This window comes from Pseudomonas sp. BYT-1 (genome assembly GCF_023611805.1).
Classification (GTDB): Bacteria; Pseudomonadota; Gammaproteobacteria; order Pseudomonadales; family Pseudomonadaceae; genus Aquipseudomonas; species Aquipseudomonas guariconensis.
In genome coordinates this window covers 4270343-4327868 of record NZ_CP072559.1, presented here as the reverse complement: position 1 = coordinate 4327868, position 57526 = coordinate 4270343, and the positions used below count along the sequence as shown (strand labels likewise).

Here is a 57526-nt window from a genome sequence, read left to right as displayed (position 1 = left end):
TGGGAGAGCGCCTGCCTTGCACGCAGGAGGTCAGCGGTTCGATCCCGCTTGGCTCCACCACTTGCCGTTACCTGCAGAACTTAGAAATGAGCATTCCAACGTGAATGTTGATTTCTGACTTTTGTCAGATCGTTCTTTAAAAATTCGGATATGTGATAGATAGACTGATGACCACTTTCACTGGTGGGCCATCAGGCTAAGGTAAAATTTGTGAGTTCTGCTCTTTATTGAGCAACATGCGAATTTTCGGCGAATGTCGTCTTCACAGTATAACCAGATTGCTTGGGGTTATATGGTCAAGTGAAGAAGCGCATACGGTGGATGCCTTGGCAGTCAGAGGCGATGAAAGACGTGGTAGCCTGCGATAAGCTTTGGGGAGTCGGCAAACAGACTGTGATCCAGAGATCTCTGAATGGGGGAACCCACCTAGGATAACCTAGGTATCTTGTACTGAATCCATAGGTGCAAGAGGCGAACCAGGGGAACTGAAACATCTAAGTACCCTGAGGAAAAGAAATCAACCGAGATTCCCTTAGTAGTGGCGAGCGAACGGGGACCAGCCCTTAAGTTGATTTGAGATTAGTGGAACGCTCTGGAAAGTGCGGCCATAGTGGGTGATAGCCCCGTACACGAAAGTCTCTTATCAATGAAATCGAGTAGGACGGAGCACGAGAAACTTTGTCTGAACATGGGGGGACCATCCTCCAAGGCTAAATACTACTGACTGACCGATAGTGAACCAGTACCGTGAGGGAAAGGCGAAAAGAACCCCGGAGAGGGGAGTGAAATAGAACCTGAAACCGTATGCGTACAAGCAGTGGGAGCCTACTTTGTTAGGTGACTGCGTACCTTTTGTATAATGGGTCAGCGACTTATATTCAGTGGCGAGCTTAACCGAATAGGGGAGGCGTAGCGAAAGCGAGTCTTAATAGGGCGTTTAGTCGCTGGGTATAGACCCGAAACCGGGCGATCTATCCATGGGCAGGTTGAAGGTTAGGTAACACTGACTGGAGGACCGAACCGACTACCGTTGAAAAGTTAGCGGATGACCTGTGGATCGGAGTGAAAGGCTAATCAAGCTCGGAGATAGCTGGTTCTCCTCGAAAGCTATTTAGGTAGCGCCTCATGTATCACTCCAGGGGGTAGAGCACTGTTTCGGCTAGGGGGTCATCCCGACTTACCAAACCGATGCAAACTCCGAATACCTGGAAGTGCCGAGCATGGGAGACACACGGCGGGTGCTAACGTCCGTCGTGAAAAGGGAAACAACCCAGACCGTCAGCTAAGGTCCCAAAGTCATGGTTAAGTGGGAAACGATGTGGGAAGGCTTAGACAGCTAGGAGGTTGGCTTAGAAGCAGCCATCCTTTAAAGAAAGCGTAATAGCTCACTAGTCGAGTCGGCCTGCGCGGAAGATGTAACGGGGCTCAAACCATGCACCGAAGCTACGGGTATCACTTAGGTGATGCGGTAGAGGAGCGTTCTGTAAGCCTGTGAAGGTGAGTTGAGAAGCTTGCTGGAGGTATCAGAAGTGCGAATGCTGACATGAGTAACGACAATGCGAGTGAAAAACTCGCACGCCGAAAGACCAAGGTTTCCTGCGCAACGTTAATCGACGCAGGGTTAGTCGGTCCCTAAGGCGAGGCTGAAAAGCGTAGTCGATGGAAAACAGGTTAATATTCCTGTACTTCCAGTTATTGCGATGGAGGGACGGAGAAGGCTAGGCCAGCTTGGCGTTGGTTGTCCAAGTTTAAGGTGGTAGGCTGAAATCTTAGGCAAATCCGGGATTTCAAGGCCGAGAGCTGATGACGAGTTGCCTTTAGGCGACGAAGTGGTTGATGCCATGCTTCCAAGAAAAGCTCCTAAGCTTCAGATAACTGGGAACCGTACCCCAAACCGACACAGGTGGTCGGGTAGAGAATACCAAGGCGCTTGAGAGAACTCGGGTGAAGGAACTAGGCAAAATGGCACCGTAACTTCGGGAGAAGGTGCGCCGGCGAGGGTGAAGGACTTGCTCCGTAAGCCCATGCCGGTCGAAGATACCAGGCCGCTGCGACTGTTTATTAAAAACACAGCACTCTGCAAACACGAAAGTGGACGTATAGGGTGTGACGCCTGCCCGGTGCCGGAAGGTTAATTGATGGGGTTAGCGCAAGCGAAGCTCTTGATCGAAGCCCCGGTAAACGGCGGCCGTAACTATAACGGTCCTAAGGTAGCGAAATTCCTTGTCGGGTAAGTTCCGACCTGCACGAATGGCGTAACGATGGCGGCGCTGTCTCCACCCGAGACTCAGTGAAATTGAAATCGCTGTGAAGATGCAGTGTATCCGCGGCTAGACGGAAAGACCCCGTGAACCTTTACTATAGCTTTGCACTGGACTTTGAGCTTGCTTGTGTAGGATAGGTGGGAGGCTTTGAAGTGGGGACGCCAGTTCTCATGGAGCCATCCTTGAAATACCACCCTGGCAACCTTGAGGTTCTAACTCAGGTCCGTGATCCGGATCGAGGACAGTGTATGGTGGGTAGTTTGACTGGGGCGGTCTCCTCCCAAAGAGTAACGGAGGAGTACGAAGGTGCGCTCAGACCGGTCGGAAATCGGTCGCAGAGTATAAAGGCAAAAGCGCGCTTGACTGCGAGACCCACACGTCGAGCAGGTACGAAAGTAGGTCTTAGTGATCCGGTGGTTCTGTATGGAAGGGCCATCGCTCAACGGATAAAAGGTACTCCGGGGATAACAGGCTGATACCGCCCAAGAGTTCATATCGACGGCGGTGTTTGGCACCTCGATGTCGGCTCATCACATCCTGGGGCTGAAGCCGGTCCCAAGGGTATGGCTGTTCGCCATTTAAAGTGGTACGCGAGCTGGGTTTAGAACGTCGTGAGACAGTTCGGTCCCTATCTGCCGTGGACGTTTGAGATTTGAGAGGGGCTGCTCCTAGTACGAGAGGACCGGAGTGGACGAACCTCTGGTGTTCCGGTTGTCACGCCAGTGGCATTGCCGGGTAGCTATGTTCGGAAGAGATAACCGCTGAAAGCATCTAAGCGGGAAACTTGCCTCAAGATGAGATCTCACTGGGATCTTGAATCCCCTAAAGGGCCGTCGAAGACTACGACGTTGATAGGTCGGGTGTGTAAGCGCTGTGAGGCGTTGAGCTAACCGATACTAATTGCCCGTGAGGCTTGACCATATAACACCCAAGCAATTTGCTTCTGCAGATTGCGGTGGTGAAGACGAAAGAACCGAAAGTTCGCAACCACAACGATCACATATCCGAATTGGCTGGAGTGTCATAAGACAGTCTGGCAACAGAATTTCTTGACGACCATAGAGCATTGGAACCACCTGATCCCATCCCGAACTCAGCAGTGAAACGATGCATCGCCGATGGTAGTGTGGGGCTTCCCCATGTGAGAGTAGGTCATCGTCAAGATTCATTTCGCAAAACCCCTATCTGCGCGAGCAGGTAGGGGTTTTGTCTTTGCGCTGCTGCACATGTACCACCTAAGGGTTCGCATAAGGCCCGCTCCTACAGGTGCTAACTCTGTCCTCACAGCAAATATCTTTTGCTCGTCGGCTACCTCACGTCGCTTCATTGTAAGTGCGACAATATTGCTGCCACATTAAGTGACTTCCCCGTACCTACCCTGCGTCAAGGCTTAGGTTCGGGGCAATCCTGGCACCCGGACCGAGCGATGCCAGCGCACCGTGCTGCGCATTCCTGGACTTCACCACCGTCCTATCACTTGAGGTAGCAAGCAAGATGGCCAAGGCCGCCGATGTCGTTGTGCAATGCCTGGAAAACGAAGGCGTCGAGTATGTGTTCGGCATTCCCGGCGAGGAGAACCTCGACCTGCTGGAATCCCTGCGCAAATCGAAGATCAAGCTGGTTCTGACCCGCCATGAGCAGTCCGCGGGCTTCATGGCCGCCACCTACGGCCGCCTGACCGGCAAGACCGGCGTCAGCCTGTCGACTCTCGGCCCAGGTGCCACCAACCTGGTGACCGCCAGCGCCTACGCCTACCTGGGCGGTATGCCGATGATGATGATCACCGGCCAAAAGCCGATCAAGAAGTCCAAGCAGGGCCGCTTCCAGATCATCGATGTGTGCGGCATGATGGACCCCATCACCAAGTACACCCACCAGTTCGCCTCGGCCGACAACATCCCGGCCCGCATGCGCGAAGCCTTCCGCCTGGCTGAAGAAGAAAAACCCGGCGCTGTGCACCTGGAACTGCCGGAAGACATCGCCGCCGAGCAGACCGATGCCATGCCGATCCAGCCCAGCCTGCACCGCCGCCCGTTGGCCGAGCACGTGGCCATCGAAGCGGCCATCGAGAAGCTGCGCAACGCCCGCAGCCCGATCCTGGTGATCGGTGCCGGCGCCAACCGCAAGATGACCGCCAAGGTCCTCAAGCAACTGATCGACAAGACCGGCATTCCATTCGTCACCACCCAGCTGGGTAAAGGTGTGGTGGATGAGCGCCATCCGAGCTTCCTGGGCAACGCCGCGCTGTCGTCCGGTGACTTCGTGCATCGCGCTATCGAAGCGGCCGATCTGATCATCAACATCGGCCACGACGTCATCGAGAAGCCGCCATTCTTCATGGTGCGTGGCGGTACCGAAGTCATCCACGTCAACTTCCGCTCCGCAGAAGTCGACGCCGTGTACTTCCCGCAGATCGAAGTGATCGGCGACATCGCCAATGCCGTCTGGCAGATCGGCGAAGGCTTGGGCGACACCTCGCACTGGGACTTCACCCGCCTGCTGGCGATTCGCGAAGCCAATGAAGCGCAGATCGCCGAAGGCAAGGACGATGACCGCTTCCCGGTCTACCCGCAGCGTCTGGTCGCCGACATCCGCCGCGTCCTGCCGTCCGAAGGCATCGTGGCCCTGGACAACGGCATCTACAAGATCTGGTTCGCCCGCAACTACAAGGCCCACAAGCCCAACACCGTGCTTCTGGACAATGCCCTGGCGACCATGGGCGCCGGTCTGCCGTCGGCCATGGCGGCGCATCTGGTGTACCCAGACCGCCCGGTCATCTCGGTGTGCGGTGATGGCGGCTTCATGATGAACAGCCAGGAGCTGGAGACTGCAGTACGTCTGGGCATGCACATCACCGTAGTGATCCTGCGTGACGACGGCTACGGCATGATCCGCTGGAAGCAGGCCAACATGGGCTTCACCGACTTCGGCCTGGACTACGGCAACCCGGACTTCGTCAAATACGCCGAAGCCTACGGTGCCAACGGTCACCGCGTCGAAAGCGCCGAAGGCCTGCTGCCGCTGCTCGAGCACTGCATCAAGACCCCGGGCGTACACGTGATCGACTGCCCGGTGGACTACAGCGAAAACGACCGCATCCTGAACCAGGAACTGCGTGAACGCGCACTGGCGGTCTAACGACTGACGGTCTGCCGCGGGCAAGCCCCGCTCCCATGGCATTACAGCTTTTGGGAGCGGGATTGACCCGCGATTACTGTCGTTCTGCCCACAATTCCCGCTATACCTTTCCCCATGTGCTAGGGTGCACCCAGACTTCTGCCCTAGGACACTCATGATGCTCCCCGCCCTCAGCGAAAAAGAACTCGACCGTCTCGAAGATCTGTTGATCACCTACGGCAACGACTATTCGGTACTCAACCTGGCTGAACTCAACGGCTTTTTCACCGCCCTGGCCAGCTCACCGAATGCCGTCATGCCTGAGCAGTGGCTGCCTTCGGTCGCTGGTGGAAAAGTCCCCAAGTTCAAGAAACCCGCCCATGAGGAGGCCTACACCGCACTGATGCTGCGTTACGCCAACCAGGTGGCTGAATCCTTGGCCGATGATCTTGAGCACTTCGAGCCGCTGTTCGAAGAGAGCGAAGGCGAAGAGGGGTCGTCGATCATTCTCGAGGAGTGGTGCTTCGGCTACATGCGCGGTACCCAGGTGGCCGAGTGGAGCGAGTTGCCGCCGGAGCAGGACCGCCTGCTCAAGGCCATTTCCCTGCATGGGTTGGAGGATAATTTCGAGCTGCTCGACGCGATGAGTTTCGACGAGCTCCAGGCATGCGTGCCACAGGTGGTCGAGGCGGCGCGGGGGTTGTATCTATATCAAAAGCGACAGCGGCACTGAGCATGGATCTATCCGACGCCTGCGATAGCGCGGTTCCCACGATTATTCCACCAGCCGAAATACTGGATTGCTCACAGCACTGATTCTGCTGCTCACCGATCAGGTGCAGCATGTCCTCCAGCAGCGCCACTCCCGGCGCTGATCCGGAGCCCAGAACATGCCAAGCCCGATCAAACTCTACAACTTTCCAAAGTCCGGCCATGCTCACCGCATCGAGCTGATGCTGTCGCTGCTCGAACTGCCCACCGAACTGGTCTTCGTCGACTTGGCCAAGGGCGAGCACAAGCAGCCCGATTTCCTGGCCATCAACCCATTCGGCCAGGTGCCGGTGATCGACGACAACGGTACTGTCATCGCTGACTCCAATGCCATTCTGGTGTATCTCGCCAAGGCCTATGGTGGTTCGCGTTGGCTGCCTGAGGATCCGGTCGGTGCCGCTCGCGTGCAACGTTGGTTGTCGGTAGCGGCCGGTCCTCTGGCCTTCGGCCCAGCGGCTGCGCGCCTGGTGACCGTGTTCGGTGCTTCGTTCAACACCGATGAAGTCATCGGCCGCGCCCACACCCTACTCAAGGTGATCGATGCCGAGCTGGCCAAGGGCCCGTTCCTGGTCGGCGACCAGGCGACCATCGCCGATATCGCCAACTACTCGTACATCGCCCATGCACCGGAAGGTAACGTGTCGCTCGAGCCGTACCCCAACGTGCGTGCCTGGCTGGCCCGTATCGAGGCGCTGCCAGGCTTCGTGCCGATGCCGCGCACCGTTATCGGTTTGCAGACCACTCTCTGAGTCCAGAGGAATGCCGCCATGCGATCACCCTGGCATGCAGGTGAGAAACGGCTGCAGGAGCAAGCCGGTGTTGCAGAGCGCATGGAGGCATTTGGGCAAAAAGTCATCCGCGACTACATGCCCGACCAGCATCGCGCGTTCTACCATCAGTTGCCGTTCATGGTGGTCGGTGCCGTGGATGCCGAGGGCAAACCCTGGGCGACGCTACTCGAAGGCCCCGAGGGCTTCGTCAGCTCGCCTGATCCGCGGCAGTTGCTGATCGGCACCGAGCTTGCCGCCGACGATCCGGCAACGCCGGGATTGGTGGCTGGCGGTGCCGTCGGTCTGTTGGGGATCGAGTTGCACACCCGCCGGCGCAATCGCCTCAATGGCATGATTCGCAGGGCCAGTGCCGGCCAGTTGGAGGTGGAGGTCGAGCAGTCGTTCGGCAACTGCCCGCAGTACATTCAATTGCGCGAATACACCCGTGTCGACGTACCGTCGCAAGGGCGTCAGGATTCAACGGCGATCGATGCCAGGGCTCGCGCCATGATCGAGAGCACGGATACATTCTTCGTGGCCAGCTACGTCGAACATGAAAGCGGCCAACGCTCGGTGGATGTCTCCCACCGCGGTGGTCGGGCCGGATTCGTGCGGGTCGAAGGCAACCGCCTGACCGTCCCCGATTATGCCGGCAATCTGCATTTCAACACCCTCGGCAACTTGTTGGTGAACCCTGTCGCAGGCCTGCTGTTCGTTGACTTCGCCACTGGCGACATGCTTCAGGTGGTCGGGCAGGCCCAGGTCATTCTCGACAGCCCACTGATCAGTGCTTTCGAAGGTGCCGAGCGAATCTGGACCCTGGATGTCGAACAGGTAGTGTTGCGTCCAGCTGCCGTGTCGCTGCGCTGGGCATTCCATGAGTACGCCCCCACCAGCCTGGCGACCGGCACCTGGGCCGAAGCCGAGCTGCGCCTGCAACAGCGTGAACGGCAACGTCAATGGTTGAGCTGGCGAGTATCGCGGATCGAGCAGGAGAGCCGTGATATCCGCTCGTTCTACCTGCAACCTGGGGACGGCGCCGCCGTAACCTTTGCGCCCGGCCAGCATATTCCCGTGCGTTTGCGGACCGAAGGGCAGACGCCACTTATCCGCACCTATAGTTTGTCCAGCGCGCCGTCCGACGGTTACTTGCGTATCAGTGTCAAGGCGCAGGGGCCGGCTTCATGGCATCTGCACCGAGCGTTGAAGGTCGGTGATCTTTTAGATGTACGCCTGCCTATGGGCAGCTTCACGCTGGACCAAGACAGCGAACGCCCCCTCGTGCTGATTGGCGCGGGCGTCGGCATCACGCCGCTGATCGCCATGCTCCGTGAGCAACTGGCCAGCGGGCAGGGCCGGCGCATTTATCTGTTCCATGGCGGACGTACCTTGGCTGACCTGCCGTTCCAGCAGGAGCTAGGCGCACTCCAAAAGCAATCCGCTGGCCTGCTGAATATCCATCGTGCCCTGAGTCAGCCGGAAGCGCATGCGGTGCAGGGCCGTGACTACACCTTCGCCAGCCGCCTGGGCATCGACCAGATCAAGACCACACTGGCACTGGACGACTACGACTTCTACCTCTGTGGTCCGGCCAGCTTCACCCAGGATCTGTACGAAGGCCTGCGCAGCGTGCATGTGCCCGATTCGCGCATTCATGCCGAAGCCTTTGGCCCTTCGACCTTGCGTCGTCACACCGACGACAATCAGCCCACGCTGCAACAGCCTCCGCCCGCCAAAGAACCTGTGCCGGTGTACTTCGCCAGCTCTGCCAAGGAGGCCCGCTGGGCACCGGACAGTGGCACGCTGCTAGAACTGGCGGAGCGCCGTGGCCTGTCGCCGGAGTTCAGTTGCCGAGGCGGCTCCTGCGGCACCTGCAAGACCCGACTGGTCAGTGGGCAGGTCCACTACCCGAACCCGCCCGCCGAACTGCCTGAACCTGGTAGCGTACTGATCTGCTGCGCCATTCCGGCTCAGGCTGAAGAAGGTGTGCAGCCCTTGGTGCTGGAGCTCTAGCGTCAGCGCTGGAATAATCGCCCTATGACAACGCATGGGGCGCGGCATGGACCAGATTCACCTAATGAAAGTGTTCGTGGCCGTGGGCGAGCAGGAAAGCTTCGCCGCCGCTGCCCGCCGCCTGGCGATTTCGCCTGCTGCCGTGACCCGGGCGGTCACCGCGCTGGAGGAGCAACTTGGCGTCAAGCTGCTCTTGCGCACCACCCGCAGCGTGCGTCTGACCGAGGCCGGTGGCCGTTACCTGGAAGATACGCGGCACATTCTGGCCAGCATCGTCGAAGCCAATGAAGCCGCTGCCGGCATCAACGCCGCGCCCAAGGGCGACCTGGCGGTTACCGCGCCGATCCTGTTCGGCAAGAAGTTCGTCATGCCCTGCATCGTCCGTTACCTGCAGCAGTACCCCGAGGTGGACGTGTCGGCGTATTTTCTCGACCGTGTGGTGAATCTGGTGGAGGAGGGCCTGGACGTGGCTGTACGCATCGGGCAGTTGCCGGATTCTGGGCTCAAGGCACTGCGCGTGGGCCAGATGCGCCGCTTACTGTGCGCCTCGCCGGAGTATCTGGAGCGCCACGGCACACCGCGCCATCCTTCGGAATTGCACAGGCATCAGATCATCGCTGCCGGGGCGCTGTCGCCGCGCACGGACTGGCGCTTCGGCGCGATCGACGAGCCGACGCTGGTACGCATGAAGCCGCGCCTGACCGTGACCAGCAACGACGCTGCAATCGCCGCCGCCAGCGCTGGCCTCGGCATCGCCCGGCTGCTGTCCTATCAGGTGGCTGATGAACTGGCGGACGGGCGCCTGCAGGTGATCTTGGCCGAGTACGAGGAGGCGTCCTGGCCGATCCACATCCTGCACCGCGAAAGCAAATACGGCTCGACCAAGGTGCGCACCTTCATCGACATGCTGGCCGAGCATCTGCGCAGCCAGTCGCATCTGGCCTGACTGTTGGCACGCGAGCGGTCCCAGAGGTATCAACTCAAAATAAAAAGGCTGCCCGGAGGCAGCCTTTTCTAAGTGGCTGGACAATCAGTCCCAGCTCAGCGCACCACCGGTCTGGTACTCGATAACGCGAGTCTCGAAGAAGTTCTTCTCCTTCTTCAAGTCCATGATCTCGCTCATCCACGGGAACGGGTTGGTGGTCCCTGGATATTCTTCTTTCAGACCGATCTGGGTCAGGCGACGGTTGGCGATGAACTTGAGGTAGTCCTCCATCATCGCGGCGTTCATGCCCAGTACGCCGCGTGGCATGGTGTCACGGGCATATTCGATCTCCAGCTGGGTCCCTTGCAGGATCATCTGGGTCGCTTCTTCCTTCATCGCGGCATCCCACAGGTGCGGGTTTTCGATCTTGATCTGGTTGATCACGTCGATGCCGAAGTTCAGGTGCATGGATTCGTCACGCAGGATGTACTGGAACTGCTCGGCGACGCCGGTCATCTTGTTGCGGCGGCCCATGGAGAGGATCTGGGTGAAACCGCAGTAGAAGAAGATGCCTTCCAGGACGCAGTAGTAGGCGATCAGGTTGCGCAGCAGTTCTTTGTCGGTCTCGACGGTGCCGGTGTTGAACTCGGGGTCGGAGATGGCGCGGGTGTACTTCAAGCCCCAGGCTGCCTTTTTAGCGACCGATGGGATCTCGTGGTACATGTTGAAGATCTCGCCTTCATCCATGCCCAGCGACTCGATGCAGTACTGGTAGGCGTGGGTGTGGATCGCCTCTTCGAAGGCTTGGCGCAGGATGTACTGGCGGCACTCGGGGTTGGTGATCAGGCGGTACACGGCCAGGGCCAGGTTGTTGGCCACCAGGGAGTCGGCGGTGGAGAAGAAGCCGAGGTTGCGCATGACGATGCGGCGCTCGTCTTCGGTCAGGCCGTCCATGCTCTTCCACAGGGCGATGTCGGCGGTCATGTTGACCTCTTGCGGCATCCAGTGGTTGGCGCAGCCGTCGAGGTATTTCTGCCAGGCCCAGTCGTACTTGAACGGAACCAGCTGGTTGAGGTCGGCGCGGCAGTTGATCATGCGCTTTTCGTCAACGCGCACGCGGGCGGAGGAGCCTTCGAGTTCGGCCAGGCCTTCGGCGATGTCGAGCTCGTTCAGGGCGGCCTTGGCGCGCTTGACGGCGTCGGAGTCGTCGGCGGTCGCTGCGCGGGCTTCCTGGGCGGCGGCGTCACCGGCGCTGTCGAGTTTGTCGAGGGTGGCGGCGGCGTTGGCCTGTGCGGGGGTGGCGCCTTTGGCGGCGACTTCACCGTCTTCCTTGTCGAATTCGTCCCAGCTCAGCATGGTCCTGGCTCCTGCTAGAGGGTTGCGCGGGGCAACCGATTGGATTTTAAAAGGTGACGCCTGCAAGGCCCCAAGGGTGATACGGCAGGCAGTGAGCGCGCGCGCTCGTCACGTTTGAAGGTGTCGGATCAGCGCCTGTCCATGCCTCGCAGGAGGGGCCAGGACGCCTGAATACAGTGTGGCAACGATAAAACGTGCGGGCTGGCCAAGCGGTTGGGTACGGCTTGTGTCACGCAGTCGATCATTGGCTAAACCCTTTTTCGAGGGGGGCGAAGTATAACGGAATTCGCTACCGATCGGAGCGACGCTAGGCCGGTCTGCTGTAATTTTTCGACCGGTATCAGGCGCGTCCGTTCACGAATCACGCGTCGTTTCCACGGGGAAGGAGTTTAGCGGAAAAATCGCAGATGTGGTGTTTGATTTTTTGATCTAACACAAAATATTGTGTTTTCGAGGTGGGATTGTCAGCGTCGAAAAACCGCACCCGGAGGGCCTTGGCCTTCCGGGCGGGTCTTAGCGGCAGCGGTTGCGCAGCGTCTGGACGATGTGCGTCCTGGGGTTGTTGCGCGCCTCTTCGACCGTGGTGAAACGGCCGGTTTCGGCATTGCGGCCAATCTTGCGAGTTGCAGGTTTCTTCCGAGCCATCGTGATGTCTTCCGTGTGGGTCAGTGAAGCCCGTGTCCTGGCGTCCAGGGCACGGAGCAGTACTGTTTTATCCCTTCGCGAAAGCGACGTGCAGAGGGCAGAGTCTCTCGATGACGCGGATACAAAAATGCCGCAAGCGGCGCCTTAAGGCGCCTCCCACGGCATGGGGTGTTACTGGCAAAACGCCGAGCGTCAAATCGTAAACTTTTCTGAGCCCCCCTTGTATCGCAGGTTGTAGCTTCTATTGTCGGCCGTGAGAGGCTGAAAACGTAAATATTGGGCCATAAACAGGCTCCTTTTCGGCGTGAAAGTATACGGTAGTACCGCTGAATTTTTTTTGCGTCCCGTCGCTCCATTCCACATATTCTTGCTAGGCGCGTTCGAAATGCATCAAGCCCGCGGTGTTCCGTCCGTTTCTCCAATTTCGAGCAGTCCAATAGAACCCGGAGAGGATGATTTGATTGCCTTGGCGGAGAACCTCGAGCTCTGCAGCCCCTATGTGATTCGATTCATCATCTGCTGAGGGTTCAGTCAATTGCGAGCGGTAGACGTACGTCAGACGGTGTGGCTCGTCATAGATAGAAACCCTGGGCTTACACACTAGGCTATAGGATCGGGACTCTCCCTTCCGTCCTTGAACCACCATCGTTAGGGTGATCCGACTGAGCGTCGCCTTGATCTCTAGCTCGGCCTCGAAGCGCTCAAGCTCAATGCGATCAACATCCTGGGGTTCATTCAGATTGAGTTTCAGATCGGGTGAGAGCGCTGCGGCTTGGATCGCATCATGTACTGAGACATTTGAGCGCAGGTAACCCTTCCATGAGCCCGATAGATCAGGGAACAAGCTACTGGAGCAAAGTTCTCCAAGCTTCCAGAGATGCTTGAAGACTGGGCGTATGTTACCCAGGATGAATGTTGCGGTAACCGTAATGCTGGCGACCTTCCACAGCAAGGATATTAGGCCTATGGCGTCCTGAGGTGATAGCCACCAGATGAATCCGAAAAAGATCAGGGCAATCAGCGCGAGCAAGCCTAGGACTAGGTTTTTGAGGCCGAAGACCGCGTACATGACAATCCTCTATGTTGTGGTGGACATCCATGGCTGACACACCATATAGTGGTGTCGCCCTAAGGTCAATGGAGCGATGGTATGCCAGCCTTCAACCTGCACAGCCTGTTGGATAGCACTGTCTACACGGACACATTTCTTGCCGGGCTGACGCTCGCGAGCGACGAGCGTGAACACATGCAGAGCGCTCGTACTGAAATCCGTGATCGGCTTAGAACTAGGCTGCCCGCCCTGCTTCAGCGGGCGTTGGGGAGTGACCAGCAGGTGCGTAAACCGCGCTTCTTTACTCAAGGCTCTTGGGCGTACAAGACGCTTAATGCGCCATGTAAAGATCCGCAGCAGGCGGATCTTGATGACGGAACCTATCTACCGTTTAGCTATCTCGAAGCCACCCCACCATCTGTCATGAGCAATGTGCTCTTCACGTGTGTTGAAGAGGTATTGCAAGACCTAGCGGATGAAAAAGGCTGGAAGCTAATTGATGACAATCCCAATTGCACGCGTCTCGAGATCGCAAGCGACAAGCATATTGACGTCCCCGCTTATAGTATCCCGGATGAAGAGTTCGAGGAGCTCAGGGAAAGCAGAGCTCTAGCCATCTGTAATGCTTTTGACAGCGTATTGGCTAAGGCGCAGCTAGAGGAGGATGATAATTGGGATCTGATGCCTACTCATGGCGTGCTTATGGCCACCAAAGATCGGGGTTGGCGCGATAATGATCCTCGACCGATAAAGGATTGGGTCGAGTCTGAGGTGGCGTTGAAAACCGAGCAGCTTCGGCGCCTCATGCGGTACATCAAGGGCTGGCGCGATTATCAGGTCTGGGAAGGCGAAGACCCTAAGTCGATTCTTCTGATGGTTGCTGTTGCGAAGGCGCTCGATGTGGCAGTTCCTAGGCGGGATGACCTTGCTTTGCTAAAGGTAGTAAAGGCACTACCCAAGATTCTTCAGGGCAAAGTCTTTAACCCAGCGACGGCCATGAAGCCCGTCGAGGAGCAGGAGGATCTTGCTGCGCGCCTGGATAAAGATGGCATACGCGCTGATGTAGTGGCTCGGCTTACTCGCTTAGGCCAACAACTGGATGAGGCTATTTACCGCTCAAACTCCCCCGAGCAGGCCTGTAGATTATTGCGCGATGCCTTCGGTAATCGTGTTCCCTATGATCCAGGGCGAGTAGTGATTGATACGGTTCAAAGTACTCCAGCTGACAAGTCGAAGGCGGTGTCCCCTGTTGGAATCATGACGGCAGGGTGAATTGTGGAGTTGAGCAAAGTCCATGCCGCGCTGGTTGGTAACGGGTTTGAACTACTGCAAAGCTCCCCTTATCCAATATACAGCGGTTTTCTCCATCCCAAGGGAAGTGCTATCCCTATCCGCTTGCATCTGTCGGATGTGGCACTCGTTTCTATCCCATCAATCGAACTTCTTGAACGTCCAGTTGGGCTTCCAAAAGTATGTGCTCATATCAGTCCAAATGGTTTTCTCTGCTACTTGGGGAAAGATCAAGCTTACCTCCCTAGGAATAATATCGGAGGAGCAGTCTTAGGGTGTTTGGAGCTGGCCCGGCAGCTTCTAGAGCGACTGGTTGATGGTGATTCCCTCTCTGATACTCGCGATGAATTTTTGATCTACTGGGGTGGGGCTGATCTGCTACTGGATATCCCAAAGTCAAAATCTGAAGGCGTTTATGAGCACTTCGCAATAGTGAGTCTTCCAAGTATTGAAGGGCGTGACGAGTTATGGGTATTGGGGGATGACGCTAAGGCTCTAGCTGCACGGTATAAATTTTGGGGTGGAAAAGAGTTATTTTCAGATCTAACCTTGCGCGTCGTAGATTCAGATACCCCTCTGGGGATTTCGGAAGAGTGGCCGCCTAAAGATCTCAAGCTGCTCTCCCAGTGGCTTCAGGTTGCGGACTATAGAGCCCATGGTGGTTTAATGTCTGTTTTGAAAGACGCTTACAGGCTTCGTCAGAATCTTGTGCTTCTTTTGATTCGTGCGCCAAATTGTTCCTGTGCAGTTCTGCTTGATCTTTCTATCGCTAGGAAAGTCATTAAAGCTAAGTCAGCTGATCAATTTATGCGCTCTGCTCTAAAAAGTTACCCAAAAAATGTTAAGGTTACTAGGTTGGGGTGTGTTCCGGTTGATGCTGAATCTTGGTTAACCCGCAACTTGGCAGGCGGGGTTACAGGATTGGCTGGGAAAAACATTTCTTTGGTTGGCTGTGGTGCGATTGGTGGGTACTTAGCTGATTTGCTTGTAAAGTCGGGTGCAGGGTTTCTAGGTGGCTCGCTGGTGCTCATTGATGATGATGAGCTATCTGTGGGGAACTTGGGACGGCATTTTCTCGGTTTTGAATATATTGGTCAAAATAAAGCCGCTGCTCTTTGTGCGGAGCTGCGAGCTAAGTATCCAGAAGTACAGGTGAGTTTCATACCTAAGAGAGTTAGGGGTTTAAGTTCTCTTTCGCAAGTCAGTTTGGTCGTAGATGCTACTGGTAACGAGGCTTTCTCCCAATATTTAGGTGAAAGCTTTCTATCAGGAAAGCTGCCTCCTATTGTATTTTCATGGGTTATCGGGGCCGGTTGTGGGGCGCAAGCTTATTTATTACACGACCCCAAGCAGGCATGTATAGGTTGTTTGGAGCATACAAAGCCTGGTGGCCAGCTGTCCGTCATGGGGCGAGACTATAAGATGGAGGTTAAGAATGTAGGGGGATGTGGCGATTGGCTAGTCCCATTTCCTGCTTCTGCGGCTCTGCATGCTGCCTCACTCGCTGCTGAAATCTCTCTTGATTGGGCGAATGGGGTGTCCAAGCCTACTTTGAGGAGTATTACTCTGGATAATGCGCAAGGTAAACTTGTGAAACCCATTTCTCCTCAGCAACGTGCGAACTGCGAAATATGCAACCCCTCGCATTAAGGGACTCTGTTTCAGGGCGGCTAGTAGTCGTGAACTCATCAGTTATGGATTTGGTCACCCGCTATAGGCAGGCAGGGAAGAAAGATTCAGAGTCTGGAGGGATATTGATTGGCATACGAAGGGGGGAGCATTTTGAAGTTACTGCCGCTACGATGCCCCAAATTTCGGATAAGCGATCAAGGTTCCGATTTGAGCGTGTAGAAAAAGGGCACTCTGATTTGCTTAAAAGACATTGGCTAGAAAGCAAGGGGGAGGAGAATTACTTGGGTGAGTGGCATACCCATCCCGAAGATTATCCATCGCCGTCAAATTTAGACTTAAGCGAATGGCAGCGCGCAGCAACTCATCATAAATGTTCGCTGATCATGATTATTGTTGGGCGGAAAGCAAATTATTTTTCATTGGTCACTCGGCGCGATATTAGCCCACTTCACGTCGTTTTGTAGTATTTGTTTCTCGTATTGGCTGGTGTTTATTGGGTAATGATTGTTTGGTGTCTAGTTATTGGTTTTTTTTGGTGCTGTCTTATACTCCGTGGTTGCTTCCTTTATAACTCATCTAGATCGCGCTGGTGTGGGTGTTTTACCTATTTACGGTTGCTGATAGCGGGTTGATAGTTTTGTTTTTATACAGGCGCGCAGGGTGATGTTGCGCAAGAATTAGTTTCGAGAGGGCATATTATTCTTGCCGGCTAAGCAAAGTTACTCAGCTGGATTTCAGCGTCATGCGCATCCACTTTGGCATTCTGCAGGTCATTAATTTTGCAAAGTCTTCAGGCTTGAGCCCTTTCTTTATTGCAGCAATACACTCTGAAGTAGCGCCTTCTTTTCCGAGATGAAATAGTGCGCTGATGGCCATCCCCACCTCAGTCCCTGCATGCTGCATGACCATAGGGGCCGCATGTATCAGCCGGACTTCCGCCTTCCCTATGAATACTGAACGGCTGGCTCCGTTGGTGTAATAGATCGGGATCAGCGGCATCTGGGTACTGAGCCCAAACCTCCTGACGGCATTGGCACCATGGATTTGTAAAGACAGGTGCTTCTGCCTGGCAATTACGCAGATCAATTGCCAGAGGTTAGGACGAGCCCTAGCAACGTAAAGTCCGGATTTAGGGCGCATATAGATCCCGCGATACACCCGTTCGAGCTCGCCTCGGTTGACCAGTCGAGCTATTGCTTTGGATACGGCGTTTTTCGTTCCAAACCCTGTGAAACGGCTAATGCTGAACGGCTGCCCTTTAGGTAGGCGCTTGACTCGCTGCGCAATCCGAGCGGATACCGTCTGGGCTTGATCAGTGCTGAGCATCGTGGCGTTCACGCTTATAGCGTGAAGTCTAACGACGAACTGAAAAGCGGCTGATGGAACGCAATAACCCTTCGCCGATATTCATCATCTTGAGCGTCGTTTACCAGGCACTCTTCGAGGCGCCCCAGCGAGAAAACTTGATCGGCGGACGGGTAGTGTCTGAGCAGGCTTTTCGCATAGCTGCGAATGTCATCAGGTAGCTCGGTGTTACGAGAGAGGTCGCGGAGAAAAGCTTCGGTCTTGACGACACTCCGGGTTCTTTCATGCGGAAGGGTCAAAGCGGCTACCTCCTTATTCGGTTATTCCAATCTACGAGACCAGGGCGGGCAAGTCGCGCGCTTACCCCTAATTTGTCCGCGATTCGACGTGGTGCGGCTGATGGATTTTCAGCCCTACAATCAGTTCTTTCCCCAGTAGTTGTCTTTGCTGACCAGACCAAAATCTTCGGAAGCAAATGGCTGATCATCATCGAACATACCATTGACCATGCGCTCCCGACGCAACCCACTCAGCACCCTGAAAAAGCAGGGCTCACAGAGATGCACCCGGTAGTGCTGCCCATCATGCTGGGAGCCATATCCCCATTGGGCTTCAAGCTTGCCGTATTGGGGACCATAGCCGGGAATACGCGTGCCAGAGCGGCACACGTCGCAGATCACATCTTCAACGACATCGACCAATGCCTGCGACTTAATCTCCATGCACACCTCACGATTGCTTTCCACACGACGCCGGCCGGTTATGGATTCATGAACACCAACATCATTGGATCAGCCTTGACTGGCTGAGCATCAAAAACAAGCCAGTAGCTGCTGCCGATAATGCTGGGAAAAACTGACCTGGTAAGCGGGCTCAATTGCATAGCCACCCAGCGAAATGATGTTCGTAGGCTGCGATCCAATACCCGGTTCTGCACTACCCAACCCCACACCGTCGAAACCTTCGACATGACCCAAAGTGCCCATCGGCTCAGGCCTGGAGCCTGGATTAAATCCAGGCATCTGCACATCTCTCAAAACCGCTAGGTCATCCGGCAAATCATCTGCAATTCGCTCCGCAAAGCCCTGAAGCGTTGGTTCTGCCAGCATGAAGAGCCATGCCTGGTCGTCCGACTCGCCTGTGCGCCGCAGCACTCGCCCCAGCACTTGCCGGTAATGCAATTCAGTGCGGATACGGCTGAGATAGCAGCACACTTGCAGGCGGGGAATGTCGGTCCCTTCGCTGATCATTCCGACGGCGACAATCCAGCGGCAGGCGCTGCTCCGGAATGCATTGATAACCTGCTGCGCATCCGGGGTTTTGTTGGTCACGATACGACACTCTTCACCCATTGCTTCTAGAGCCAGGGCTATTTGCTGAGCGTGTTCGATATCGGTGGCTACCACCAAACCGGCGGCATCAGGCTTGATCTGGCGTAGCTCGTTCAGCTTGCTGCAGCCAAGGTCGAGGATTGGGTTGATCACCTCATCATGGCGCAGCAGTTCCTCATAGGTGACAGGTGACTCGCCCAACAGTTTGGCGATGCTGGGAAACAGCCTCACGGAGCTATCCGCGCCAAGCTCTTCCGTAAGTTTCACCTTCTGATTGTCGAGCAACACAATGCGAGGTGATCGGCACACGTCGTCGGCAATGGCATCTTTCAAGCCATAACGGTAATCACAGATCAAATGCCCCTCGGGCGAAGAGTAACGAGCCAATGCGATGGCCTTATCGTCCGAACGCCAGGGCGTGCCAGACAGGGCCAACGTGAAGGCAGCCCGGTCCTGTATCCGATGCAGTATCTGCTGCCCCCAGGCATTGCTGAGCAGCGGATCGTGGCCGGCGCAATGGTGGATCTCATCGAAGACCACGAACACCCGGTAGTCATCGAGAAGCTGCCAGAATCCCTCATCACGGTATTCCATGGCCTGATAGGTATAAGCCGCGCCCACGGCACCTATCTGGCCGTCGAGGCGCCTGCCTAGCACAGCCGCAAAGGTCGAACGAAAACCCTCCACGACCTGGCAGGACGGCGCAAAGCACAGCACCAAATCGATCCTGTCCTGCTCAAGCAGTCGGCTGGCCAGTTCTGCAGCCATGCGCGTCTTTCCGGCTCCCGGCGTTGCCTGGCAGAAGAAGTGCGGCGTGACGGTAAAGTGCTCCAACGCCCGAGTGATGCAGCTGTTCTGCCAGCTCCGTAGCGAGCGGCTCATCGTGGCGCAGCTAGCGTTTTGAGGGTCTTTTCGATGGCACGCAGATGCCCCAAGAGGCGAGAACTGCGATCCCTGGCTTCCAGGTAATCGCCTTCAAGCTTGTCCCGTAAATGCGGCATTTCTTCCAGAAGCAGTTTGAATCGCTCTGCCTCGCCCATTGAAGTGAGAAAGTCCAAGCGGATTTCCTTGTGGAGCGCTTCCAACTGCAAATCCGTATTGGCTGACGACTCAAGCGGCAAAGCTTCCGCATCGCGTACCGCTGTGCCTGGCTCGGGCATTCCGGCGGCCATCAGGCTGTTCTCAAAACCGTTGTCTATCAGTTCGAGTTGCAGATGTGTCGGAATCGGCTGCAGGTGGTAAACCTGCCCTCGAACACGGCGGTCCTCGTCCGGTGAAACCCAGCCCGCGCGCACTAATCGGCGAATCTGCTCATACACATAGCGGCGCACATCGGCGATACGGAATTGTGTGCCACTCAAGCGAGCGGCATAGGCATCGCGCAGTTCGCGGGTCGTAAACGATGTACGCCCTGGCTCCTGAAGCAGCTCATACAGACGCCTGTCGAAGATAAACGAGGCCGATTTCATTGAGGGCACCAGAAGAAATAGCGCGAAAATGCGGATTATAATCCGTGGCCTATACGTCCGCAAACGCACGATATTGCCGCCTCAAGTTGAATTGAGACGGTCATGGATAAGTTGGCGAAGGCGTTAGGGGAACGCATCCGAATGCAGAGGAAGGCCTGCCGGATTTCCCAGGATGCACTGGCGCTGGCGTGCAGTCTCGACCGCAGCTATGTAGGTCGCATCGAGCGTGGCGAGGTCAACATCACCGTCGAGAAGCTCTACCGCATCGCAGGCGAACTCGCCTGCGACCCTTCAAGCCTTCTGCCAAAGCCGTCTGAAATCTAACCAGAGCAAGTAATACCAGCGCTCAAGAAGGTCAGACAGCAGCGCCGCTGTTACCTTGCCCCAAACCTCCAGCCCCCGTCAGCATCTTCAAAATCACCAACGCAAACGCCCGGCTCTTGGTCTCGTTATCCAGCACTTCCAGCGACATCTTTTCGTGGTCGGTCATGGCGTCCAGCACGGTGTCGAGTACGCGCTTGGGGAACAGGCCGTGCATCACTTGCTCCACCGAGTGGTTGTTCACCTGAGCCATCACATCTTCCTGGCGGCTGATGCGGTTGGCGATGCCAGTGAGGAATTGCAGCTGGTCTTCATCGCTCACTTCGGCACCGAAGATATCGTTCAGCGCCTCGATGATTTCCGACAGCCGTTTCTTCTCCGGGTCGTGGGGCTTGCCGCTGCCCAGTCCCGTGGCCGGTTCGAGGCCGTAGTCGCCTTGCTCTTCGCTCAGGCGCAGTTGGTGCTCGGCGCGCTTGGTCAGGCGGTAGTGGGTCAGTTGCAGTTCGCCCACGTCCACGTCTTCCTGATCGAGGCGATCCACGCGCAGCAGCGGGTGCAGGTGCTTGGCGTACACGCACAGTTGCTCCAGCTCGCGATCCTCATAGGGAATGATCTGCGAGAGGAATTCGTACAAGCGCACGAAGCTCTGCAGGTTCTTGCGGAACAGATCGAGTTGATCAATCTGCTCGCCGGCTTCTTTGATTGCCGCCTCGGCCTTCTTCAAGCCCACGCTGTCGCCGCTACGCTCGGCGGTACGCTTAAAGTCCAGCGCATGCTGGCGTGATTCCTGGGCCAGCTTGTAACGCTTGGCAAAGCGCTCTTTGGCCGGTGCACAGTAGTAGCTGAGCTTGCTGGCAGCCGCCTTGGGGTCAAAGAAGGCCAGTGCGAACGCCGTCACTTCTTCCCAGTGATAAATACCCTCAGCATCCAGCGTCTTTTGCAGGTCATAGATGAGCTGCGGGTCGGTCACGTCGGTCAGCTCGGCCTTGGTGTAGTACGGCAGAAAGGCGTCGAGAATGTCCTGAGGATCATTGAAGAAGTCGAGGATAAAGGTCGGCTTGCTGTCGCCAAAGGTGCGGTTCAGGCGCGACAGGGTTTGCACGCAGTCCACGCCCTGCAGCTTCTTGTCCACGTACATGGCGCACAGCTTGGGCTGGTCGAAGCCTGTCTGGTACTTGTTGGCGGCGATCATCACGTTGAAGTCCTGGGTGTCGAAGGCTTCCGCCAGGTCACGCCCGTTCAGGCCGGGGTTGAGCAGGCTGCTGCTTTCCGTCACCTCTTCGGGAATCACCTCATCCGGCAGCACATTGCCCGAGAACGCGACCAGCGGGTGCACATCGGTGTAGCCCATTTCCTTCACGTAGGCATGCACCGCCAACTGGTAACGCACCGCTTCCTGCCGGCTGCTGGTGACCACCATGGCCTTGGCCTGGCCGCCCAGCAGGTGGCGGATATTGGCGCGGAAGTGCTCGACGATCACCTCCACCTTCTGACTGATGTTGTACGGATGCAGGCGCACCCAGCGCGCCAGCTTCATGCGCGCCTTTTTCGAGTCCACCTCATCATCGTCGCCATCCGGGTGGGCGATCTTCCAGGCGGTGCTGTAGGTGGTGTAGTTCTGCAGCACATCGAGGATGAACCCCTCCTCAATGGCCTGACGCATGGAATACAGGTGGAACGCTTCGGGCTTATTGTCGGCACTGGGCGGTAAATCCGGGTTGGCCGGGCGACCGAACAGCTCCAGGGTCTTGGCCTTGGGCGTGGCGGTAAAGGCGTAGTAGCTGATGCGCTCGTTGGGCGCGCGGGCGGCCACGGCGGCGTCCAGCAGCTCTTCGGCGCTGATCTCCTCGGCGTCAGGCGCATCGCTACCAAGGATCTGCTTGAGCTTGCTGGCCGATGAGCCGGTCTGCGAGGAATGCGCCTCGTCGGCGATCACCGCATAGCGGCCGCTGGCCAGCTTGGGATACTTGTCCAGCGCATCGAACAGCGCCGGGAAGGTCTGGATGGTGACGATGATGATGCGCGTCTGCTCGGCCAGCGCTTCGGCCAGTTGCTCGGATTTGCTCTGGTTGCCGATATCACGGGTGATGCACTTGACCACGCCCTGGGCGTGCTCGAACTGGTAGATGGTGTCCTGCAGCTGTTTGTCCAGCACGGTGCGGTCGGTAATCACGATCACCGAGTTGAACAGGCGCTGGCCCTCGGTATCGTAAAGCGAGGCCAGCTGATGCGCCGTCCAGGCAATCGAGTTGGACTTGCCGGAGCCTGCGCTGTGCTGGATCAGGTAACGCTTGCCCGGTCCTTCGGCACGGGTGGTCTCGATCAGTGTGTTGACCACTTCCCACTGGTGGTAGCGCGGGAAAATCAGGGTTTCTTTGGTGACGCGCTGACCATCGGCATCCTCTTTCACGCTCTTCTGCAGGTGCAGGAAGCGGCCCAGCACCTTGAGCCAGGCATCCGGCTGGAACAGGCGCTGCCACAGGTAGCCGGTGGCGTACTGGCTGTCATCCGGCGCCGGCGGGTTACCGGCACCGCCGTCGAGGCTGCCGAGGTTGAACGGCAAAAAGAAGGTGTCCTTGCCGGCCAGTTTGGTGGTCATCGCCACCTCGTCCTGACTCACGGCAAAGTGCACCAACGCGCCGCGCTTGAAGGTCAGCAGGGGCTCAGGCTTGCGCGTCAGCGGGTCTTTTACCGGGCGGTCGTAGCGGTACTGGCGCTTGGCGTTTTCCACGCTCTGCTTGAACTCGCTTTTCAGCTCCAGCGTGGCGACGGGGATGCCGTTGACGAACAGCACCAGATCCAGACGCGGGTTGTACTCGCCCTCGCGATAGTGGGGTGAATAAGACACCTCCGGCACTACGCGCAGGCGGTTGCACTGGTAGCGCTTGAGGGTGTCCGGGTTCATGCCGTGGTCGGGCTTGAAACTGCACGCCTCGACCTTCAACCCCGGCAGCTTGAAGCCATGGCGCAGCACATCCAGAGTGCCGTCCTGCTCCAGCTCGCGTACCAGTTTTTGCACCAGCACCGCTTCCGGGTTGTTCGGGTTGGCCTTGGCGAACTTGTCCCAACGCTCGGGCCAGGCTTCCTTGAAATAGCCGAGAAAGTCTTCGGTGTACAGCGCCGTGCGCCGGTCATAGCCACTGGCCGGGCCGGTGAGCCAGCCCTGGGCGACCATGGCGGTGATGATGTCGTGTTGAAACTGGGCTTCCCGGCTATCCGCCATAACGCTCTATGCTCCTTGCTCGGCAATGTGCGTGTTGTTCTTTAAAGCGGCCTGAGCAGCACGAAATGCTCCACCAGGCGCACCATCAATTCTTTCTGCTCCGGCAAGCTCTCGGCTACCAGCAGCGCCAACGCCACCAGCGTGTTGTCGTTGATCAACTGCTCCACCGGCCGCGCCAGCAGGTGCTGGTTCAGTTGCAAATACCAGAGAAACAAAAATGAGCCACTGCGCTTGTTGCCATCGGCCAGCGGGTGATTCTTGATAACGAAATACAGCAGATGCGCCGCGCGGCTGGCCACGTTGGGGTAGAACCAGTCATCACCAAAGCCCTGCTCGATGCTGGCAATGGCTGAGGCCAGGCCATCGCCGCGCAGTTGGCCGAACAGCTCGGTCGCCTCGCCCTTGGCCATCAGCGTGGCCTTCAACTGCGCGATGGCCGCCAACACATCATCCAGCTCCAGGGCGCGCATGTCGGTTTGACGGGTGTTCTGCTCCTGCAGGCTTTGCTCATCGTAGCCCTGCAACAGGCTCCAGCTGCGAGCATAGTCACCGATCACCTGTAACACGGCGCGCCCCTGCTCGTTGACCAGTTGCTGGTTGGCCAGAGTGCGCGACAACAGGCTCACCGCCTGCTCAAACTCGATACCGCGCTCCGCCAGACGGCGCTGGTTAAGGGTGTAGCCCTCGACCAGATGCGCCTGCAACACCCGCGTCGCCCACTGGCGGAACTGGGTCGCCCGCCTGGAACTGACGCGATACCCCACCGAGATGATGGCATCCAGGCTGTAGTGCTTGATGCGCCGACGCACCTGGCGGGCACCTTCCTGGCGAACCACTAAGAAATCCTTAGTGGTTGCCGGCTCGGCCAATTCACCATCGTTAAAGATGTTTTTCAGGTGCATCAGCACGTTTTCAGGCGTGGTGTCGAACAGCTCGCCCATTTGCGCCTGGCTCAGCCACAGCGTGTCCTGCTCCAGCGCCACCTGCAGCTGTGCCTGGCCATCGTCCGAGGTAAACAGCTGAATCTGCTGGCTTGTGGCCGGCAGGGAGAGTGCTTCCTTGCTATCCGCCATTTAGTTGGCCTCTGCTACGGCTGATTCGGGGGCTTGGGTGTGGGCCGGTGGCTGCCAGCCACGTACGTCGATCTTCCCGGTGACGGCGGCGGAGATTAGGGCGGAACGGCGTTCTTGGAGCAGCCCAATCGTGCCCTGACACTCTGCAAGCAACGAGTCAAATTGTCCGGTTTCACTGTTGAGGTAATCAGCAATTAGTTGTTGCTCTTTCTCCGGTGGCATTGGCACCACGAGACCACGAATATCCTCAACGTTCACTCGCTTGAAGGTTGAACCAATCATCAGGTTATCAAGCTGAACTGTTACTACCGGGGAGCGTAAAACGGCCTGCAAGTAATCACTTGAAAGCCATTCAAATTGCTTCTTAAGCAAACATACGTCTTGCCCCATGGCAAATGGGGGATGCCAATCAGCAACCTGCGCCACTTCGCCAACCGTCGCGTTACGGCTGAAAATCAAATCGCCTGCAACTGGTTTTCGTCCTGCCTCGATAAGCTGACGGTAAAACACATCCGTTGTTTGCTTTGCATTTTCGAGAGTGACATAGCGGCACTGAACCTCTCGAATGCTTGCGAGCGGTACGCCATCGTCCACGAACTCAGCAGTGATGTGCTTGCAGTCGGTTACTGACCAAAACCATTTTAGACCTGCAACAATCCAATGCGCCGGCACCTCGCCCAGCCACTCCACGCCCGAGTCTTTCATCGGCACCGTCGGGTCGAGGCCTTTGGTGACGGCTTGGGAGATCACGGCCTGGCGCTTTTCCTTGAGCAGTTCGATCAGGCGCTGCTGCTCTTCGATCAGCGCGTCGATGCGGGCGGTTTCGTGGTCGAGGAAGCGGGCGATTTGGGTTTGTTCGGCAACTGGCGCAACTGGCATCGATAAAGAGCCGAACTGCTCATATGTAATTGTCCTCCCCTCTCTAATCCCAGTTGTTACAGACTGCAAAGCGGAGATGTAAGAGGCGTCTTTGAGTAGATATCTGAGATAGCCAGGATTTAGATTTCTCTCATCTTTTCGCCGGAGAACGGTATATGCTGGACTAACACACCCATCATATGCTGAATGCTCAATACCCCCTTGAAAGGATCTGAGGCTAATAACAAAGTCGTTAGCCTTTACGGCTCGGAAATTCTCAGTACCAGAAAGCGCCAAAACAACTTTTGTGTCATTCCTTTCCATGAAATCTTTTTGAGGAATAACACCGTATGCTTGGGTAGCAGCTAGCTGCTCAGCATCTGCGCTGGCCGACTCTCTAACATTGCCGAACATTCGCTTAGCAATGAACACAGCCCAGTGCCCGGGAATCTCTCCCAGCCATTCCGCACCGGAATCCTTGTACTCCGGATACTTCGGAAAATTACTCGGGCTATCCATGCCCTCGCCCTGCGGGCCAACGGCTGCGCCGTTGTTCAAATTTGCTCCCGACAAATTTGTCATGCCGACAGCCCCTCGATCATTTGCTTGATGCGGTCGGTGCAGGCTTTCAGGTCGCGGTCGATGGCTTCCAGCGGGCGCGGCGGCTGGAACACATAGAAGTGACGGTTGAAGGGAATCTCGAAACCGACCACGCCGACTTCGCCATCCTGTTCATCACGCTTGCTCTCGTCGATCCAGGCATCCGGCACATGAGGTTTCACTTCGCGCTCGAAGTAGTCGTACACCGACTCGCCCAGCGGCACGTTCTCGTTGTCGCGCAGGCCGGCATCGGCTTCCGGCTGGCCTTTGACCATGCAGATATCCGCCTCGGGGTCGCGCTCGCTCAGGGCGTTGAGGATGGCCTTCAGCTCGGGCGTGCTGGGGGATACGTCGTGAGCAGTGAGCGCCTTCTTCAGCAGCTTGCTGAACTGCTCGCGGTTGCGATGCAGCACGCTACCGTCCATGGCTTGCAGGGCTTCGATCAGGCGCTGGCGGGCCGGGGCATCCATCTTCTCGATGGCTTTTTCTTCCAGCACCTTGGCGATGCGCTCGGCACTGGTCTGGAAATTCAGGCGCAGCGGGCGCTCAACGGTGATGCGCCGGTAGCCGAAGGCTTCGACGGGGAAGATCTTGCTTTGCGGCGTTTCCTCGAAGCGGCCATACAGCCGCACCAGATCACTGATCTGTTCCTCGGTAATGTACTGGCGCTTGCTGCCCAGCGATTTGCGCATCTTGGCGTAGTGCTGGCTGCCGTCGATCAGCTGCACCTTACCCTGGCGCACGGCAGCCTTGTGGTTGCTCAGCACCCACACATAGGTGGCGATGCCGGTGTTGTAGAACATGTCGGTGGGCAGGGCGATGATGGCTTCGACCAGGTCGTTCTGCAGCAGGTAGCGGCGAATCTCCGACTCGCCCGAACCGGCGCCGCCGGTAAACAGCGGCGAGCCGTTGAGGATGATGCCGATGCGCGAGCCACCTTCACGCGGGTCACGCATCTTGCTGACCAGGTGCAGCAGGAACAGCAACGAGCCATCGGACACACGCGGCAAGCCGGGGCCGAAGCGACCGTTGAAGCCCTTGTCGGTGTGCTCGTCGGTGATCTGTTTTTGTACCTTCTTCCACTCCACGCCGAACGGCGGGTTACTGAGCATGAAGTCGAAGCGGCTGTCGGCCAGCTGGTCGTCGGACAGGGTGTTGCCCAGCTTGATGTTGGTGACGTCCTGGCCCTTGATCAGCATGTCCGCCTTGCAGATGGCATAGGACTCGGGGTTGAGCTCCTGGCCATGCAGCGACACGGTGACCTGCTGGCTGATGGACTGGATGTACTCGTCTCCCTCGGAAAGGAAGCCGCCGGTGCCGGCAGTCGGGTCGTAGATAGTGACGATGCTGTTGGGCTTGAGCTTGTCGTCCTGCCCGGTGATCACCAAGGATGTGGTCAGGTGCACGATATCGCGCGGGGTGAAGTGCTCCCCGGCGGTTTCATTGGAGCTTTCCGCGAACTTGCGGATCAGCTCTTCGAAGATGATGCCCATGCCGAAGTTGCTGATGCGCTCGGGGCTCAGGTCGGTGGCGGCGAAGCGCTGCACCACCTGATACAGCAGGTTGGCGGCAGAGAGCTGCTGCACGAAGTCTTCAAAGTGGAAGTGCTCGAAGATCTCGCGGGCGTCCTTGCTGAAGGACTGCACATAGCTCATCAGGTCGGCAGCGGTCTGGGTATCGGACAGCGTGCCGAGGGTCAGCTTGGAGGCATTGAAGAACTGCTGCCCGGCCGCGCGCAGCAACAGCCGCTCACGCACCAGATCAGGCCGGCCTTCCTGCGCATAGGACTCACGGATCACCGCTTCCTTGGTCGGCTCCAGCACACACTCCATGCGCCGCAGCAGGGTGAACGGCAGGATGATGCGACCGTACTGCGACTGCTTGAAGTCACCGCGCAGCAGGTCGGCAATCGACCAGAGAAAGGCGGCTGTCTGGGAATGGTTTTCCGTGTTCACGCAACTGCTCCTTGGAAAGCGTGCAAAAGCGTGAGTGTAACTTAAGAGTGGTTGCATGAAATCTGCGAAACCAACCGGATCTGCGCGGTCGTTTCGGTGGTTGATGAGGTGCCAGGATCAGGCACGTCAGTTGCTCGCGTGAGGGGTCTAGCAAGGCGCCGTATCTGCCGACTCTGCATTTTTCTTAGCACAACCCGAGGAGCGTCGCTCTCTGCCGCCAGTGGCTGACCTCTTTCGCGGCACCCGGTGTTCTTCTGAGCTTTGTCATGATTTACTTCGTCAGTTTGAAGTGCCCCTCCTAGGTTTTAAAAGCAATCCTTACCTCAAGAGTTAAGCGCGTCCGGGAGGGGCTCCAGACTGGGTGGTGATGGCGCCGAAGAGGTGTGGATGTCTAGGAGTGAAATGATATACCTAACGATTGATGGTGATGACATTGGTCATAAAATCACCTCTGCGTACCTAATCAACAGTACTACAGACCTCGTTCGTATTAATGATTTGGTTCAGGAAAAAACGAGATGCATTGCCGAGTACCTACGGAAAGAGAACTTTGTCATTCACTTTTGTGCGGCGGACGGCGTGGCTGCTTCGATAGAATGTGAATTGGATATGAGGCGGATATTTAGCCAAATAGAGAAAATTGCAGGGGGAGAGATTACTTTCTCTGCGGGGGTTGGCACCTCTCTAAGGGAGGCTTATGTAGCCCTTCTTTATGCAAAAAATACTGGTAAAAAGAGATTGTGTGACTTTAGAGATATTGAGGCGTAATGTTCAGGCTTATAAGATTTGAGTCGCTTTTTAGATGGTTGGCAGTCGGGACTACGGGGGTTAGCCTGCTGATTTATCTTGCTATGCAGGCGTACTTGGGAGCTGAGTTCTCTATATCTTTGCTTGTTAAGGTTGCAGGCTGGGTATCATTTGCTCTTATTGTATGCCTTACAACCGATATACCTGCGCGCATGATTTGGGGTTTTCTCAGGTGTTTCAATAAAGGGCTTTTCCCTGATTTGAATGGGACTTGGGAGGGGGAGATTATTGTTTCGGACTCTCTTAGGATACCCGCGCGCGCCATTATTCGGCACTCTTTGCTGAAGGTGCAAATAGATATCCATACAGAAACCTCTAAGTCCGTGACAATCGAGACTACGCCTACACTTGAGTTTAATCAGTATAAGATTTATTACGTCTATAGATCTATTCCCAAAAATCCAGAGTGGAGCGAATATAAAGGTACTACTACCTTTGATATTAGGTCCGTTAAATTTGGAGCTTATGATGCCCTCGAAATGTCTGGCGAGTATTTCACTAGTCGAATGACTGTGGGGCGTGTACGGTTTCGGCAGGTCAGTAGTGACACATCTTGCGATGTTTCTTATTACTAGACCTGCCGATTATAGCGTGACAGCTACTTAGTGGCTTTTTTTTCTACGATTGGAAGTGGTTTGTCGAGATCGGCCAGAGATAGGCCGCGACGTGTTGCGTTGTGAGCCCAGCGGACGAACTGCTCTAGCAGCTGATTATTTTCAAGCGTGAGGCGCTCTACGCGCCTCTCCAGCTCGCGTATCCGCTCTGCTGAGAGGGACATTGCAACATTGCCATAGCCGCCGCGAGGGGCGCTCTGATGCACCCTGTCCTTGGCCAGATCCCAGGCTGCTTTGATCCTCGGCTGACGAAGCATCGCCACCTTGGTATAGGTGTGGCCTATCTCCACTGCCAGCACCGCTAGATAGCGATCCCAGGTGAGTTTGCCCGCCCAGCCATCAAGCAGTAGGACAGCCTTCTCAATATCTTTGTCAGTTAGTTTAGGAGCACCCATTTAGAAGAACTCCAGTTCGAGTAGGGCGTTCAAGTCGTCAGCAGATTCATCCTCTGATTGGTCGACGACATTGACGATGCGTACCGCCTGGGCGAGCCCAGTCTTGGACTGAGAGTGCTCGGGCGGCGGTAGCGTGATGAGCGTGCCATCCGGGGTCTTAGGGTCTGTCAGAAGCTCAAGAACAAGCCTCCAGCGTTGCAGGCGACCTTCGTTGTGTTTGATCCAACGGGATGCCCCAGGCTCCCCGTTCTCCAGGGCTTGCTGGGCCTTCTGGAGGGCCTTCTCATGTATCTCCGTCTGATATCTCGCCTCGGCCAGATGTTTCGGCTCCCCCTTCACAACTGCATGCTCTCCGCACATGGTGCAGTCTTTGTCCTTCGGGCAAGGCGTCAGCGCATAGTCATGCCGGCAGATGCCGTACCGGGTGCTATGGATGGCTCCCAGCTCGATCTTGAGGGCTTGGCTCTGCGTTAGGCCGTTGTTCTCGGCGATGGCCCTAGCCTTGTCAGCTATAGGCCCTTGCACGCTCAATTCCGGGGCGTGTTCGCCAAGCTTGGTGTACGCCTCGATGAACGCTTCTTGCGGCAGATGGTCGTACCACGCGTTCTGGGTAATGTGCTTCCTGCCTGACCAGAAGGCGATCAGGGACTCCGATAGATGCTTGGACTGAGCCAGGGTGTTCAGCAGGTGCCTGAACTGGTGCGTCGTAATGGCGATAGGGCTGCCATCTTTGTGCGTCATGCCGTTGCGCGAGAACACCGTCACCCCGCCCGGGTTGGAGCCCAATTGGTTGTTCAGCATATTGGTGGTAAGGGTTGAGGGCACGTTCATGTAGGTATCTACATCCGGTCTCAGCGCATGCTCGGGAAGCAGAAACAGTGCTTCATGCCACATCAGTCCTGATACCCCATCCAGAATCGGGAATGCTGCCGGGAGCTTTGCCAGAACAGTTTGTTCAAGAGACTCCCAGCTATAGAGGGCAGCTACTTTCACTCTGCTTAGTTTATTTATGCGCTCTGGGTCACGAGTTCTTTGCCCCAAAGACTTGAGGCCTAGCCTCCTGGCAGATTCGCATGGAATCGGTGTTTTTCTGCCCAGAATGATGCCGACCTCACGAAGGGTAAGCGGCTGACCCCGTAGGTGCTCAAGGCCTGGAGGCAGGTAAAGCTGGCCAGGGTTATCTGCATACCACTTCGCTGCGATCCGGGCATTGGCACCCAATTCAGTGAAGAATTTCACGGCCTCTCTTGCAATCTCTTCCGACGCATCCGAGGTGGAGAATTTCGTCATTGGAGAGCCCCCTTTTGCAGGTCTCCAAGATATCCCCATCATCTCCCTATCATCGCCTTGCGCAGAAGTAATGCAATTGACAGGTAGTGTCAGTAATTCCGATGCCCGGCTGGGTGCAAACATTGCCAATGAGACAAATGCGGTGACGATGTTGTCAGGCAGGCTTTTCGATTCATGATGGATTTTTGCCAGATCCAGGATCGATTGTATGTGAGGGAGCTTAGAGGTGCTTTCCTCGCGCATCGATGGATCAAGGCGGTCATTTCTAACGACCTGCTGATAGGGTATTGATGATTTCCACGATAGATTGTGGCTAACCAGTCGTGCCGGAATGATGACTTCAGTGACGATGCGCTCCAAGCACCTGCCCACAGACCAGGCATCCTTAAAGCGAGCCCGGAGAATGTCCAAGGCGTCATCCAATATGTTGGCATTTATTTTGGTTGCACAGGGTTCTATTCCTGCGTTGAGCAATGATTGTTCGATAGCTTGTAGAGCATAAAGAAAACGCCGGAACTCATGGAGCTTAAACCGGCGCATAATTTCGCTGAAGGTGGCTTTGGCGAAATCAAGGAACGGCATATCAAGGGGAGAATCGACAGTAGATTTGCTGCCCGACTTATCCCTCATTGATTTGAAGTGAGCGATCTTCTTGGTGCGCCCTTGGTTGCGTCCAATCAGAAATGTCGAAATATCCCAGCTGTTGTCTGTCCAAATTATATTGCTGAATGGGCAGTTGGTCTTGGCATGGCTGTTGAATTCAATCAGGTTTTGCTTGGCTGTAAGCTCGGATTTACCAGCGAAATAAACTAACTCACCCATTGGTAATGTTGTCCGTCCTGGTGTGCATTGAGTCGCGGGCGATAATGATTTCGTTAATTGCGGACATGGCGTTGTGGTTGATCTGGCGAATCCGATCATCCTTCTCCATGTCCTGATCGGCTTTCAGTGAAGCCATCAGAGTCTCCCAGGGGGCGTCGATCAGGGGTTCAAAGTGATGGCAGTACAGACACGCAATGGGTGCGTTCTGATAGCACTCAGCGCGGGTGCCGCAAGCCCCCACTGTCTGGCCCGTCAGGCGCAGGAAGTCGGCAATCACCGACTCATCATCACCAGCACGTGTGGACTCGTCCAGGGACGAGATTAGGCGCCCCTGGAAAGCCCTAGCGAAGAACTCCATTTCCTTCCCAATAGCCTGGCGGATGGGGTTCTGGAGCTGAGGCATGGAGGCACGATAGAACTGGATGCAGCTAGTGCTCCGGTGCGTCAGAAGCCTTGCCACTTCGAAGTCGGAGGCGCCATGGGCTAGTGCTCGCGTGGCCATGGTGTAGCGGAATCGATAGGGCGTAATGGGTATGCGTTGCTCTAGTCGATCTGAATAGGTATCCAGCTGATTCAAAGTGTTCATCAGGCGCTTGCCGATGGAGCCTGGAGCGCCATCGAATAGCTTCGAGTCTTTTGACTTTTCTCTGCGACTATCGAGGTATTTAATCAGGCACTCAGCGAGAACGGTAGGGGCGCGCCTTAGCCAATATTCTTGTTTGCCACCACCTTCGCCTTTTGCGAGAGGGATTCGTAAGGTGACTTCTTTTCCCTCTGCACCTTCGGAGATTTGCACGTCGGATATCACCATTCGTGAAACTTGAACAGGTCGAACTCCTGTGCCGATGAAGAACCATGCGAGAGTATATTCTTCTTGACTCACTAATCCCTTGGAGTATGCGTAGTTGAGCTCGCTGTGAATACTGCTCAGCTCTTGATCTGTTAATGCGCCACTTACCGGGTCATTGGTAATGAGCGTGAAGTAGGCACCATTGCCTCGCTCTTCCCATTTCTGGTCATTGTCTAGGAAGTCAATAACCTCTGGCGAAATACCATCTAAGCCTTGGTCTTTAATTCGTCTTAGTGCTGGAATGATAAAGGCTATGTAGCTTGGTATTCTCGATAATAGGCTGAGGTGATTGATCTGAATGAGATTTTCTTGCTCAAAATCTTCTACAGAAAACCACTGATGAAGGGCTCGTGTAATTACGCTGTTATATTGCAGGCTGTGTGTGGAAAGAGTTCCGCATATGACCTTGAATAGCGACTGGTGGAAAGGATTGTCCTGGCTAAGCGTGTCTAGATACAGTAGCACTGCTACGCCGTCACTGTTGTATGTGCGGAACGACTCGCCCATCTTTACAGTAACTATCCTGCCATCCAGCAGAACCAATGTTTTTGCTGTGGATGCAGCAGCTTCGATGTGTTGAACTAGCACTTCGTTATTCATCATCTTTCTTGCGGCCTGCTGCTATTTCGTTGGCTAGTTCTTCTGCAATTTGGTCAGATTTCAATCTGATGGTTCTACGCGAGTAGCGAGCGCTCATCTCGGAGTCTTTCTTCCATCCCATCAGGCGGTTCCGCATCTGCTCCTCTTGCTCCCTGGGGATGCGTTTCTCTGGCGGGGCCTTATCAACCTTCGTGCTGTACCTGTCATTCCACGTCCGCCTCAGGGCGTGCGGAGCAAAGTCATCAGGCAGTTCGTGGGCCTTCTCCCTGGCTGTCCTGAAGATGAGATTGATCGTGTCTGCGCTGAGGTGGTCGCCCTGGGCCGTGGTGAAGAGGTAGCCGTGCTGACGCTGCTTGGCGGGGATTTTTGACCAGTGCTCAAGGACGAAATGGTGGAAGGCCAGCGCGGTCGCGCTAGAGATCGGAACGGTTCTGGCCTGAGTCTTGGAGACACGGACACGCACCCGGTTTCTGGAGTAGTTAACATCCTCAACCTTCACGAAGCGCAGCTCACTTCTACGGATGCCGGCGTCAGTCATGATGCGGTACACCAGATGGTTCCGGTGCTTGAAGAAGTCCGTACTGAACGGATTGAGCTCCGAGGCGGGGTCAAAGATTTCGTCCGCCACCGACATCGTGGCCTCATCCATGCCTTCCAGCACGTCGCTCTCATCTGCGCTGCTCACCCTCGGGGTCAGGGCCTTAAAGCGGCGTATGGAGGGGTGTACGACCTTCTGCCTTGACGCTCCTGGGGCTGGGCGCGCTAGGTCTTGTTCGATCTTCGCAAGCTGGAACTCAAGGAAGGCTGCAACCGTGCGGATTCGGTAGGCGCCCTCTTCGGCAGAGCATGCAGTGAGCTCCAGGGCCTTGTGACGGAATCCCCCTCGCACCTGCTCAAGCCGAACAACCTGTGACGGCAACTCTTCCAGGCTCACGGCCAGCTCACGATCTTGAGAGGCCCTGTCCAAGCGAAGGAAGAGGGCTAGATCCTCACACTGCTCGATGGAAAGGAAGGTTTCGGAACTGATGGCTGCATGCAGATCAAGCTTTCTGGCAGAGGCCCACAGGTAAGCCATACCCAGTGTTCTGAGCACTTTCTTGATCGTTGCAGGAGAGGAACCGACATCGCGGTAGCTGAACGTCGAGTAGACGTTGGGGAGGAAGAGTGGGCTGCCCAGGTCATCAACCAAGACAGCCATCTCTACACCATCCGAAGCAGTGAATGAACGAATGGAGAAGGCTTTCAATGTATACGTTTCCTAACCATCAGGTGTAATGGCTAGAAGTATAGATTTCCTCTATACCCCCTGTAAACGATAAAGACATAGTGTTTACAGGGGTTAGATAAGGTAGATCTAATCTAAAGTATACGTTTATTAGTATATCGGGCTCACTGGCAGGCTTCGCAGTCTGGCTCGTCGATCGCGCAGGCCTTAGGTACCGGGGCTGGGCCCGCTGCCTGGACCGGGGCGCTGTCGCCGCCGCTGGAAACAGCGTTGAGCTTGCCGGTGTTGATGGTCGACTTCTCGGTGCTGGTGGCGGCCAGGGCACGGAGGTAGTAGGTGGTCTTCAGACCACGGTACCAGGCCATGCGGTAGGTCACGTCCAGCTTCTTGCCCGAGGCGCCGGCGATGTACAGGTTCAGCGACTGGGCCTGGTCGATCCACTTCTGGCGACGGGAGGCGGCATCGACGATCCACTTGGTCTCGACTTCGAACGCGGTGGCGTACAGGTCCTTGAGCTCTTGCGGAATACGCTCGATCTGCTGCACAGAACCGTCGTAGTACTTCAGGTCATTGATCATGACCGAGTCCCACAGGCCGCGAGCCTTGAGGTCACGGACCAGGTACGGGTTGATCACGGTGAACTCGCCCGACAGGTTCGATTTGACGTACAGGTTCTGGTAGGTCGGCTCGATCGACTGCGAAACGCCGGTGATGTTGGCGATGGTCGCGGTCGGCGCGATGGCCATGATGTTCGAGTTGCGGATGCCTTTCTTGACGCGCTCGCGGACAGGGGCCCAGTCCAGGGACTCTTCCAGGTTGACGTCGATGTACTTGGCGCCACGGGCTTCGATCAGGATCTGCTGGCTGTCCAGCGGCAGGATGCCCTTGGACCACAGGGAGCCTTCGAAGGTCTGGTATGCGCCGCGCTCGTCGGCCAGGTCACAGGATGCCTGGATGGCGTAGTAGCTGACCGCTTCCATCGACTTGTCGGCGAACTCGACCGCAGCGTCCGAGCCGTAGGGGATGTGCTGCAGGTACAGTGCGTCCTGGAAGCCCATGATGCCCAGGCCGACCGGACGGTGCTTGAAGTTCGAGTTCTGCGCCTGGGGCACCGAGTAGTAGTTGATGTCGATCACGTTGTCGAGCATGCGCACGGCAGTCTTGACGGTACGCGCCAGTTTCGCGGTGTCCAGCTTGCCGTCGACGATGTGGTTCGGCAGGTTGATCGAACCCAGGTTGCACACGGCGATTTCATCGGCGTTGGTGTTCAGGGTGATCTCGGTGCACAGGTTCGAGCTGTGGACCACGCCCACGTGCTGCTGCGGCGAACGCAGGTTGCACGGGTCCTTGAAGGTCAGCCATGGGTGGCCGGTCTCGAACAGCATCGACAGCATCTTGCGCCACAGGTCTTTGGCCTGGACAGTCTTGAACACCTTGATCTTGTTGTACTCGGTCAGGGCTTCGTAGTACTCGTAGCGCTCTTCGAAGGCCTTGCCGGTCAGGTCGTGCAGATCAGGCACTTCCGAAGGCGAGAACAGGGTCCACTTGCCGTCGTCGAAGACGCGCTTCATGAACAGGTCCGGGATCCAGTTGGCGGTGTTCATGTCGTGGGTGCGACGACGGTCGTCACCGGTGTTCTTGCGCAGCTCGAGGAATTCCTCGATGTCCAGGTGCCAGGTTTCCAGGTAGGCGCAGACCGCGCCCTTGCGCTTGCCGCCCTGGTTGACCGCGACGGCGGTGTCGTTGACGACTTTCAGGAACGGCACGACGCCTTGCGACTTGCCGTTGGTGCCCTTGATGTACGAACCCAGGGCGCGTACCGGAGTCCAGTCATTGCCCAGGCCACCCGCAAACTTCGACAGCATGGCGTTGTCGTGGATGGCTTTGTAGATGCCCGACAGGTCATCCGGCACGGTGGTCAGGTAGCAGCTCGACAGCTGCGGACGCAGGGTACCGGCGTTGAACAGGGTCGGGGTCGAAGCCATGTAATCGAACGAGGAGAGCAGGTTGTAGAACTCGATCGCACGGGCTTCTTTGTCTTTTTCCTGCAGCGCCAGGCCCATGGCCACGCGCATGAAGAACACCTGTGGCAGCTCGAAACGTACGCCATCCTTGTGGATGAAGTAGCGGTCGTACAGGGTCTGCAGGCCCAGGTAGGTGAACTGTTGGTCACGCTCGTGCTCGATGGCCTTGCCCAGACGCTCCAGGTCGTAGCCTTTGAGGGCAGGGTCGAGCAGCTCGAACTCGACGCCTTTCTCGACGTAGGCCGGCAGGGCCTTGGCGTACAAGTCGGCCATTTCGTGGTGGGTGGCGCTGTCGGCCACGCCCAGGAAGCCCAGGGCCTCGGCACGCAGGGTGTCCATCAGCAGGCGCGCGGTGACGAAGGAGTAGTTCGGCTCGCGCTCGACCAGGGTACGGGCGGTCATAACCAGGGCGGTGTTGACGTCCTTGATGGCCACGCCGTCGTACAGGTTCTTCAGGGTGTCGCGCTGGATCAGCTCGCCATCGACTTCGGCCAGGCCTTCGCAGGCTTCGCTGATGATGGTGTTCAGGCGCGCCATGTCCAGCGGCGCCAGGCTGCCGTCGGCCAGGGTGATGCGGATGCTTGGGTGCGGCTCGACCACGGATTCGGTGTTGGCGCGGGTGGCACGCTCCTTGGCGCGCTGTTCGCGGTAGATCACATAGTCACGGGCGACTTTTTGCTCGCCGGCGCGCATCAGGGCCAGTTCGACCTGGTCCTGGATTTCCTCGATGTGGATGGTGCCACCCGATGGCATGCGACGTTTGAAGGTCGCGGTGACCTGCTCGGTCAGGCGAGCGACGGTGTCGTGGATGCGCGACGAGGCAGCGGCGGTGCCGCCTTCAACTGCGAGGAACGCCTTGGTGATGGCCACGGTGATCTTGTCGTCGGTGTAGGGAACGACAGTACCGTTACGCTTGATCACGCGCAGTTGACCGGGTGCGGTCGCGGCCAGATCCTGGTTCGAATCGGCGGCCTGCGGCACCTTGGCCTGCGGGTTCTCGCGAGTTGTGTCGGTTTGCATGGGTGGGTGTCTCCACAGTTTCTATATTGTTCAGGCGCCTTTGGGGCGCCCACCGTTCCATCCACTAGCCTGATGGCCACGCGCGGGGACGCGCATGCACGCGCATCCGCCCGCTCGGGCGTACCGACTTCGGGACAGACTCAGGAATAAGGGGCAATAACCTGCCGCTCCCTGGCCGAAGTCAAAGGTTTTGGGCTGAGCCCAAAAACTGTTGCTGATGAGTGCCAGGCCTGGCCTGCAACACCCATGCCCGAACAAGTCCCTGGATGGGCTTGCCTCGGTCGCCTCCGCAGGAGCGGTTTGGCTGTTGGAATCACGTTAAGTTCAGCCAGACAAATCGCTTGAACTTCTCTGTTGACTTGTGTTTGTGATTTTGCTCGAACCCCAATATCTAGTGGTTCGCTGCGATGGGGATACAAGATAATGCGGTATCAGGGGCTTTGCAAGGTGAGCGCCTGTGGATAACTTGTGCGTACTTTGTGTGTGATCCGTGGGTATTCGCTGTAGGCCTTGTCCTAGCTGGCCTTCACTTTTTTTCTGCGTTCCCATGCCCTGTCGCTGATTTTTTCGGGCGCGAACCCTATCACAAAAATCGTCTTGGCCGAGGGCCTGCGACAGGCGGCTTGGCGTGGTTGGCAGGGGCGAGGGTGGGACGTAGTATCCGGGGGCAATGTTGCCTTTTGGTGAACGGTGGCTGACGGGCCCGATGCCATCGCCGGTTGTACACTGCAACGCCAGCAGGCGGCTCCAGAACAAGAATAATCAGTGAAGGCGGACCATGGACCAGCCCAACAATCGGATTTTGATCGTCGAGGACGACCAGCGACTGGCGGAACTCACCGCCGAGTATCTGCAGGCCAACGGCTACGAGGTGGCAGTGGAGGGCGATGGCGGTCGGGCGGCGCGGCGTATCATCGACAGCCAGCCGGACCTTGTGATCCTCGACCTGATGCTGCCCGGCGAAGATGGCCTGAGCATCTGTCGACGCGTCCGCGGGCAATACGCCGGCCCCATCCTCATGCTCACCGCTCGCAGCGATGAACTCGATCAGGTCCAGGGCCTGGACATGGGCGCCGATGACTATGTGTGCAAACCGGTGCGTCCACGCTTGCTGCTGGCGCGCATCACCGCCTTGCTGCGGCGCAGCGAAGCCCCGCAGAGCAAGCGTCAGGAGCTGCAGTTCGGTGCATTGCGCATCGACAGCCGCGTGCGCGAGGCCTGGTTGGGCGAGCAGGCGATCGAACTGACCGGCGCCGAGTTCGACCTGCTCTGGTTGTTGAGCAGCAATGCCGGGCGGGTGTTGTCTCGCGAAGAGATCTTCACCTCCTTGCGTGGCGTCGGCTACGACGGCCAGGACCGCTCGATCGATGTGCGTATTTCCAAGATCCGCCCCAAGATAGGTGATGACCCGATCCACCCGCGTCTGATCAAGACCCTGCGTAGCAAGGGCTACCTGTTCGTCGGCGAGACCGCCCAGGCAGCGGCCCCGTGAATTCGATCTTCTTGCGCATTTACGGTGGCATGCTCGCCGTGCTGGTGCTGGTGGCAGTGCTTGGGGTGCTCAGCCTGCATCTGGTCAACCAGGTGCGCGCTGAACGGCACCGCGAGGGACTGGCCCAAGGCACCTTCAGCCTCATGGCGGACAACCTGGCCCTGCAAGATCCGGTCGAGCGCAAGCGCTCGCTGTTGATCTGGGAGCGCTTGCTCGGCGTGCCGCTGGACTTGCAGCCGGCCTCGGCCTTCACCTTGGATGGTGGCCAGCGCACGCGCCTTCGTCGGGGCCTGGTGGTGGTGGAAAAGACCGGCCCGCATGCCGTGCGCGTCTTGCGCCAGATCGGCGATGAAGACCAGCTGTTGGTGGCCCAGGTCAAGCAGGTCAGTGAACAGTTGGCCCGCGCCACGCTCTATCTACTGGCCGATGAGCTGGTGCGCTACCCGGTCGCCGAACAGCAGCGACGTCTGGCCGAGATCAGCAAGAGCAAGGGCTTTGGTTTCGACATCGCCCTGCAGCGCCTGGAGCGGGCAGGGCTGGACGACGACCAGCGGCGCCGGGTGGAGGAGGGCGACACGGTGATGGCGTTGGGCAAAGATGGCGATTCGGTGCGGGTGTTTTCCGGATTGACTGGCTCGCCCTGGGTGCTGGAGATCGGGCCGTTGCATCAGCTCAACCCGTATCCGCCGCAGTTGCTGGTCCTCATCGCCTTCCTTGGTTTGTGCCTGATCGGCCTGGTGGTGTACCTGCTGGTGCGCCAGCTGGAGCGACGCCTGTCGGGGCTGGAGGTCGCGGCCACGCGCATTGCCCAGGGCAGCCTGGAGACCCGCGTGCCCGAGGGGGACGCCGACTCGGTGGGGCGCCTGGCCGAGGCCTTCAATGGCATGGCCGAACATCTGCAGCGTTCCTTGACCATGCAGCGCGAGCTGGTGCGGGCGGTGTCCCATGAGTTGCGTACACCCGTGGCGCGCCTGCGCTTTGGCCTGGAAATGATCGAAAGCGCCAGCAACGAGCAGGCCAGGGCCAAGCACCTGGCTGGGATGGACAGCGACATCCAGGACCTGGACAAACTGGTGGACGAGATGCTGACCTACGCCCGCCTGGAGCAGGGCACACCGGCCTTGAAATTCCAGGCGGTGGACCTCGACGCCCTGCTCGAGCGCGTGATCCAGGAGCTGTCGCCGTTGCGGGTCGAGGTCAAGGTGGTACGCGGCGACTGCCAGGGTGCGGATGCGGCAGGCGCCTGGGTCGATGCCGAACCCCGCTACCTGCACCGGGCGCTGCAGAACCTGGTGGGCAATGCCATGCGGCACGCCGAATCCCAGGTCAGGTTGAGCTATCAATTGGGCCTGGAGCGCTGCCGCATTGATGTGGAAGACGATGGGCCCGGAATTCCCGAAGGGGTCTGGGATCGCATCTTCACCCCTTTCACCCGCCTCGACGACAGCCGTACCCGCGCCTCCGGCGGGCATGGCCTGGGGTTGTCGATCGTGCGCCGGATCATCTACTGGCACGGGGGCCGGGCAATGGTCGGACGCAGCGAGGCGTTGGGCGGGGCCTGCTTCAGCCTGATCTGGCCGAGCCACCGGCCGTAGGTCTAGGGGTTATACGTTGATCAGGCTGAGCAGGTAGCCATCCTGGACACAGAACTGACCTTCCAGCTCGCGGCCAGCCTGCCAGTCGGCTGAAAGGTCGGTGAGCAGGCGCAGGCGGGCATAACCCTCGACAGACCATTCCAGCAGCTCGGCGTGTTCGAAGTAGAAGCGCTGCCGGGTCAAGGGGTAGAGCGCTTTGAACAGGCTTTCCTTGAGTGAGAACGTCAACGTCACGCCCAGGCCGAGCTGGCTATAGTCCAGGCGCTGGAGCTCGGCGGGGGTGAGGATCTCGCCAGCCAGGCGTTCGGCGCGTTCGTCGTTCAGCAAGGATTCCTGGTCCAGGCCCAGGCCAGCGCTGTCGCCATCGGCCGCAACCACAGCGGCGGCCCAGCCTTTGCCATGGGTGATCGAGCCGTGAATGCCGGCCGGCCAGATCGGCGAACGGTCCTCATGGGTGGCGGGCACGTAGTCGCGTCCATCCAGCGCATGCAGCGCCGCACGTGCGCAGACCCGGCCTGCCAGGTACTCGGCCTGGCGCTTGGCCACCGAGCGCTGCAGGCTGGCGCTTTGTTCGATGCCGGCGCGCTGGAAGTCGTCCGGCGCCAGGCGCGCGGGGTCGAAGGTGCAACTGACCAGCACCGCGCCGGGAACCGGGCGGGGCAGGGGCCAGTGGTGCTTGAGGGGGGAGCAGCAGGTGGGGTGTCTGGTCATGGTGAGTATTGTGCCAGTGGCGCCCTGATGCGCAAACCAGGCGAGTGCCGCACCCTTGACTGCCACCCCGACAGTCTTCAGTCGAAGGATTTCTTGAGGAAGGCCTGCATGTCCGCCCACGAGCGGTCATCCGCCTCTTTGTTATAGCCAATGTCCGGCCCGCCATGGTCGCCGTGGCTCAAGCGGTCGGCATCGGGGTTGGTGAATCCATGCTTGGCTCCGGCAATGGAGACGAATGTCATGTCGGCGCCGGCGCTTTGCATTTCCTGCTTGAACGCTGCCACTTGCGCTGGCGGGATCATGCTGTCGGCCTCGCCGTGCTCTACCAGGATTTTCGCCCTGATCACACCCGGCTTGGCTGGCGTCTGAGTGGCCAGTGGGCCATGGAAGCTCACCACGGCGTCGAGTTTCTCGCCTCGGCGCGCGGCATCGAGCACTACCTTGCCGCCGAAGCAGTAACCCACCGCCGCCAACTGATGTTTATTGGTGTTGGGCTGGATTTTCAGCAGCTCAAGCCCCGCATCGAAGCGCCGTGCAGCAGCCTTGGGGTCCTTCGTCGCCGCCGCCATGAACGCTTGGGCGTCCTTCGGATGTTCGGTGTGCTTGCCATCGCCATACATGTCGATGGCCAGGGCGTTGTAACCCAGCGCCGCCAGGTCCCGGGCCCGGCGCTTGGCATAGCCGTTCAGCCCCCACCATTCATGCACCACGATAATGCCGGGGCGCTTGCCCTCGACTGCATCGTCGTAAGCGTAGTAGCCCACCAGGCGCTGGCCATCGGCGTCCTGATAGGGAATTTCGCGGGTCTGCACCGCCGCCTGGGCGACGGCAGCGCTGCACAACAGGGCCAGGGCAAGCAGGGAACGCATGGTCGGTACTCCTTGGGCAAAGGGTGCGATTCGTTCAGCCGGGGTTCAGTCAGGGTTCAGCCGCGGTTCAGGGCTCACTCCCTACTCTAGCCACCAGACACAGACATCGCATCCAACTGGAGTATCCCACCATGAAAACACTCAATACCTTGATGGTCGCCATGGCCGTATGTGCCGCCAGTCTCACCGCCCAGGCCGCCGATGACACCTTCGCCAGCCTCACCTATGGCCAGACCAGCGACAAGGTCCGCAAGTCCGGCCTGCTGCAACGCAACACCGATCACCTGAACGCCGACGGCATCATCGGCAAGGACGGCACCTGGGGCGTGCGCGTGGGCAAGATCAATGACGATGCCCGCTATTACCTGACCTACGACAATGTCTCGGGCGACCACAGTGGCATCAAGCTGCGCCAGGAAAACCTGCTTGGCAGCTACGATGCGTTCTTGCCGGTGGGCGACACCACCAAGCTGTTCGGTGGCGGCAGCCTGGGCTTGACCAAACTGTCCCAGGAATCCTCCGGTTACAGCCGTGACACCGATGTGGGTTATGCCGTAGGCCTGCAGGCCGGCGTTCTGCAGCAGATCACCAACAACGCCTCGGTGGAGCTGGGCTACCGTTACCTGCGCAGCAACGCCAGCACCGAACTGGCCGAACATGGCGGTCCCAAGGCAGGCACCCTGCGTCTGACCAGCAGCGCCCAGACCTACCTGTCGGCCAACTACACCTTCTGACCCACAGGAGGGGCCAGGGCAACGCTGGTATGCTGCACCGGTCCCTCCGCGACCAAGCCCGCTCCTGCCGCCAGGCGTCGTGCAGAAGCGGGCTTGACCGGCACGGGAGGCGGATACAGGTATGAATCAAGGAGAGTGACATGAAGCTGCTGGTGGTCGAGGACGAGGCGCTGCTACGCCACCACCTGTACACGCGCCTGGGCGAGAGCGGGCATGTGGTCGAGGCGGTGGCCAATGCCGAAGAGGCGCTCTACCAGGCCGAGCAATACAACCACGATTTGGCCGTGGTCGACCTCGGGCTGCCGGGCATGAGCGGTCTGGACCTGATCCGCCAGTTGCGCAGTCAGGGCAAGACCTTCCCGATCCTGATCCTCACCGCCCGCGGCAACTGGCAGGACAAGGTCGAAGGCCTGGCTGCCGGGGCCGACGACTATGTGGTCAAGCCGTTCCAGTTCGAAGAGCTGGAGGCGCGCCTGAATGCCTTGCTGCGCCGCTCCAGCGGTTTCACCCAGTCGACCATCGCGGCAGGGCCCCTGGTGCTGGACCTCAATCGCAAGCAGGCGACCTTGGACGAGCAACCGCTTGCCCTGACCGCCTATGAATACCGCATCCTCGAATACCTCATGCGCCATCACCAGCAAGTGGTGGCCAAGGATCGTCTGATGGAGCAGCTCTACCCCGATGACGAGGAGCGCGATCCGAATGTCATCGAGGTGCTGGTCGGTCGTCTGCGACGCAAGCTCGAGGGCGACCGTGGTTTCAAACCGATCGACACGGTGCGTGGCCTGGGTTACCTGTTCACCGAGCGCTGCCGATGATCCGCTCCCTGCGGGTGCGCCTGATGCTGGCGGCGGCGCTGTTGGCGTTGTTGTTCATGCTGGCGCTGCTACCGGCCCTGCAAAAGACCTTCAGCCTGGCGTTGCAGGAGTCGATCGAACAGCGCTTGGCCTCGGATGTGACCACCTTGATTTCCGCCGCGCGGATCGAGCAGGGGCGGCTGCAGATGCCCGAGCAGTTGCCCGACGAGCGCTACAACCTGCCCTACACCGGCCTGCTCGGCTACATCTTCGATCGCCAGGGTGCTCTGGTGTGGCGTTCGCGCGCCACCAACGGGCAGAACATCAACTACCGCCCCCGATATGACGGGCGCGGCAATGAGTTCGCCCGGATCCACCAGGATGACGGCGAGGAATTCTTCGTCTACGACGTGGAGGTCAAGCTGCTCGGGGGCAAGAGTGCCGCATTCAGTATCGTGGCGCTGCAGCCGGTGCGTGAGTACCAGCACACCCTCGATGGCCTGCGTGAAAAACTCTACTTGGGTTTCGGGGCGGCCCTGCTGGCGCTGATGGTGCTGTTATGGGCCGGCCTGACCTGGGGGCTTCGTTCGTTGCGCAGGCTGAGCCTGGAGCTTGACGAAGTGGAAGCGGGTGCGCGTGATGGCCTGAGCGGCGAGCACCCGCGTGAACTGCTGCGCCTGACCGGCTCGCTCAACCGCCTGCTGCGCAGCGAACGTGAGCAGCGCCAGCGCTACCGCGATTCGCTCGATGACCTGGCGCACAGCCTCAAGACGCCCCTTGCGGTGCTGCAGGGCGTCGGTGAAAGCCTCGGCCAGGGTGACAGCGAACGCGAGCAGGCGCGGGTGCTGCAAAGCCAGATCGAACGCATGAGCCAGCAGATCGACTACCAACTGCAGCGCGCCAGCCTGCGCAAGAGCGGTCTGGTCCGTCATCGGGTGCAACTACGACCGGTGCTCGACAGCCTGTGCAACACGCTGGACAAGGTCTATCGCGACAAGCGCGTGGCCGTCAGCCTCGACATGCCCCCGGATGCTTGGGTGCCGATGGAGCAAGGGGCAGCGCTGGAGCTGTTCGGCAACCTGCTGGAGAACGCTTATCGGCTGAGCCTCGGCCAGGTGCGTGTGAGCCTGCAACAAGCGCCTGGGCAGTTGGTGCTATGCGTCGAAGACGATGGCCCTGGCGTACCGGGCAGTCAGCGTGAGCGCATTCTCAAACGGGGCGAACGGCTCGATCGGCAGCATCCGGGGCAGGGCATCGGCCTGGCGGTGGTCAAGGACATCATCGACAGCTATGACGCCGAGCTGAGCCTGGATGATTCGACACTGGGAGGCGCGGCGTTCCGGATCGTGTTCCATCTGGACTGAAACCCACTGAGGCGCTACGCGGCACGTCCCAAGGCCTCACCCACCCTGGGGCTTGTGGATCCTGTGGGATTTACTCCGAAGTTAACGCCACAGGGCGAGCCGGCCGGGGTACGTTCTCCCTTCCTGGGCGGATTCCCGCCAACAGCCTTGTTCCAAACCCGCCAATGGGCGGAAATCCGCCAACCTCAAACTGCGCGCCTGCCCCGCCATGGGGCGCCGAAAGCCCCGAAATCCGCGGGCTGCACTGATTGCGAGCATTTTGGCATCGGCCTTGCTATCGACCTGGCAGAGGCCTGTCACAAGGCAGCTCGAACACAACGACAAATCCCTCCAAGTGCAGGAGGGTTCGCGCTTTAGGTGCCCCAACGCCCTGGGAAGGGTGGGCTCGGCACACTTGAGGAAAAACTAGCCATGACGACACGTCAGCCGTTGTACAAATCCCTGTATGTCCAGGTGTTGGTCGCCATCACCATCGGTATCCTGCTCGGTCACTACTACCCGGAAACCGGCGTAGCCCTCAAACCCCTGGGCGACGGGTTCGTCAAACTGATCAAGATGGTCATCGCCCCGATCATCTTCTGCACCGTCGTCAGCGGCATCGCTGGCATGCAGAGCATGAAGTCGGTCGGCAAGACCGGTGGCTATGCGCTGCTGTACTTCGAGATCGTTTCCACCATCGCCTTGATCATCGGCCTGGTCGTGGTCAACGTGGTCCAGCCCGGTGCCGGCATGCATGTCGACGTCAGCACCCTGAACGCCAGCAGCGTCGCCGCCTACGCCGCCGCAGGCGCGCAGCAGACCACCGTGGGCTTCCTGCTCAACATCATCCCCAACACCGTGGTGGGCGCATTCGCCAATGGCGATATCCTGCAGGTGCTGATGTTCTCCGTGCTGTTCGGCTTTGCCCTGCACCGCCTGGGCAGCTACGGCAAGCCGGTGCTGGACCTGATCGACCGCTTCGCCCATGTCATGTTCAACATCATCAACATGATCATGAAGCTGGCTCCGGTCGGCGCTTTCGGCGCCATGGCCTTCACCATCGGCCAGTATGGTGTGGGCTCGTTGGTGCAGCTGAGCTACCTGATGATCTGCTTCTACGTCACCTGCCTGCTGTTCATCCTGGTGGTGCTGGGCGGTATCTGCCGGTTCCATGGCTTCAGCGTACTCAAGCTGATCCGCTACATTCGTGAAGAGCTGATGATCGTGCTCGGCACCTCCTCCTCGGAATCGGCCATGCCACGCATGCTGGCCAAGATGGAGCGCCTGGGTGCCAAGAAGTCGGTGGTCGGCCTGGTGATCCCTACCGGCTACTCGTTCAACCTGGATGGCACCTCGATCTACCTGACCATGGCTGCGGTGTTCATCGCCCAGGCTACCGACACCACCATGGATATCACCCACCAGATCACCCTGCTGCTGGTGCTGCTGATCGCCTCCAAGGGTGCAGCAGGCGTCACCGGTTCCGGCTTCATCGTGCTGGCCGCGACCCTGTCCGCCGTGGGCCACCTGCCGGTGGCAGGCCTGGCGCTGATCCTGGGTATCGACCGCTTCATGTCCGAGGCGCGTGCGCTGACCAACCTGATCGGCAACGCCGTGGCCACGGTAGTCGTGGCCAAGTGGGTCAACGAGCTGGACACCGACACGCTGCAGGCCGAGCTGGCCTCCGGTGGTTCGCCGCTGGTCGACCCTCGTCCGGTCGATGACTTGGGCGTGGCTGAAGGCCCGGCGCGCTGATTGCGTTGTGAAATCGAAGAAGGCGACCCTCGGGTCGCCTTCTTTATTTGTAATGCCTGCCGGCCTGTTCGCAGGTAGACCCGCTTGCACAGGTTTGGCGCAAGCCTTGTGGGGGCGGGGTTAGCCGCGAATGCTGTTTGTCATTCGATGCGGGTCTCGCCGCTGTAAACCAGGATCTCACGACACCGCCTGCACAGATAGCGTCGCCCCTGGCGCACCAGCTTGTGCCGCTGGGCAGTGAACGGGAAGTCACTTTCCGGGCAGGGGCAGCGGTAGATGTAGCGGGTGGCCACGCGCCGCTTCACTTCATAGTTGTGGCAACGGTTCGGTGGCAATTCATACACGCCCCGCATGATCAGTTGCCATTCCTCGCCATGGGCCTGGATCTTGTCGCCGAACAGCTGGTGCGCCACCAAGTGTGCCACTTCGTGGGCAACGGTCTGACGCAGGAAGTCTTCCTGGTTCTCCCGGTACAGCTGCAGATTGAAGCGCAGCAGGTTTTCGTGCAGATGAGCGACGCCGGCCTTCTGGCCGCGCAGCTTGAAGCTGACTTGCGGGCGAGGGAAGGTGCGTTTGAAGAAGGCTTCAGCTTGCTGGTAACAGGTTTCGACGCGTTGTTTGAGCAGCTCGGGCATGGCGGGGTGGTTCTCCTGAGCGGGCAATTATGCCGCAAGCGCCAGGTGCCTGCCGGGCCATCTGTCAGCACACAGCCAGAGGCCGCCTTGCGGCGGCCCCGGGGTGACGCTCCTATGTTGCGTTGGATCTAGTTGGTATAGACAGGCCCCACACCCAGCCCCCAGATGATCACCGTGGAGGCCATGATCGCCACCAGCACCACCAGGCCTACCGCCAGCACGGAGCTGGAGAACAGGAAGCCTTCGTCGGTGGGGATATTCATGAAGGTCGGCAGGCCGACATAGAGCAGGTAGACCGTGTAGCAAATGGCCGCCGTGCCCACCAGCATGCCAAGCCAGAGGTGCGGGTAGAGCGCCGCCAGGCCGCCGATGAACAGCGGGGTGGCGGTGTAGGTGGCAAACGCCACGCATTGCGCCATGGATGGGGTGGCATCGTAGGTGCGGGCCATCCAGTGGATGAAAGCCCCCATGACCGCGACCCCGGCGAGCATCGCCAGGTAGGACATGATGCTCATCCATAGTGCGCTTTCCATCGTCAGCATCACCGCCGGTCGATCGCCTATGACCCAGCCGACCTGGGTGGTGCCGATGAACGCCGACACAGCCGGGATCGCGGCGAGTATCAGCGTGTGGGTCAGGTACATGTGGCTGATGCTTTCGTCCTCGCCACGAATCTCCTTCCACTCCTGGTCAGGGTGGGTAAACAGCCCCAGAACGTGATGGATCATGCCGGTCACTCCTATCGTCGTTGTCAAACGCCCCCCAAGTGGAGCGCTTGCGGCCCGAGGCCTGGACACCGATGCAAGCGGTCGTGTGGCCTTATCTCGCAGTATAGGAAGCCGTTACCTACATAAACCTGGGTTTTTAGAGCAAATTGCGCTGTCAGATGCGCGCTTGATTCTTTATCGGAATGGCCTACGCCCCCGCTCGGTTTGTGCGTAAAATAGCCCGCTTTTGTCACACCTCGCGGATCCAAGCGCTATGGGCACCCTCTCGGTCAACCAGAACAAACTGCAAAAACGCCTGCGTCGCCTCGCTGGCGAAGCCATCACCGACTACAACATGATCGAGGATGGCGACAAGGTCATGGTCTGCCTGTCCGGCGGCAAGGACAGTTACACCATGCTCGACGTTCTGTTGCACCTGCAGAAGGTGGCGCCGATCAAGTTCGAGATCGTCGCTGTGAACATGGACCAGAAGCAGCCAGGCTTCCCTGAGCACGTGTTGCCGGCCTATCTCAAGGAGCTGGGCGTCGAGTACCACATCGTCGAGAAGGACACCTACTCGGTGGTCAAGGAGCTGGTTCCGGAAGGCAAGACCACCTGCTCGCTGTGTTCGCGCCTGCGCCGCGGCACGCTGTACACCTTCGCCGACGAGATCGGTGCGACCAAGATGGCCCTCGGGCACCATCGCGACGACATCGTCGAGACCTTCTTCCTCAACATGTTCTTCAACGGCTCGCTCAAGGGCATGCCGCCGAAGCTGCGCGCCGACGACGGTCGCAACGTGGTGATCCGCCCGCTGGCCTACTGCAGCGAGAAGGACATCCAGGCCTACTCGGACATGAAGGGCTTTCCGATCATCCCTTGCAACCTGTGCGGCTCTCAGGAAAACCTGCAGCGCCAGGTGGTCAAGGACATGCTGGTGGAATGGGAACGCAAGCACCCGGGCCGCACCGAGAGCATCTTCCGCGCTCTGCAGAACGTCGCGCCATCGCAGCTGGCCGATCGCAACCTGTTCGATTTCACCAGCCTCAAGATCGACGAAAGCGCCACTCCGCGTTTTCTCGATGTACTGAACATCTGACCCATGCGCGACTACCAATGGCTGCATGAGTACTGCCTGAACCGCTTCGGCTCGGCACAGGCCCTGGAGGCCTTCCTGCCGCAGCCGCGCACGCCAGCGCAATTGCGTGACATCAGCGATGACCGCTACCTGTCGACGCTGGCCCTGCGGGTGTTCCGTGCAGGGCTCAAGCACAGCCTGGTGGACGCCAAGTGGCCGGCCTTCGAGCAGGTGTTCTTCGGCTTCGATCCGGAAAAGGTCGTGCTGATGGGCGCCGAGCACCTTGAGCGGTTAATGCAGGACGAGCGGATCATCCGCCATTTGGGCAAGCTCAAGAGCGTGCCACGCAATGCGCAGATGATTCTCGATGTGGCGAAGGAGCGGGGCAGTTTCGGAGCGTTCATCGCCGATTGGCCGGTGACCGACATCGTCGGACTATGGAAGTACCTGGCCAAGCATGGCAATCAGTTGGGCGGGTTGTCGGCGCCGCGTTTCTTGCGCATGGTCGGCAAGGACACGTTCATTCCCACCGATGACATGAGCGCAGCCCTCATCGCCCAGGGCGTGATCGACAAGCAGCCGACCAGCCAGCGCGATTTGGCGCTGGTGCAGCAGGCGTTCAATCAGTGGCATGAGCAGAGCGGGCGACCGCTGTGCCAGCTGTCGGTGATGCTGGCGCATACCGTCAATCATTGAGAGGTGCGACGCGTGCTTCGCGGCTAAACCCGCTGCCACAGGGGCGGTGCAGTACTTGTGGCAGCGGGTTTACCCGCGAAAAGGCCGCCGCTTCTACTGCCCTTCACCGGCCACACGCCGCTCATGCTGGAACTTCCAGCGCACATACAGCAGGGCACTGACGAACAGCCCCAGGCTCACCAGCACCTCCATCCAGCCGAACACCGCCCGTGCCGGGTCGAACGCCGCCAGCACTCCCTTGATGAAATAGATATTCACCACGAAGCACGTCCAGGCATGGGCCCGGGCGCTGCCCGTCAGCATGCCCGGCACCAGCAGCAACAGAGGGATCAGCTCGATGGCCAGGATCACTTCGACCCGTGCCCCATGCAGGTCCGCGAACCACAGGTTGTTGACCGCCAGCAGGGCGATCAGGCCAAAAAAGCAAGCCAGGCTCAGCGCCCGGGTGACGCGCACCCGTGGCGTGAGCCATTCCAGCGGTGGCAATACCTTGGGCTTTCTAGCCACGCTCGCCCCCCAAAGCCTTGGCGGTGCTCGCCAGGCGTTGGCCCAGGGCGCGGCACAGGGCGATTTCGTGCGGGTCGAGTTCGCGCTTGCCATCAGCTCCAGCGTGGTGGCTGGCGCCATAGGGGGTGCCGCCGCCACGGGTCTCGAGCAGCGCCGACTCACTGTATGGCAGGCCAAGCACCAGCATGCCGTGGTGCATCAGCGGCAGCATCATCGACAGCAGCGTGGTCTCCTGACCGCCATGCAGGCTGGCGGTCGAGGTGAACACTGCCGCGGGCTTGCCGACCAGCTCTCCGCCCAGCCACAAGCTGCTGGTGCCGTCGAGGAAGTACTTGAGCGGCGCGGCCATGTTGCCGAATCGGGTCGGGCTGCCCAGCGCCAGGCCCGCGCAGTGGCGCAGATCGTCGAGGGTGGCGTAGAGCGCGCCGCTGGCCGGGATGTCCGGGGCCACGGCTTCGCATTCGGTGGAGATCGCCGGCACAGTGCGCAGGCGCGCCTCCAGGCCGGCCATCTCGACGCCGCGGGCGATATGCCTGGCCATCTCGCTGGTCGAGCCGTGGCGGCTGTAATAGAGCACTAGAACGTAGGGATCGCTCACGGCAGGATCTCCAGTACTTTCTCCGGCGGACGGCCAATCACCGCCTTGTCACCGGCGACCAGGATCGGACGCTCGATCAGCTTGGGGTGCTGGACCATCGCGTCGATCAGTTGCGCGTCGCTCAGGGCGGGGTTGGCCAGATCCAGGGCCTTGTATTCTTCTTCACCGGTGCGCAGTAGCTGGCGCGGGGCGATGCCCAGCTTGCCGAGCAGGGTTTTCAGGGTGACGGCATCCGGCGGGGTGTCCAGGTAGCGCACGATGGTCGGGGCCAGGCCGCGCGCTTCGAGCAGTTCCAGGGCGCCGCGGGATTTCGAACAGCGCGGGTTATGATAGAGGGTCAGATCAGTCATGACGGGTCGCATCCAGCTGGGTGTGGCGGCTATTCTAACCGCAGCGACTGTGTCGTTTGCTTGAAACTTCTAGAAGGATTGACCCATGGCAAGGCGTTTGGCAGCAGTACTGGCCATCACCGCGAGCCTGTTGCTCGGCGGTTGCGGTGCGGACTACGGCGTGGACCAGCACGGCAACACGGTAAAGGCCGAGCAGATCGACGGGCACTGGCTGGTGCTCAACTACTGGGCCGAGTGGTGCGGCCCGTGCCGTACGGAAATTCCCGAGCTCAACGCTGCGGCCAAGCAGTGGGAGGCCCAGGGTATCAAGGTGGTCGGGGTGAACTTCGATGGGTTGCAGGGCCAGGATCTCAAGCAGGCCGCCGAAACTCTCGGCATCGCCTTTACCGTCCTCGCCCAGGACCCGGCCGAGCGCTACGAGCTGCCGCGCAGCGAGGCGCTGCCGGTGACCTACATCATCGATGACAAAGGCAAAGTGCGTGAGCAGTTGATGGGGGAGCAGACCCTCGAAGGACTGCAAGCCAAGATCAAGGCCCTCAAGGGCGCTTAAGCGCTTCGAGCTGCAAGCTTCAAGAAAGAGCGGACCGTGTCGGGCTTGCTTTTCTTGCAGCTTGCAGCTGCTCTTAACCTTCCTCAGGCCAGAAGCGCAGTGGCTTGCCCTCGGCCGGCCAGAAGCGAATCTGCTCGATCGATGAGACGTCCCAGCGTTGCACGGTCTCCAGCGCCTGAAGGAAGCGTTTTTCCTGGTCCATCAATGCAGGGGCGCACAGTTTGCGGGTCTTGCCGACCTTGCCGAAGCTGATGCGGTCGCCTTGCAGGGTGTAGGACGCGAACCAGTGATTGCAGCCAGCATTGCCATAAGCACGGCCGTCCTCGCCGAGGATCAGGGTCAGGTGGCTGTAGTCGATCAACGGGCGCTCGCCGATCCACTCCAGCACATAGCTTTGCTCCGGTTGCAATTTCGAAGGCTCCGATGCGCAGCCGAGCAGGCCGACGGCAATCAGTGCACCGGTCAACAGATGCTTCACTGCGCGCTCCCTTGGCAGGCCGGGCACAGGTGCTGGTCGCCACGGCTGGCCCAACCCAGCTCGGCGATGCGGGCGCTGGCCGCGGGCTGGCGGGCCTTGTTGCCGAGCTTGCCGTCGACGGCGAACTCGAAGTCCAGCTCAGCCTGGCAACTGTTGCACTTGACCTTCCAGTTGAGGATCTCCAGCTCGTTGAAGATCGGGCCGCTGGCCACGGCGACCCATTGGCCGCGCGGGTTGATCAGGTGGCGCACGCTCTCCACGGTAAGGCGCATGGAAAGATCCTTGCTGCCTTTTAGAGTCACAAGCAGGACATCGTCCTTCTGGATCGAGCCACCGTTGCCAGTCACCTGATAGCGGCCCGGCACCAGGGCGCGGCATTCGATCAGGGTGTGTTGCGGGTTGAAAAGGGTGTAGCGGAAATCGTGTTCGACCATGGGTCCTCCAAAATTGCCGCGTATCCTAGCATCAACCGTTCACCAGATTCTGCGGATCGCCCTCCGTCCAGCGGATGATGTTGTCCAGGGTGGTCGAGGCGATGGCCGCCAGCGCTTCATGGTTGAGAAACGCCTGGTGTGCGGTGACGATCACGTTGGGGAAGGTCAGCAGCCGTGCGAGCACGTCATCCTGCAGCGGCAGGTCGGAACGGTCCTCGAAGAACAGCTGCGCCTCCTCTTCATAGACATCCAGCCCCAGGTAGCCGAGCTGGCCACACTTGAGCGCGTCGATCAGGGCCGGCGTGTCGACCAGCGCGCCGCGCCCGGTATTGATCAGCATGGCGCCGGGTTGCAGGGTGGCCAGGCTCTGGGCGTTGATCAGATGGCGGGTGTGCTCGGTCAGCGGGCAGTGCAGGCTGATGATGCGGGCCTGGCTCAGCAGTTCGGGCAATTCCACGTAGCGGGCGCCCAGGGCAAGCAGTTCAGGGTTGGGGTAGGGGTCGTAGGCCAGCAACTGGCAGCCGAAACCGGCCATGATGTGGGCGAAGGCGGCGCCGATCTGGCCGGTGCCGACCACGCCGACCGTCTTGCCGTGCAGGTCGAAGCCGGTCAGGCCATGCAGGGTGAAATCACCTTCGCGGGTGCGGTTGTAGGCCCGGTGCAGGCGTCGGTTGAGCGCCAGGATCAAGGCCACGGCATGCTCGGCCACGGCATGGGGTGAATAGGCCGGTACCCGCACCACCGACAGTCCCAGGCGCCGGGCGGCGGCCAGATCGACGTGGTTGTAGCCTGCTGAGCGCAAGGCGATCAGACGGGTCCCGCCGGCAGCCAGGCGTTCGAGCACCGTGGCATCGAGCTCATCGTTGATGAACGCGCAGACCACCTCGAAATCCTGGGCCAAAGCGACGGTGTCCTGGGTCAGCCGGGCCGACTGGTAGTGCAGCTCCAGGCTACTGTCGCGGGAGGCCTGGGTGAAGCTTTCCTGGTCGTAGTGCTGGCTGCTGAACAACAGGACACGCATGGTGTGAATCTCCAGGTTTCGTCATCGCGGCAGTGTAGACAGCCTGCGAAGAAGGACGTTGATCTTGCTCAGTGGCGTCACTGTTCGGATAGTGCAACGCCCCCGATTTTGGGGCCGTCCTGCGGCCCCAGGGCTTTGCGCTCAGGCGCTCAGCCGAGCCTGAGCCGCGAGCCGCACGATGGCCCGGTCCAGCTCGTCCAGGGCTTGCGCCGCCTGGGGGCTGTCCTGTTTGAGCAAGGTCTCGCTGCGCTGGCAGGCCGCGCGCAGTTGCGGCACGCCACAGTAGCGCGATGCGCCGTTGAGGCGATGGACCCGTTCGATCATCGCCGTGCGATCACCCAGCTCGCGGGCGACGCGGATCGATTCACGGTCGGTCTCAAGAGACGCCAGCAGCATGGCCAGCATGTCCGCGGCCAGGTCCGGCTTGCCGGCGGCCAGGCGCAGGCCTTCCTCAGGGTCGAGCACCTTCAGCTCGTTACTGTCGATGGCCCGTTCGCTGCCGCGCTCCTGCATGGACGGCACCAGGCTCATTCCGGTCCATTTCATCACCACCTGGGACAGCTGGCGCTCGCTGATCGGCTTGGTCAGGTAATCGTCCATGCCGCTGTGCAGCAAGGCCCGTTTCTCGTTGGCCATGGCGTGTGCGGTGAGCGCGACGATGGGCAGCGGGCTGCCGCTCTGGCTGGCTTCCCAACGGCGGATCTGCTCGGTGCAGGCGCGTCCGTCCATTCCCGGCATCTGCACATCCATCAGCACCAGGTCGAAAGGCTCGTCCTGCACTGCCTTGACTGCGGCATAGCCGTTGTCCAGCGCCAACACCTCGGCGCCCAGGCCTTCGAGCAGGGTCTGCACCAACAACAGATTGGCAGGGTTGTCGTCCACGCAGAGAATCCTCGGCGCCCGGGTATTGCCGCTGGCGCGCGCGTCGTTGGTCGCTCGGCGCGGTTGCACCAGTTCGAGCAGCAGGCGGCGCAGTTTGCGCGTGCAGGTGGGCTTGGACAGCAACTGGCCATGGGGATTGGGCAGGTAGGGGTGATAGAGCGCCTGCTCGGTAGTCGGGCAAAGCACCACGCACAGGCAGCCCAGGCGTTCCAATTGCTGGTGATAATGGCCCAGTTGCTCCGGCGAGAGCGTGCTCAGGTTGGCCCCCAGCACCGCGAACTCGAAGGGTTGGCCTGCCTGGCTCGCCGCCTGCACGCCTTGCAGCAACTGGTCGAAGGAGGCGAACAGGCTGACGCTCAGACCGCAATCTTCCAACTGGTGCTCCAGGGCTTGGCGCGCCAGCTCGTGGCCATCGACGATGGCGGCGCGGCGCCCGAGCAACGGTTGCAGCGGTTGCTCCTGCGCGTCGTCATGAGCGCGCGGCAGGCTGAGGCTGATCCAGAACTGCGAACCTTCGCCTGGGGTGCTGTCCACGCCGATCTCGCCACCCATCTGCTCGATCAGGCGCTTGGAGATCACCAGGCCCAGGCCGGTACCGCCGGGCTGGCGTGACAACGAGTTATCGGCCTGGCTGAAGGCCTGGAACAAGGTGCGCACATCCTGGGGCGAGAGGCCGATGCCTGTGTCTTGCACGCTGATGCGCAGTTGTACGCTGTCCTCCTGTTCATCCTCGATCATGGCACGCACGACGATGGTGCCTTCGCGCGTGAACTTGATGGCGTTGCTCACCAGATTGGTGAGGATCTGCTTGAGCCGCAGCGGGTCACCGATCAGCGACAGCGGGGTATCGCGGTAGACCAGGCTGAGCAGCTCCAGCTGCTTGGCGTGGGCCGCAGGGGCGAGGATGGTCAGCGTGTCCTGGATCAGATCGCGCAGGTTGAACGGGATGCTGTCGAGCACCAGTTTGCCGGCCTCGATCTTGGAGAAGTCGAGGATCTCGTTGATGATCCCCAGCAGGTTGTCGGCGGACTTCTCGATGGTATTGAGGTAGTCGAGCTGGCGCGGGGTCATCTCGCTGCGTTGCAAAAGGTGGGTGAAGCCGAGGATGCCGTTGAGCGGTGTGCGGATCTCGTGGCTCATGTTGGCCAGGAACTCGGACTTGATGCGGCTGGCCTCCAGCGCCTCCTTGCGCGCCATGTCCAGTTCGATGTTCTGGATCTCGATGGTTTCTAGGTTCTGGCGCACGTCTTCGGTGGCCTGGTCGATACTGTGCTGCAGTTCCTCATGGGCATTTTGCAGGGTCTCGGCCATGCGGTTGATGCCCGCCGCCAGTTCATCCAGCTCATGGCTGCCCATCGCCGGCAGGCGCTGTTCCAGGTTGCCTTCCTTGAGTTGGGTGACGGCGTGCTTGATGCGACTGAGCGGATCGTTGATCGTCCGGCTCATGCGCAGTGCGAGCAACACGGTGAGCGACAGGCAGCCGAAGATTAACAACAGGCTGGTGAACAGGTTGCGATAGCCGCGCAGCAAGGTGCCGTCGTGGGACAGTTCGATTTCGACCCAGCCGAGCAGGCGCTCGGCTTCGGCGGGGACCGCCTGGGAGGCCAGGTCACGATGATGGCCGAAGACGGGCATCAGGTAGCGAGTAGCGTCATTGCCGGTGCGTTGCAGCAATTGAGTGCCGGTGCCCCCGGTCGGCGCCTGGTTGAGCATGCTCGGGCCGGCATGGGCCAGGCGCGAGCGGTCGGGGGCCAGGAATGCCACGGCGCGCACATCGGCTTGCTCCAGGGCTTGGGCGGCGATGCGTTCGAGCAGCTCCTGGGCTTGGGCCGGGTTGGCCAGGGAGGGCGCTGCCAAGGGCGCGAGCTGCTCGGCGAGCATCTTGCCGCGCTGGAGCAACTGAGTCCGCAGCTCGTTTTGCTGTAGCCAGTTGAAATAACTTCCCAGCACCAGGGCCATCAGGCTGGCTGGCAGCAGGGCCAACAGCAGGACCCGGCTTCTGATTCCCAAACGATCGAGCACATTTGTCTCCTGTCATGTGCTTGCCTGCCGTCAGCATAAAGACGGCCCCAGGCGGAACGTTACTCTCCAGGGCCGTCTGATGCACTTCTTTGTAACTCTTTTTGCGGTTCCCAGCCTTGGCGGCCTGAATCATCAGTGGCGCCTGCGTTGGCCTCAGGTCATCGGCGAGCGCGACCCGGTTGCCTTGGCCGGATGCATGGCCAATAATCGCGCAGTTGAGAATTAATGTCAGAAGCCAATGAATCCCGAAGCTATTCACCCGTCTACCATTCTGGCCATCGAGGACGACCCGGTGCTGGGTGCCTACCTGCACGACGAGTTGCAGCGCGACGGCTTCCTGGTGACTTGGTGCCGTAACGGCCTCGAAGGCCTGGAGGCCGCCAGCCGCCAGGCCTTCGATGTGGTGTTGATGGATATCCTGTTGCCCGGCCTCAATGGTCTGGACGCCTTGGCCCGGCTGCGCAAGCACAGCAGCACCCCGGTGATTCTGATGTCCGCGCTGGGCGCCGAGTCCGATCGCATCAGCGGTTTCAAGCGCGGCGCCGATGACTACCTGCCCAAACCCTTCAGCATGGCCGAATTGCGGGTACGCATCGAAGCGATCCTGCGACGGGTGGCGCTGGAGCGCCGGCACCAGGCGCCACGGGAGGTGGTCA

General features: G+C 59.0%; 49 protein-coding genes, 1 tRNA gene and 2 rRNA genes (2 of these 52 cut by a window edge). 24 read left to right on the top strand and 28 right to left on the bottom strand.

Annotated features, from left to right (window positions below; translation table 11 throughout):
- From J5X93_RS20270 to J5X93_RS20235, 8 genes are all read left to right on the top strand, one after another.
- Positions 1 to 60, top strand: a tRNA-Ala gene (locus tag J5X93_RS20270); it begins 16 nt to the left of the window's first position.
- Between the two features lie 234 nt (positions 61 to 294).
- A 23S ribosomal RNA gene (locus J5X93_RS20265) occupies positions 295 to 3185 on the top strand.
- Between the two features lie 127 nt (positions 3186 to 3312).
- A 5S ribosomal RNA gene (rrf, locus tag J5X93_RS20260) occupies positions 3313 to 3428 on the top strand.
- Between the two features lie 330 nt (positions 3429 to 3758).
- On the top strand, positions 3759 to 5402 hold the full coding sequence (locus J5X93_RS20255) for an acetolactate synthase large subunit (protein ID WP_090343556.1): 1644 nt from the start codon (positions 3759 to 3761) through the stop codon (positions 5400 to 5402).
- Positions 5403 to 5559: 157 nt separating this feature from the next.
- The gene (locus J5X93_RS20250; protein ID WP_043214580.1) at positions 5560 to 6114 is read left to right on the top strand and encodes a UPF0149 family protein; all 555 of its coding nucleotides are present in this window, start codon (positions 5560 to 5562) and stop codon (positions 6112 to 6114) included.
- 157 nt (positions 6115 to 6271) lie between these two features.
- Positions 6272 to 6901 carry a glutathione S-transferase family protein gene (locus J5X93_RS20245; RefSeq protein ID WP_043214578.1) on the top strand — a complete coding sequence of 210 codons (630 nt, stop codon included), beginning with the start codon at positions 6272 to 6274 and terminating at the stop codon, positions 6899 to 6901.
- A gap of 18 nt (positions 6902 to 6919) precedes the next feature.
- Positions 6920 to 8935 (top strand): pyridoxamine 5'-phosphate oxidase family protein, encoded by a 2016-nt coding sequence (locus J5X93_RS20240; protein ID WP_102082303.1) that lies wholly within the window; start codon positions 6920 to 6922, stop codon positions 8933 to 8935.
- A 46-nt stretch (positions 8936 to 8981) separates the two neighbouring features.
- Positions 8982 to 9881, top strand: coding sequence for a LysR family transcriptional regulator (locus J5X93_RS20235; RefSeq protein ID WP_043214582.1), 900 nt, complete (start codon positions 8982 to 8984; stop codon positions 9879 to 9881).
- Positions 9882 to 9965: 84 nt separating this feature from the next.
- On the opposite strand, the gene J5X93_RS20230 is transcribed toward J5X93_RS20235, so the two are convergent.
- From J5X93_RS20230 to J5X93_RS20225, 3 genes are all read right to left on the bottom strand, one after another.
- On the bottom strand, positions 9966 to 11216 hold the full coding sequence (locus J5X93_RS20230; protein WP_043214574.1) for a ribonucleotide-diphosphate reductase subunit beta: 1251 nt from the start codon (positions 11214 to 11216) through the stop codon (positions 9966 to 9968).
- Positions 11217 to 11729: 513 nt separating this feature from the next.
- Positions 11730 to 11861 carry a hypothetical protein gene (locus J5X93_RS28340; protein ID WP_256544354.1) on the bottom strand — a complete coding sequence of 44 codons (132 nt, stop codon included), beginning with the start codon at positions 11859 to 11861 and terminating at the stop codon, positions 11730 to 11732.
- 370 nt (positions 11862 to 12231) lie between these two features.
- A complete protein-coding gene (locus J5X93_RS20225) occupies positions 12232 to 12930 on the bottom strand; it encodes a Cap15 family cyclic dinucleotide receptor domain-containing protein (RefSeq protein ID WP_114071961.1) in 699 nt (232 codons plus the stop codon).
- Positions 12931 to 13011: 81 nt separating this feature from the next.
- Between J5X93_RS20225 and J5X93_RS20220 the strand changes: the two genes are divergently transcribed.
- The 3 genes from J5X93_RS20220 to J5X93_RS20210 are packed head-to-tail and all read left to right on the top strand — an operon-like array spanning position 13012 to position 16298.
- Positions 13012 to 14184 (top strand): CBASS cGAMP synthase, encoded by a 1173-nt coding sequence (locus J5X93_RS20220; RefSeq protein WP_114071962.1) that lies wholly within the window; start codon positions 13012 to 13014, stop codon positions 14182 to 14184.
- Between the two features lie 9 nt (positions 14185 to 14193).
- Positions 14194 to 15852, top strand: a complete 1659-nt coding sequence (locus J5X93_RS20215; protein WP_147264363.1) for a ThiF family adenylyltransferase — start codon at positions 14194 to 14196, stop codon at positions 15850 to 15852.
- A 44-nt stretch (positions 15853 to 15896) separates the two neighbouring features.
- Positions 15897 to 16298, top strand: a complete 402-nt coding sequence (locus tag J5X93_RS20210; RefSeq protein ID WP_181852735.1) for a Mov34/MPN/PAD-1 family protein — start codon at positions 15897 to 15899, stop codon at positions 16296 to 16298.
- A 259-nt stretch (positions 16299 to 16557) separates the two neighbouring features.
- Here J5X93_RS20210 and J5X93_RS20205 read toward each other — a convergent pair whose 3' ends face one another.
- From J5X93_RS20205 to J5X93_RS20190, 5 genes are all read right to left on the bottom strand, one after another.
- Entirely contained in the window at positions 16558 to 17172 is a 615-nt protein-coding gene (locus J5X93_RS20205) for a DUF6088 family protein (protein WP_250033947.1), read from the bottom strand.
- Positions 17173 to 17174: 2 nt separating this feature from the next.
- Positions 17175 to 17438, bottom strand: a complete 264-nt coding sequence (locus J5X93_RS28335) for a BPSL0761 family protein (protein ID WP_041104676.1) — start codon at positions 17436 to 17438, stop codon at positions 17175 to 17177.
- A 120-nt stretch (positions 17439 to 17558) separates the two neighbouring features.
- A complete protein-coding gene (locus tag J5X93_RS20200) occupies positions 17559 to 17861 on the bottom strand; it encodes a hypothetical protein (RefSeq protein WP_042922498.1) in 303 nt (100 codons plus the stop codon).
- Between the two features lie 90 nt (positions 17862 to 17951).
- A complete protein-coding gene (locus J5X93_RS20195) occupies positions 17952 to 19352 on the bottom strand; it encodes a DEAD/DEAH box helicase (protein WP_114071965.1) in 1401 nt (466 codons plus the stop codon).
- Positions 19349 to 19939, bottom strand: coding sequence for a VspR family transcription factor (locus J5X93_RS20190; protein ID WP_055985793.1), 591 nt, complete (start codon positions 19937 to 19939; stop codon positions 19349 to 19351). Before J5X93_RS20190 ends, J5X93_RS20195 begins: the two co-directional genes overlap by 4 nt.
- Before the next feature lie 102 nt (positions 19940 to 20041).
- On the opposite strand from J5X93_RS20190, the gene J5X93_RS20185 reads away from it, so the two are divergent.
- Positions 20042 to 20263: a helix-turn-helix domain-containing protein gene (locus J5X93_RS20185; RefSeq protein ID WP_011979093.1), complete on the top strand. Its 222-nt coding sequence runs from the start codon at positions 20042 to 20044 to the stop codon at positions 20261 to 20263.
- 31 nt (positions 20264 to 20294) lie between these two features.
- On the opposite strand, the gene J5X93_RS20180 is transcribed toward J5X93_RS20185, so the two are convergent.
- From J5X93_RS20180 to J5X93_RS20165, 4 genes are read right to left on the bottom strand one after another with little or no spacing between them, the layout of a single operon-like run.
- Positions 20295 to 23483 carry a type I restriction endonuclease subunit R gene (locus J5X93_RS20180; protein WP_250033945.1) on the bottom strand — a complete coding sequence of 1063 codons (3189 nt, stop codon included), beginning with the start codon at positions 23481 to 23483 and terminating at the stop codon, positions 20295 to 20297.
- Between the two features lie 41 nt (positions 23484 to 23524).
- Entirely contained in the window at positions 23525 to 24556 is a 1032-nt protein-coding gene (locus J5X93_RS20175) for a virulence RhuM family protein/type II toxin-antitoxin system death-on-curing family toxin (protein ID WP_147811606.1), read from the bottom strand.
- The gene (locus J5X93_RS20170) at positions 24557 to 25996 is read right to left on the bottom strand and encodes a restriction endonuclease subunit S (protein ID WP_250033942.1); all 1440 of its coding nucleotides are present in this window, start codon (positions 25994 to 25996) and stop codon (positions 24557 to 24559) included.
- Positions 25993 to 27969 carry a type I restriction-modification system subunit M gene (locus J5X93_RS20165; protein ID WP_147811607.1) on the bottom strand — a complete coding sequence of 659 codons (1977 nt, stop codon included), beginning with the start codon at positions 27967 to 27969 and terminating at the stop codon, positions 25993 to 25995. Before J5X93_RS20165 ends, J5X93_RS20170 begins: the two co-directional genes overlap by 4 nt.
- Positions 27970 to 28371: 402 nt before the next feature.
- On the opposite strand from J5X93_RS20165, the gene J5X93_RS20160 reads away from it, so the two are divergent.
- Positions 28372 to 28737, top strand: coding sequence for a mCpol domain-containing protein (locus tag J5X93_RS20160; RefSeq protein WP_048512577.1), 366 nt, complete (start codon positions 28372 to 28374; stop codon positions 28735 to 28737).
- Positions 28737 to 29351, top strand: coding sequence for a Cap15 family cyclic dinucleotide receptor domain-containing protein (locus J5X93_RS20155; protein WP_042922284.1), 615 nt, complete (start codon positions 28737 to 28739; stop codon positions 29349 to 29351). Before J5X93_RS20160 ends, J5X93_RS20155 begins: the two co-directional genes overlap by 1 nt.
- A gap of 23 nt (positions 29352 to 29374) precedes the next feature.
- Here the strand turns inward: J5X93_RS20155 and J5X93_RS20150 are convergent, their stop codons facing one another.
- The 5 genes from J5X93_RS20150 to J5X93_RS20130 all read right to left on the bottom strand — a co-directional run bounded on the left by J5X93_RS20150 (position 29375) and on the right by J5X93_RS20130 (position 37616).
- Positions 29375 to 29785 carry a hypothetical protein gene (locus tag J5X93_RS20150; RefSeq protein WP_019396225.1) on the bottom strand — a complete coding sequence of 137 codons (411 nt, stop codon included), beginning with the start codon at positions 29783 to 29785 and terminating at the stop codon, positions 29375 to 29377.
- On the bottom strand, positions 29786 to 31897 hold the full coding sequence (locus tag J5X93_RS20145; protein ID WP_042928682.1) for a hypothetical protein: 2112 nt from the start codon (positions 31895 to 31897) through the stop codon (positions 29786 to 29788). It abuts the gene before it with no gap.
- The gene (locus J5X93_RS20140) at positions 31890 to 33347 is read right to left on the bottom strand and encodes a site-specific integrase (protein ID WP_048512756.1); all 1458 of its coding nucleotides are present in this window, start codon (positions 33345 to 33347) and stop codon (positions 31890 to 31892) included. The genes J5X93_RS20145 and J5X93_RS20140 overlap by 8 nt, the downstream gene beginning before the upstream one ends.
- The gene (locus tag J5X93_RS20135) at positions 33340 to 34545 is read right to left on the bottom strand and encodes a tyrosine-type recombinase/integrase (protein WP_048512755.1); all 1206 of its coding nucleotides are present in this window, start codon (positions 34543 to 34545) and stop codon (positions 33340 to 33342) included. The genes J5X93_RS20140 and J5X93_RS20135 overlap by 8 nt, the downstream gene beginning before the upstream one ends.
- Before the next feature lie 191 nt (positions 34546 to 34736).
- Positions 34737 to 37616: a ribonucleoside-diphosphate reductase subunit alpha gene (locus tag J5X93_RS20130; protein WP_043214572.1), complete on the bottom strand. Its 2880-nt coding sequence runs from the start codon at positions 37614 to 37616 to the stop codon at positions 34737 to 34739.
- Between the two features lie 778 nt (positions 37617 to 38394).
- Here J5X93_RS20130 and J5X93_RS20125 point away from each other — a divergent pair.
- Positions 38395 to 39108 (top strand): response regulator, encoded by a 714-nt coding sequence (locus J5X93_RS20125; RefSeq protein WP_043214569.1) that lies wholly within the window; start codon positions 38395 to 38397, stop codon positions 39106 to 39108.
- A gap of 29 nt (positions 39109 to 39137) precedes the next feature.
- A complete protein-coding gene (locus J5X93_RS20120) occupies positions 39138 to 40703 on the top strand; it encodes an ATP-binding protein (protein ID WP_102082305.1) in 1566 nt (521 codons plus the stop codon).
- Positions 40704 to 40712: 9 nt separating this feature from the next.
- Here the strand turns inward: J5X93_RS20120 and J5X93_RS20115 are convergent, their stop codons facing one another.
- Both J5X93_RS20115 and J5X93_RS20110 read right to left on the bottom strand, forming a co-directional pair.
- Complete coding sequence (locus tag J5X93_RS20115) at positions 40713 to 41414, bottom strand: 4'-phosphopantetheinyl transferase family protein (protein ID WP_043214567.1); 702 nt, start codon at positions 41412 to 41414, stop codon at positions 40713 to 40715.
- Positions 41415 to 41491: 77 nt separating this feature from the next.
- Entirely contained in the window at positions 41492 to 42283 is a 792-nt protein-coding gene (locus tag J5X93_RS20110; RefSeq protein ID WP_102082302.1) for a dienelactone hydrolase family protein, read from the bottom strand.
- Between the two features lie 131 nt (positions 42284 to 42414).
- On the opposite strand from J5X93_RS20110, the gene J5X93_RS20105 reads away from it, so the two are divergent.
- The 4 genes from J5X93_RS20105 to J5X93_RS20090 all read left to right on the top strand — a co-directional run bounded on the left by J5X93_RS20105 (position 42415) and on the right by J5X93_RS20090 (position 46912).
- On the top strand, positions 42415 to 43017 hold the full coding sequence (locus tag J5X93_RS20105; protein ID WP_043214562.1) for an outer membrane beta-barrel protein: 603 nt from the start codon (positions 42415 to 42417) through the stop codon (positions 43015 to 43017).
- Between the two features lie 140 nt (positions 43018 to 43157).
- On the top strand, positions 43158 to 43835 hold the full coding sequence (locus tag J5X93_RS20100) for a response regulator (RefSeq protein WP_043214559.1): 678 nt from the start codon (positions 43158 to 43160) through the stop codon (positions 43833 to 43835).
- On the top strand, positions 43832 to 45178 hold the full coding sequence (locus J5X93_RS20095) for an ATP-binding protein (RefSeq protein WP_102082301.1): 1347 nt from the start codon (positions 43832 to 43834) through the stop codon (positions 45176 to 45178). Before J5X93_RS20100 ends, J5X93_RS20095 begins: the two co-directional genes overlap by 4 nt.
- A 411-nt stretch (positions 45179 to 45589) precedes the next feature.
- Positions 45590 to 46912, top strand: coding sequence for a dicarboxylate/amino acid:cation symporter (locus J5X93_RS20090; protein ID WP_250033938.1), 1323 nt, complete (start codon positions 45590 to 45592; stop codon positions 46910 to 46912).
- Between the two features lie 140 nt (positions 46913 to 47052).
- Here the strand turns inward: J5X93_RS20090 and J5X93_RS20085 are convergent, their stop codons facing one another.
- Both J5X93_RS20085 and J5X93_RS20080 read right to left on the bottom strand, forming a co-directional pair.
- Positions 47053 to 47547, bottom strand: a complete 495-nt coding sequence (locus J5X93_RS20085; RefSeq protein ID WP_043214551.1) for a SprT family zinc-dependent metalloprotease — start codon at positions 47545 to 47547, stop codon at positions 47053 to 47055.
- A 128-nt stretch (positions 47548 to 47675) separates the two neighbouring features.
- Positions 47676 to 48275 (bottom strand): Yip1 family protein, encoded by a 600-nt coding sequence (locus J5X93_RS20080; protein ID WP_043214549.1) that lies wholly within the window; start codon positions 48273 to 48275, stop codon positions 47676 to 47678.
- Between the two features lie 253 nt (positions 48276 to 48528).
- Between J5X93_RS20080 and ttcA the strand changes: the two genes are divergently transcribed.
- Positions 48529 to 49353, top strand: coding sequence for a tRNA 2-thiocytidine(32) synthetase TtcA (ttcA, locus tag J5X93_RS20075; protein ID WP_043214547.1), 825 nt, complete (start codon positions 48529 to 48531; stop codon positions 49351 to 49353).
- 3 nt (positions 49354 to 49356) lie between these two features.
- Entirely contained in the window at positions 49357 to 50028 is a 672-nt protein-coding gene (locus J5X93_RS20070; RefSeq protein ID WP_090343573.1) for a DNA-3-methyladenine glycosylase I, read from the top strand.
- A 93-nt stretch (positions 50029 to 50121) separates the two neighbouring features.
- On the opposite strand, the gene J5X93_RS20065 is transcribed toward J5X93_RS20070, so the two are convergent.
- From J5X93_RS20065 to arsC, 3 genes are read right to left on the bottom strand one after another with little or no spacing between them, the layout of a single operon-like run.
- A complete protein-coding gene (locus J5X93_RS20065; protein WP_043214543.1) occupies positions 50122 to 50535 on the bottom strand; it encodes a DUF2069 domain-containing protein in 414 nt (137 codons plus the stop codon).
- The gene (gene wrbA, locus J5X93_RS20060) at positions 50528 to 51133 is read right to left on the bottom strand and encodes an NAD(P)H:quinone oxidoreductase (protein WP_070572948.1); all 606 of its coding nucleotides are present in this window, start codon (positions 51131 to 51133) and stop codon (positions 50528 to 50530) included. Before wrbA ends, J5X93_RS20065 begins: the two co-directional genes overlap by 8 nt.
- Positions 51130 to 51483 carry an arsenate reductase (glutaredoxin) gene (gene arsC, locus J5X93_RS20055; protein ID WP_043215202.1) on the bottom strand — a complete coding sequence of 118 codons (354 nt, stop codon included), beginning with the start codon at positions 51481 to 51483 and terminating at the stop codon, positions 51130 to 51132. The genes wrbA and arsC overlap by 4 nt, the downstream gene beginning before the upstream one ends.
- An 85-nt stretch (positions 51484 to 51568) precedes the next feature.
- Between arsC and J5X93_RS20050 the strand changes: the two genes are divergently transcribed.
- Positions 51569 to 52033: a TlpA disulfide reductase family protein gene (locus tag J5X93_RS20050; RefSeq protein ID WP_043215201.1), complete on the top strand. Its 465-nt coding sequence runs from the start codon at positions 51569 to 51571 to the stop codon at positions 52031 to 52033.
- Positions 52034 to 52106: 73 nt separating this feature from the next.
- Here J5X93_RS20050 and J5X93_RS20045 read toward each other — a convergent pair whose 3' ends face one another.
- The 4 genes from J5X93_RS20045 to J5X93_RS20030 form a co-directional block, all read right to left on the bottom strand.
- Complete coding sequence (locus tag J5X93_RS20045; protein WP_043215199.1) at positions 52107 to 52511, bottom strand: META domain-containing protein; 405 nt, start codon at positions 52509 to 52511, stop codon at positions 52107 to 52109.
- Entirely contained in the window at positions 52508 to 52945 is a 438-nt protein-coding gene (locus J5X93_RS20040; protein WP_043215198.1) for a hypothetical protein, read from the bottom strand. Before J5X93_RS20040 ends, J5X93_RS20045 begins: the two co-directional genes overlap by 4 nt.
- 31 nt (positions 52946 to 52976) lie before the next feature.
- Positions 52977 to 53966, bottom strand: a complete 990-nt coding sequence (locus tag J5X93_RS20035) for a 2-hydroxyacid dehydrogenase (RefSeq protein WP_102082300.1) — start codon at positions 53964 to 53966, stop codon at positions 52977 to 52979.
- A gap of 141 nt (positions 53967 to 54107) precedes the next feature.
- On the bottom strand, positions 54108 to 56870 hold the full coding sequence (locus tag J5X93_RS20030) for a response regulator (RefSeq protein WP_043215194.1): 2763 nt from the start codon (positions 56868 to 56870) through the stop codon (positions 54108 to 54110).
- A gap of 238 nt (positions 56871 to 57108) precedes the next feature.
- Here J5X93_RS20030 and J5X93_RS20025 point away from each other — a divergent pair, with 238 nt between their 5' ends.
- On the top strand, positions 57109 to 57526 hold the 5' portion of the coding sequence (locus J5X93_RS20025; RefSeq protein WP_102082299.1) for a response regulator transcription factor. It continues 299 nt past the right edge of the window; the window shows 418 of its 717 coding nt (coding positions 1–418); it begins with the start codon at positions 57109 to 57111; its stop codon lies beyond the right edge, outside the window.

Coding starts and splice junctions, on each gene's coding strand:
- J5X93_RS20185 (WP_011979093.1), top strand. CDS start 20,042: ATGGATAAGTTGGCGAAGGCGTTAGGGGAACGCATCCGAATGCAGAGG.
- J5X93_RS20110 (WP_102082302.1), bottom strand. CDS start 42,283: ATGCGTTCCCTGCTTGCCCTGGCCCTGTTGTGCAGCGCTGCCGTCGCC.
- J5X93_RS20125 (WP_043214569.1), top strand. CDS start 38,395: ATGGACCAGCCCAACAATCGGATTTTGATCGTCGAGGACGACCAGCGA.
- J5X93_RS20095 (WP_102082301.1), top strand. CDS start 43,832: ATGATCCGCTCCCTGCGGGTGCGCCTGATGCTGGCGGCGGCGCTGTTG.
- J5X93_RS20200 (WP_042922498.1), bottom strand. CDS start 17,861: ATGGAGATTAAGTCGCAGGCATTGGTCGATGTCGTTGAAGATGTGATC.
- ttcA (WP_043214547.1), top strand. CDS start 48,529: ATGGGCACCCTCTCGGTCAACCAGAACAAACTGCAAAAACGCCTGCGT.
- J5X93_RS20230 (WP_043214574.1), bottom strand. CDS start 11,216: ATGCTGAGCTGGGACGAATTCGACAAGGAAGACGGTGAAGTCGCCGCC.
- J5X93_RS20105 (WP_043214562.1), top strand. CDS start 42,415: ATGAAAACACTCAATACCTTGATGGTCGCCATGGCCGTATGTGCCGCC.
- J5X93_RS20170 (WP_250033942.1), bottom strand. CDS start 25,996: ATGACAAATTTGTCGGGAGCAAATTTGAACAACGGCGCAGCCGTTGGC.
- J5X93_RS20235 (WP_043214582.1), top strand. CDS start 8,982: ATGGACCAGATTCACCTAATGAAAGTGTTCGTGGCCGTGGGCGAGCAG.
- J5X93_RS20240 (WP_102082303.1), top strand. CDS start 6,920: ATGCGATCACCCTGGCATGCAGGTGAGAAACGGCTGCAGGAGCAAGCC.
- J5X93_RS20175 (WP_147811606.1), bottom strand. CDS start 24,556: ATGGCGGATAGCAAGGAAGCACTCTCCCTGCCGGCCACAAGCCAGCAG.
- J5X93_RS20195 (WP_114071965.1), bottom strand. CDS start 19,352: ATGAGCCGCTCGCTACGGAGCTGGCAGAACAGCTGCATCACTCGGGCG.
- J5X93_RS20245 (WP_043214578.1), top strand. CDS start 6,272: ATGCCAAGCCCGATCAAACTCTACAACTTTCCAAAGTCCGGCCATGCT.
- arsC (WP_043215202.1), bottom strand. CDS start 51,483: ATGACTGATCTGACCCTCTATCATAACCCGCGCTGTTCGAAATCCCGC.
- J5X93_RS20220 (WP_114071962.1), top strand. CDS start 13,012: ATGCCAGCCTTCAACCTGCACAGCCTGTTGGATAGCACTGTCTACACG.
- J5X93_RS20190 (WP_055985793.1), bottom strand. CDS start 19,939: ATGAAATCGGCCTCGTTTATCTTCGACAGGCGTCTGTATGAGCTGCTT.
- J5X93_RS20180 (WP_250033945.1), bottom strand. CDS start 23,483: ATGGCGGATAGCCGGGAAGCCCAGTTTCAACACGACATCATCACCGCC.
- J5X93_RS20155 (WP_042922284.1), top strand. CDS start 28,737: ATGTTCAGGCTTATAAGATTTGAGTCGCTTTTTAGATGGTTGGCAGTC.
- J5X93_RS20080 (WP_043214549.1), bottom strand. CDS start 48,275: ATGATCCATCACGTTCTGGGGCTGTTTACCCACCCTGACCAGGAGTGG.
- J5X93_RS20040 (WP_043215198.1), bottom strand. CDS start 52,945: ATGGTCGAACACGATTTCCGCTACACCCTTTTCAACCCGCAACACACC.
- J5X93_RS20150 (WP_019396225.1), bottom strand. CDS start 29,785: ATGGGTGCTCCTAAACTAACTGACAAAGATATTGAGAAGGCTGTCCTA.
- J5X93_RS20225 (WP_114071961.1), bottom strand. CDS start 12,930: ATGTACGCGGTCTTCGGCCTCAAAAACCTAGTCCTAGGCTTGCTCGCG.
- J5X93_RS20135 (WP_048512755.1), bottom strand. CDS start 34,545: ATGGCTGTCTTGGTTGATGACCTGGGCAGCCCACTCTTCCTCCCCAAC.
- J5X93_RS20160 (WP_048512577.1), top strand. CDS start 28,372: ATGATATACCTAACGATTGATGGTGATGACATTGGTCATAAAATCACC.
- J5X93_RS20120 (WP_102082305.1), top strand. CDS start 39,138: ATGCTCGCCGTGCTGGTGCTGGTGGCAGTGCTTGGGGTGCTCAGCCTG.
- J5X93_RS20035 (WP_102082300.1), bottom strand. CDS start 53,966: ATGCGTGTCCTGTTGTTCAGCAGCCAGCACTACGACCAGGAAAGCTTC.
- J5X93_RS20085 (WP_043214551.1), bottom strand. CDS start 47,547: ATGCCCGAGCTGCTCAAACAACGCGTCGAAACCTGTTACCAGCAAGCT.
- J5X93_RS20140 (WP_048512756.1), bottom strand. CDS start 33,347: ATGAATAACGAAGTGCTAGTTCAACACATCGAAGCTGCTGCATCCACA.
- J5X93_RS20100 (WP_043214559.1), top strand. CDS start 43,158: ATGAAGCTGCTGGTGGTCGAGGACGAGGCGCTGCTACGCCACCACCTG.
- J5X93_RS20255 (WP_090343556.1), top strand. CDS start 3,759: ATGGCCAAGGCCGCCGATGTCGTTGTGCAATGCCTGGAAAACGAAGGC.
- J5X93_RS20250 (WP_043214580.1), top strand. CDS start 5,560: ATGCTCCCCGCCCTCAGCGAAAAAGAACTCGACCGTCTCGAAGATCTG.
- J5X93_RS20115 (WP_043214567.1), bottom strand. CDS start 41,414: ATGACCAGACACCCCACCTGCTGCTCCCCCCTCAAGCACCACTGGCCC.
- J5X93_RS20070 (WP_090343573.1), top strand. CDS start 49,357: ATGCGCGACTACCAATGGCTGCATGAGTACTGCCTGAACCGCTTCGGC.
- J5X93_RS20090 (WP_250033938.1), top strand. CDS start 45,590: ATGACGACACGTCAGCCGTTGTACAAATCCCTGTATGTCCAGGTGTTG.
- J5X93_RS20210 (WP_181852735.1), top strand. CDS start 15,897: ATGGATTTGGTCACCCGCTATAGGCAGGCAGGGAAGAAAGATTCAGAG.
- J5X93_RS20050 (WP_043215201.1), top strand. CDS start 51,569: ATGGCAAGGCGTTTGGCAGCAGTACTGGCCATCACCGCGAGCCTGTTG.
- J5X93_RS20130 (WP_043214572.1), bottom strand. CDS start 37,616: ATGCAAACCGACACAACTCGCGAGAACCCGCAGGCCAAGGTGCCGCAG.
- J5X93_RS28340 (WP_256544354.1), bottom strand. CDS start 11,861: ATGGCTCGGAAGAAACCTGCAACTCGCAAGATTGGCCGCAATGCCGAA.
- J5X93_RS20145 (WP_042928682.1), bottom strand. CDS start 31,897: ATGGGTGAGTTAGTTTATTTCGCTGGTAAATCCGAGCTTACAGCCAAG.